This window comes from Microcoleus sp. MON1_C5 (assembly GCF_036701875.1).
Taxonomy (GTDB): domain Bacteria; phylum Cyanobacteriota; class Cyanobacteriia; order Cyanobacteriales; family Microcoleaceae; genus Microcoleus.
The window spans coordinates 1-57,671 of sequence record NZ_JAUBRN010000029.1 but is presented as its reverse complement, the minus strand read 5'-3'; the positions used below and the strand labels follow the sequence as shown (position 1 = coordinate 57,671).

Genomic DNA, 57,671 nt, shown 5'->3' with positions numbered 1-57,671 from the left:
ACCCAACAAAAACCCGGTTTCTTGGAGAAACCGGGTTTGAGCGTCAGCGTTAATCCGCGTTCATCTGCGGTTAAAAAATCCTACAATTGCTTCACCTCAGAAACCAATTTGGCAACCACATCCTTAGCGCTACCAAACAACATCATCGTCTTATCCTTGTAGAACAACTCATTATCTACACCGGAAAAACCAGCACTCATCCCGCGCTTAATCACGATCGTATGCTTGGCCTTATCAACCTCCAAAATCGGCATCCCGTAAATCGGGCTCGCCGTATCGTGACGCGCCGCCGGATTCACTACATCATTCGCACCAATCACCAACGCCACATCCGTTTCTTCAAACTGCGGATTGATGTCGTCCATATCGTACAACTGCGGATAAGGCACGTTTGCTTCCGCCAACAGCACATTCATGTGCCCCGGCATCCGCCCAGCCACCGGGTGAATCGCGTATTTCACGTCAACACCCATTTTTTCCAAACCGTCGGCTAACTCGCGCACCGCGTGCTGTGCTTGCGCTACAGCCATTCCGTAACCCGGAATAATTACCACCGATCGCGCATAACCCAACATCATCGCACTTTCTTCGAGATTGATGCTGCGAACAGTTTTGTCAGTAGCACCAGCAGCCCCAGCAGCAGCCGCAGCACTTCCGCCACCGCTACCAAACGCGCTAAACAGCACACTAGAAAGCGATCGATTCATCCCCTTGCACATGATTTGCGTCAAAATAATCCCCGACGCGCCAACAAGTGCACCAGCGATAATCAGCATATTGTTCATCAAAATGAACCCAGCCACACTCGCCGCAATCCCCGAATAAGAGTTAAGCAGCGACACCACCACGGGCATATCGCCGCCGCCAATCGGGAGCACAAACATGATTCCCAGAATATTGGAAATCGCCACCAAAGCCAGGAATACCGGCACATTCTCCGGGTTAAACAGCATATAACCGCTGCCGGCTAAAAGTGCGATCGCCAGCATGGCATTAAACGGCTGTTGCAGCGGAAACGTCATGGGCGCACCAGGTAGCAATTCTTGCAGTTTCGCAAACGCCACAAGGCTACCAGTGAAAGTAATTCCGCCAATCAACACACCCAAAAGGATCGTGATTGTCGCATCAGGCGCAGGCGATTCCGGGATGCTGAGATAGCGCCAGAATTCGCCCACAGCAACGAGTGCAGAAGCCGCGCCCCCGAAACCGTTAAGCAAACCCACCATCTGCGGCATATCCGTCATCGCCACGGTATTCGCCATAATCGTTCCCAAAATGGAACCGACGATAATTCCGACAGCAATCAATTCGTAGCTGACTACTTGCTTTTCCAGCAACGTACCGACGATCGCAATTAACATCCCGATCGCAGCTAACACATTCCCTTGACGCGCGGTTGCAGGGGAACCCAACTGTTTCAAACCGATAATAAACAAAGATGCGGCAACTAAATAACCTAGTTGAATGCCACTGGGCAGAAAATCGCTCACGCTTTAACCTCTTTTTTCTTGAACATTTGCAGCATTCGATCGGTTACTAAGAAACCGCCGACAACGTTAATTGTGGCCAGGGCGATCGCGATCGTCCCCAAAATCGAAGTAACAGTCACATTGCCTTGGCCAGAAATCAGAATTGCACCTAAAACCGCAATTCCCGAAATTGCATTCGATCCCGACATCAAAGGTGTGTGCAGCGTCGGCGGGACTTTATTGATTACTTCAAATCCCACAAACGACGCCAGAGTAAACACCACTAAACCTGCAATCAATCCTTCTGCCATAACAATTGGTAATTGGTAATTGGAAATAACTCGTTCCCGGTTGCGTCCGCCAGTCCGCCAGGGAATGAATTCCCTGGCTAATAGCCCAAGTCCTCTTAAGAGGACTAATGAGTTCTTCAGTCCTATGCAAGACGACTTAAGCTTTGAAGCAGGGGTTTCAACCCTTGCCGAACTAATGAGTTCTTCAGTCCTATGCAAGACGACTTAAGCTTTGAAGCAGGGGTTTCAACCCTTGCCGAACTAATGAGTTCTTCAGTCCTCTTAAGAGGACTTTAGCTTTGAGGCAGGGGTTTCAACCCTTGCCGGACTTTGCCTCATAACGACAGAATCTAACTGACTGCTGAAGCCTGAGCTGCCAAAGCATCGCGAACTCGCTGGTTGCTAATCTCACCGTCGCGGGCGACGCAAGCACCAGCAATGATATCGTCTTCAAAATTCAAATTGAGTTCCTTATCTTTCACCATCAACTGAACTAAAGCCGAGATATTCTTCGAGTAAGTTTCGCTAGCGTGGACAGGCATCGACGAGGGCACATTAATCGGGCCGATGACATTAACGCCGTTCCATTCAACATCTTTCCCCGCTTCCGTGCATTCGCAATTGCCGCCTTGTTCGCCCGCGAGGTCAACAATTACCGAGCCGGGCTTCATTTGAGAAACCATTTCTCTAGTAACTAAAATAGGTGCTTTTCTGCCGGGAACTTGAGCGGTTGTAATAACTGCATCGGAAGCGCTGACGTGTTGGGTGAGCACTTGGCGGGTGTATTCTTTGGCGGCTTCTGATAATTCTTTAGCGTAACCTCCGGCGGCGACGGTTTCTTCCTTGAGTTCGACATCAAGGAATTTAGCGCCCAAACTTTGCACTTGTTCTTTTGTTTCTGGGCGGATGTCGAAGGCTTCGACTACCGCACCCAAACGGCGCGCCGTGGCGATCGCCTGTAAGCCAGCAACGCCCACACCCATTACCAATACTTTCGCGGGGCGAATTGTACCCGCCGCCGTTGTCAGCATCGGAAAATACTTTGGCAAAGCTGCGGCTGCGATCAGTACCGCTTTGTAACCGGCGACGTTACCCTGAGATGACAGTGCATCCATGCTTTGAGCGCGGCTGGTGCGCGGGATCATTTCCATGCTGAATGCCGTTACTTGGCGATCGGCTAAACGCTGCACTAAAGCTGGATCTCCCAGAGGATTCAAAAATCCGATGAAAACGCCTCCTTCCCGGAGTTGATGAACTTCTGATTCTTGCAGGGCCCCGATTTTCACGACGACATCGGCTTCGCCCCACAGCCTAGCTGTATCGGCGACAACCTGAGCTCCCGCTTCTTCGTAAGCAATATCCGAGAAAAAGGATTGTGCGCCGGCACCGGCCTCAACCCAAACTTCGACGCCCTGTTTGACTAATCTGGCTACAGCGTCGGGTACTAAAGCCACCCGGCGTTCCCCTGCTGCTATTTCTTTTGCGATCGCTAATTTCATACACTCTCCTTATTTAAGCCTTCCTAGGACGGTTGAAACCGCGCCTACACAGACAAAACCTGCCTCCGCAGGTTTCTTGAAGTGCGATTTTTAATCGCCCGATGCCTTGCTTTACATTGAAGCAGCCGTTCCCCTAAACTTCTCTCGTTGATACTAAAGCCGATCGCCCAAATTCGACCCGTATCTTTAACTTATCTTATACATTCAAATTCGCTAAATTGTTAAGTTTGCCACCGATTATGATATAATTTTATGTCGCCTACTTCTGTAGTTTGAATGTCTGTTATCAGTATTACGCAAAAATTACGCAAAAAAAAGTGACCTCAGCCGCCGGTCGCTCGCCCTCATCAAATTGCTGAGACATTCGATATTATTGTAGGCACGATCGCAAATTTCGGGCGAGCAATATTTAAGGTTCACCAAGAGTTTAATTAGAGGAGTTGTTATGCGACGATTATTTTCAGCACTAGCGGTTACAGGTTGCTTGGTGGCTGGATTGCCCGCCATCAGTTTAGCCCAGTCCATGCCAGGATTCACGATTTTCGGCGGCCCCGAGCGCGCCAACCAATTAAGCTATCGCTTGGATTACGGTACAGCCGGGATGAGCGGCGATAGATATCGGCTGCGAATTCCTTCCAAAAAAGTAAGTTTGGCGATCGCCCAACTGAACATATCCTATCCAGACTACTACAAAGGCGAATTTGACCAAAAAGACATTAAAGTGCGCGTCAAAGACAAAACAATAGAATTGCAAGAAGTAATCTGGGACAAAGAAAATCGATTCATAGAAATTTATCCCAAAGAACCAATTGCCGCCGGCAACAATGTTGAGGTTGTACTCTCCAACGTCAGAAACCCATCTCCCGGCGGAATGTACCATTTCAACGTCCGCATCCGCACCCCCGGTGACGTTCCCTTGCTGCGTTACCTCGGTACTTGGCTGTTGAGCATTAATTGAGGGAAGGATTCGGGGAAGGAATTTCTCGTTAGTCAAGCGATCGCGACAGAAAAATTTAACTGTTGCGATCGTTTTGCTGCGGGCAAAAATTTAACAATACTCAAATCCAGGTTTTCGGGAGTTGTAAAATAGAACTTTCGGCTCATATCGCAATTCTCAATGATTCGTAATAATGAGTCTAGGGGCAGCCCCCCGATGGTTGCCCTTCGCTAATTAGGGGTAAGCCCAGGGGTGCTACCCCTAAAAAATGTTTACAAATCAAATAGGATTGCTCTAGCCGTAATCTCGCATGAATCTACTAGCAAAAATCAAAACAATACAAATTCCTCCAGCGCTGCGATCGAGAAATTATCGCCTGTTTTTTGCAGGACAAGGCCTCTCACTGATTGGCAGTTGGATGACGCAAGTTGCTACTGTTTGGCTTGTCTACAATTTGAGTGATTCACCTTGGATGCTCGGCGTGGTGGGATTTACAAGTCAAATCCCCACATTAATTTTACTGCCTTTTGCAGGAGTTTTAATCGATCGCTGGAACCGCCACCGAGTGATAATTGCCACTCAAATATTAGCGATGGTTCAATCCTTAGGGCTAGCATTTTTAGCGCTAACAGGAGTCGTTAACATTTGGCAGATCCTGGTACTGAGTTTCTTTCAAGGCGCAATTAATGCCTTTGACGCGCCGGCACGGCAAGCTTTTGTGCCGGAACTTGTAGAAAAGAAAGAAGATTTAGCAAATGCGATCGCCCTCAACGCTTCCATGTTCAACGGCGCCAGATTAATCGGCCCAGCAATTGCAGGTTTGCTGATAGCTACAGTCGGCCCAAGTTATTGCTTTCTCATTGACGGACTCAGCTACATTGCTGTAATTGCAGGCTTATTAGCGATGCAGATCAAAGCCCGTAAAATTGCCGCAACTAATACCAAACCCTTACAAAGATTAAAAGAAGGATTCGTTTATGCCTTCGGGTTTCCCCCGATTCGAGCAATTTTACTGCTATTAGCCTTAGTAAGTTTTGCGGGAATGTCACACACAGTTTTAGTCCCAATTTTTGCCACCAAAATTCTGCACGGCGACGCACAAACCCTCGGCTTTTTGATGGCTGCTTCGGGAGTCGGAGCCTTTGGCGGGGCGATTTATTTGATTTCGCGCAAAAGTGTCGTTGGCCTCGGCAAATGGATTGCGATTTCACCGGCAATTATGGGATGTGGACTGATAGGTTTTGGTTTGTCCCGCGTCTTGTGGCTGTCATTAATCATGATGTTGTTCGTTGGGTTTGGTTTCATTTTGCAATTTGCAGGAGGAAACACATTTTTGCAAACAATTGTGGAAGACGACAAACGCGGAAGAGTGATGAGCATATACACGATGGCATTTTTTGGAGTGACACCGTTTGGGAATTTAGTTGCTGGCGGAGTGGCAAATTATATCGGCGCTCCCAATACAGTTATCATTGGAGGTATAATTTGTGTTTTAGGCTCCATAGTTTTTACCAAACAGTTGCCAGCTTTAAAAAACTTAGTCCGGCCACTTTATCAAAAAATGGGTTTAATTCCGCAGTAGCGATTTAGCGTAAAAGCACAAATGCCAACATTAAACAACATTCCCAAAGCTAATATCTGACTGTATCTCTAGCAATCCTCAGCAATTTGTAAACTTCTCTCTTTCCCTCTTATCTTCTCTTTCTCTGCGCCCTCTGCGCCCTCTGCGGTTAAAACATCCAAATGAATTACGCAAGCAGAGGTTAAACCAAGCCAATACAAGTGCAATCGCATCTCTCAGAGAGATTCAAGCAGCCTTAAGCGCAACTTGAGAAAAAGGTTCTGGGATTTCCACCGCGTATCTAGTCGCAGAAAATATTTTTTAGCTGGTTCACCATTCTTGTTGGGCTTCTGCTTCTGCTTGGATTAAATTTTGCCGCAGTTGCACCCAATTTATTTGATGAGAGGGCAAATCTTCGATCAGCTTTCCGCGCTGTAAATGCAGAATTCGCGTGCTAAATTGCTCGGCTAATTCTAATTGATGGTTGACCATTACAATTGTGGTTTGGCCGTTTGTTAGCTGTGTCAATACTTGCAAAAGGTGGGCGGCTTTTCCTGCGTCTAGGGCGGATGTGGGCTCGTCTAAAAGCAAGATTTTTGGTTGCAGGATGATGCCGCGGGCGATCGCCACAAGCTGTTTTTGGCCTGTGGAAAGCTGCAATTCGGTGCGATTGAGCCATTCTTGGGGTATGTGCAGTTGTTCGATCGCCCCGCTAATTCTCTCTGCAATGTTTGATGAAGTCACGCCCCGCAGCTTCAAAGGATAAGCCAATGCTTCTCGCACCGACATTCCCAAAAGCTTCGATTCTTGCAGGATGAGGGTGATTTGTTTGCGGAGTTCGATCGCAGGTATTTGGCGATATTCTGTATTTTCCAGATAAATCGAGCCGCTGGTGGGACTGCTGAGCCGATTTAGCAACCGCAACAGCGTTGTTTTCCCCGCACCTGAAGGGCCAACTATTGCCACGCGAGATCCCTTGTTTACCTGAAATGATATATTTTCCAACAAATGACTTGAGGCGATCGGTGTTTTCAAACTAACATTATCAATTCGCAGTTGAGGATGTGTTTCTGTATTATTTTCCGAATAATTAGGCATTTAATTAATAAAAAATATGGCTTTCGTGGAACTGGCATCTTGCCCGTTCTTGAGGGAGGCAATATGCCCACTCCCCAATTTAACTCACTCTTTGTGGAACGGGCATCTTGCCCGTTCTTAAGGCAGGCAAAATGCCCGCCCCAGCAACTCCAACTCAAACTTTTACAGCTTTTTCTAAAGGAAAACCCAGCTTGTCGCGCTGTTCTAAATAAAGCTGAGCAACTCGCCGCGCCAAGTTGCGAATTTTTGTGATGTAGCGCGTTCTTTCCGTTACCGAAATCACACCTCTAGCATCGAGTAAATTGAAAGTGTGAGAACATTTTAACACATAATCAAGACTCGGCAAAACCAATCCTTTTTTTGTCAATTGTTCTGCTTCTTGCTCGTACAATCCAAATAGAGTAAACAGCAATTCTGGATTGGAAGCTTCAAAGTTATAAGTACACTGTTCTATTTCTCCTTGCAGGTGAACGTCGCCGTAAGTGATGCCATCTTTCCACTGAATTTTTGTCATCGCATCGACTTCTTGGAGATACATTGCGAGGCGTTCTAGTCCGTAGGTAATTTCAATGGAGACGGGGCGACAGTCAATGCTACCGCACTGTTGAAAGTAGGTAAATTGGGTAATTTCCATGCCGTCGAGCCAGACTTCCCAGCCGACGCCCCAAGCTCCGAGGGTAGGCGATTCCCAGTTGTCTTCTACGAAGCGAATGTCGTGGTCTTCAGGGCTAATTCCTAATGCTCTGAGGGAGTCTAAATAGATGTCTTGAATGTTGGGAGGAGAGGGTTTAATTAAAACTTGATATTGATAGTAATGTTGGAAACGGTTGGGATTTTCGCCGTAGCGTCCGTCGGTGGGGCGGCGACAGGGTTCGATGTAGGCGACAGACCAAGGTTCGGGGCCAATTGCTCTGAGAAAGGTGTGAGGATTCATGGTTCCTGCACCTTTTTCTGTGTCGTAGGATTGGGCGATCAGGCATCCTCGATCGCTCCAGAATTTGTTTAAGGTGGCAATGACTGATTGAAAGTTCACTGGTTTAAATATGGTTAGTATGTGTCTCAACTTATTTAAGCATACTAAAGGCAGGGTCTATTGAAATAAACCCTGCCGAAATCAGATCGGGGTGTGAAAAGTTAGACAGTTTGGATCGAGTTCTGATTTAGTTTGCGGGAGCGAGGGAAACTAACAGAGTGATGTTGTCAACGCCGATGACATAAACGGTGTCTCCCGGTGTGAGGGTGATTTGGCCATCGCACCGTGCAGGCCACCAGCTACCTTGGAAGCGGACGCGACCTGTTTGATTCGGGTAAATCGATTCATCAACGACTGCTTCTTCGTTGAAGTAGTTAAAATTGGTGTTGATGTAGTTATCCATTAAGAGATTGTTTTGTGTGCTGTAGGTGTGAGTAGAAAAAATAGAACCGAAAGCTTTTACTACGTTAAACATTTTGTTGACTCCTTTTGTGTTAATATATATCGAAGTTTTATCGCCTATTTATGCTCTTTGAAAAGTAGCATTTCCTGGTTGAAATTGATTACTAGGTCGCTCATGCTCTGATTTAGTCTGCGGGAGCGAGGGAAACTAACAGAGTGATGTTGTCAACGCCGATGACATAAACCGTGTCTCCCGGTGTGAGTGTGATTTGGCCATCGCACCGTGCGGGCCACCAGCTACCTTGGAAGCGGACGCGACCTGTTTGATTCGGGTAAATCGATTCATCAACTACTGCTTCTTCGTTGAAGTAGTGGAAATTGGTGTTGATGTAGTTATCCATTAAGAGATTCTTTTCTGTGCTATAGGTGTGAGTAGAAAAAATAGAACCGAAAGCTTTTATTACGTTAAACATTTTGTTGACTCCTTTTGTGTTAATATATATCGAAGTTTTATCGCCTATTTATGCTCTTTGAAAAATAGCATTTCCTGGTTGAGATTGATTACCAGGTCGCTCATGCTCTGATTTAGTCTGCAGGAGCGAGGGAAACTAACAGAGTGATGTTGTCAACGCCGATGACATAAACCGTGTCTCCTGGTGTTAGGGTGATTTGGCGATCGCAACGTGCGGGCCACCAGCTACCTTGAAAGCGGACGCGACCTGTTTGATTCGGGTAAATCGATTCATCGACTACTGCTTCTTCGTTGAAGTAGTGGAAATTGGTGTTGACGTAATTTTTGATGAGCATATTGTTAGCGCCGCTGTATCCTTGGGTGGAGAAAATCGATCCGAAAGCTTTTACTACGTTGAACATGATATTTACTCCTGTGGTGTTAAAATATATGGATGTGTAATTGTCTGTTTATGCTATTTGAGAGGCTGCATTTCCTCGGTTGAGATTGATTGATTGCCTTGATATTTCATTGTTCTTGCCTTCCGTGGTTTTATCAGGATAAAAAGCAAAGAATTTTGGAAATTTTGAGGGGATTTGAGAAGCGGTTGGGGGTAGTATAAATCCAGTAATTCCGAGGTATTGAATTAAGGATTTCATGGTTGAGCAGTGGGTGGGATTTGCCTCAAGGGTAGATGTTGTTAGCTACATTAGAGATTGACTGATTCCGCATTACTGCTGCTGTGAAAATGTTTTATTTTTGGGTTGAATTTTTGGGTTGAATTTTTTGATTGGGTTGTGACTCACTTGCTTTACATTTACTAATTTGCCAGGAGTCGAATATCTTTGGTGCGATCGCCAGTCCACTTTCCGAGTCTGGTACTGGCACATGACACTCGCCAACCTACAAACAACGATTTTGCAACGGTTTGGGCCTAACGCTCAGGCTTGTAGCTGTGCCAATTTAGCCAACTGGACTACCGCGAACAGTGAACTATGAACTTACGCCGTCTCGATCGCCCAATCCGGAATATCCATACATATCTAGTCCGTGACTTACGCACCAAACCCCTAAAAACCCGGTTTCTGACACCCTGTGCGCCATTAGGGGCCCGTAAGCGCATCTATGATATAAGCAAGTAAACTTCGCCTCTCACCCGCCCTCCCTATGCGATGTTGATTTGTACCTACCTCTTTAGACATAGAAAATAGGCGATCGAGATTGACGCAGATATCAGGAGGCGGTAGGAGTTTTGGATCGATGCAGCTCGATCGCACCCTGTTATTCAATTATTGAACAGGTCGAACTTAAAATCCATTCATAAATTCAGAATCTTAAATTCATAAAAGTCATAATTATAGACAACCTGCTGGATACTGCATAATTGTTACAGGAATTCTGAATAAAGTTTTAGCTAATTGAGACAAACCGAACTTGAATTTAAGCGACTGCGGCAATTCTTGTACGGAAACTTCTACGAAGCCAAAGCGAGTATAAAATGATGCGAGCCGCTTTCCCAAACATTCTAAATATAGCGGTTCTGTAGCTTGTTGAATTAAATATTTTGTGAGGTAGCTTCCCAAACCTCGATCGCGCCAATCTTTCGCCACCACCAAACTGCCTAATTCTTGCGCGCCAGTAAAGTTCCGCAACTGCCCGCAAGCTGCCAATTCCCCACCGCATTCGATGACCCAGAATTGCTCCCAGCGCAACTGAGTTGGATCGAGTCGGGCGCTCCAAACTAACATTCTAATTGATTTGATGTCTTGAGCTGATGCCGGGCGGATGGCGCATTCAGACGGTAATGAACAAGAATTATCACTCATTTGTATTGTACTTTTAAACTCAACCAGCGATTCGTGACTATTTATTATACCCAGTCATGGATGCAAAAACCCGGTTTCTTAAACACGAATTACGCACTCCCATGCCTAGAAACTGAGTTTTTTTAGCGGTGGAGTGCATACGCCGTACTCGCATCTAACGCTTCAAAAAAAAAATTAAAACTTTCTATTCTCTCTCTCTTACCTTCTCTTTCTCTGCGTCCTCTGCGGTCAATCAAAAAAATCTCATTCACCAAGCCAATAAAATTGTAACATTAACTGTCGATCGCCTCCAACAACACCTCCGCGCCAAACCTTACCGCATCGGTACAAGGCAATCCCGTTTCTGCTTGAACTTCAGCTATTGCTAACAGCGCATCTGCCTCATTTAAGTGATGAGTGTTGAGGGCGATCGCGCTCACTTTTCCCCCTGAAAAAGCACCCGCAGCAGCAGCTAACATTTCGTACAATTCGACCACTTTTGATAACTTAGGAATCGATACGTGCGGGTGATTGCGAATGCTAGTTTGTCCGGCTCGGTGCGCTAAAATTAAGTGAGTTGGCTGCGAACCCCGCAACAGCGGCAGAGTCGCCGTCGAACCCGGATGCAATAACGAACCTTGCCCTTCTACGTGCAGAATATCGCATTCAGAACCCAATTTAATCACCATTTGTTCGACAGCACCAGCCGCGAAATCAACTCGCACTGCATCCAAAGGAATGCCTTCATTTCCGATCATTAAACCCGTTTGTCCGGTTGCCAAAAATTTGGAACGCAAACCCCGCCGCAAGCAAGTGCGATTGAGTTCCAGACTGGTTGACATTTTGCCAATGCTCATATCGGTGCCGACAGTTAACACGCGGCGACAACTTAATTTAGCAGCAGCAGCAGAGGCGATCGCACCCACAGATTTCGGTTCCTGACGCACGTCCCAAATCCATTGATTTTCGGTTAAAGGAACTGTTATCAAAGGTGCAAGTTTCGCGTGCAAACCGTTGACAACTGACAAACCTGCTGCTACCGCTTGATTAATTTCTGGCAGCCATTCCGCAGGCAAACCACCGCCGGAAGGAGCGATACCAATTAGCAGAATATCCGGCCCCAATTGCAAGGCTTCTGCAACGGAAGCAACTATCGGTACCTGTTGAGGAATGCCAGTTAATTCAGGTAAAGATTGTCCGGCACATTGGCGGTCTATTACTGCTACAATTTGTGCTTCGCTGTAGCGCAAAAAGGCTAAACCTGTTTTGCCGGAACGGCCGAGAATACCCTCGTGGAACAATATAGCAACTTGGCCATTTTTGATGGGATAGTTTTTAGTCATGGGTTCACTGTAAGTAGATGAATGTTGAAAGTATATAAACCCTGGAGGCAGTGAGTGAAACTTTAGCTTTCGGAAGGAGAAGGAAAGCAATCGCAAAGTTTATGATAGCTTGATATTCGGTTACATGGTAAAGTTTATTTGCACCAACCTACTTACTTCTATTCTCCAATCTCAACTCGCCGCACTCCCAATCCCGATCGCCCGTTTGGCAGCAAACACCCATTTTCGACGCTCGCACCCGTGAAAGGATCGTCTAATAAATTTAAGTGACTGTCCAAATCCAAATAGTCAGCTAGCGGTGAAAGTTGTGCTGCTGCTGTATTTGCGATCGCGCTATCTGAATAGCAGCCGAACATTACTTGCAAATTGCAGGCTTTTGCGGTGTGAATCATCCGCATTGCTTCGGTCAATCCGCCTGACTTCATCATTTTGATATTGATGCCGTGGACGCAGTGCGCTAACTTGGGTATATCAGAACTATTAAAGCAACTTTCATCAGCAAAAATTGGCAGGGGCGATTGACGGTACAGTTCTGAGAATTCCTCCATATCTGCGAGGGGTGAAAGCGGCTGTTCGACATAATTTATCTTATACTTTTCTAGCCAGTGACACATCTCGGCAGCATCTTTTAAACTCCAACCGCCGTTAGCATCAACACTAATTTTAAGGTTAGCTGGTGCTTCGTCAAGCACTGCTATTAACATAGCTTTGTCGGCTTCGATTCCTGCGGGATTGCCTAATTTGACCTTGACGGCGCGGTATTTGATGCTTGCTGGATCTGTGGCATCTTTACCAAACCAATCGCGCACTCTTTCTCTTGCACCAGACGGGGAATTAATGCCGATTGTGACGGAGGTGGGGACGATGCCCGATCGATCTAATCCCCACATTTTCCACAGCGGCAAGCCTGCTTTTTTGCCCAGCCAGTCGTGCATTGCCATGTCTATGCCGGCGCGGGCGGCTGAGGGTAAGTTGACCTCTGTTAATACTTGTTCGATTTTTTGGCGATCGAAGGGAGTAAACTTTTCTAGCAGCGGTGCAACTTCCTGCAAAGCAGTTAACAGCATTTCGGTAGTTTGGGGCCGAGAACCTGTGGAAAAGGGCGATGCTTCTCCCCAGCCTTCGATTCCTTCGTGTGCTAATTTTACCCATAAATTGGTACTTTGGGCTGTTGTACCGCGGCTGATGGTCAGGGCAAATCGTTTGTTAAGAGTGAAGGTTTGAATGTGAATTTGCATAATTAGTGTTCCGTTTTTTCATTATTATTGTATAATTGGATTAGCTTTCTATCAAGTTTACTTTAAATTTATCCAAGCTATAAAAGGTAATTTCGGGTGATGACGATTGGCTTTTACACCACTCGCGGCGACTACGGATGTTTCTCTAATTTTTCTGACCACGGCTTCGAGTTAGATGGAGAATACTGGTCAACTACGGAGCATTACTTTCAATCGCAAAAATTTGCGACTACGCCTCATGTTAAACAAATTCGTCTGCTAAAAACGCCGAAAGAAGCGGCGATAATGGGGCGCGATCGCTCTCGTCCCCTCCGCAAAGATTGGGAAGAAGTAAAAGATGATATCATGAGAAAAGCCGTCCTCCGCAAATTTGACACTCATCCGGAAATTAGAGAAATTTTACTCGCTACTGGTGATGAGGAAATAGTCGAAAATTCTCCTAGTGATTACTATTGGGGTTGCGGTAAAGATGGCAGCGGCAAAAATATGTTGGGACAGATTTTAATGGAAGTAAGGGAGATATTGCGAAAAGGCACGTCAGAGTAAAAGATAATTTAAATTTCCCATCATAAAGCAGGACTTATTTAATAGTAAGTCCTGCAAAGCTCTAAGCGAGCATTTTCCCAATTTTATTAAACACGCTGACTCAAAAATCCGCCTGACCAACTGTCGAATTTTGTGCCAATCTCCTCAGGCTGTTCTGGTAGAGGGTTTAGCCTCTCTTAGAAGACTGCAAAGCAGGGGAAACGGTAAAAACCCTGCACCACATTTTGATTTCAACCACTACTGTCAACCCGAATTAACTTTTATCGTCGCAAGTACAGCATTTGTTCGCCAGTCGCCTCCCGGACACCGTTCTCCTTAGGTTGGCGATTCACAGGTCAAATAGCAAAACTCCTGTTCTGGTTAAAGTTGGTTTTTTATTGATGCTGTATCTTTCTATTGTGTACGATTTATGGAAAGTGTTAGCTATTGTACAGAATTCTTTACATTTGCGATTTATTCCGATACAATCGCGCCACTCTGTCGCAGTTGCTGTTGAATTCTGTTAAATTCTTTCTGTTCTGCGCTTAGCAAAGTATTGTCGATCGGCGATCGCATATCCCACTGCAATTCGGACAATAACAACAAACAGCCAGTCATAATTATTCCTGTGGTTAGATATTGCCAAGGTGCAACAAAAGTTAATAGAGGGATGCTAAATAAATGAGTTAGTCCAATCAGGAGAAAAGTGCGCGATCGCAAACCGAGTCCCGTCAACAAATAGCCGATCGCGCTCAAGCCCAACCACAAATCGCAAAGGTGCAGCAACACACCTCCCCAACCGGCAAAAATACTGCAATCGGTCAGAACCAAACCAGTTATCATCAAAATCGCCCAAGAGTAAAGAATCCAGCTAACTCGCTCGACTCTTACCCAAAACAAAGTCAAAACGGCCATTGCCGCAGTGCCAACTAAAGTCAAAGTTGACCACAGAATCGCCTGAAAGCTCCAACTGATAGGGAAAAACTGAGCCGTAAAAAAAATCCCCGCTGTCACCAAACCCCAAAGCAGAAAAGTTTGGTCGATGCGAGTATAAAATCCTGAGAAAAGAGTAATATTTCCAATTTGCCAGCGGAGTTGCAACAGGCCTTCGCGGTCTTGTACGTCGAGATGTTCCTGTTTGCAGCGGATTAGGGGTTCGGAGGCGTTGAAAAAGGTCATCCAGTGTTGGGGAAAGTATGAAGTTTTGTGTATTGTAACAAGTCTTAAGGAATATTTTTCAGATTTTTTCTTGTTCCCCGGCTCAGCCTGGGGACGTAGATTTGGAGGCTCTGCTTGCTGTTTTCCTCAGCAACCGACGAGGCTGAAGGCTGCGTTAAACTTAAACTAACGCAGCCTTGAGGTTTGAGTTCAAGCAAGTCTCCAATTCTTATCTTTTGGAGAATAAATGAAGGCAACATTCACAAGAATTGAGCCATCTTTTTGGCCTGTAGAGTAAATTTGCCACGTACCTGTGGGAACCTGCCGCAGATAGGGTTTATTTTTTCTTAGCCGATCGTAGATTGAGCTTTTTGAGCGTTGTACTAATTCGGCGGCACGTTCAACATTGCAGCCAATTTCCACCGAAACTGCGATCGGCTGGGTGAACAAATTGAGCTGTTCGCTGTTATAATTAGTCATGACAAATCCTCGGTCTATATAGACCATAAACAACATGAGAGTCCTACTGGTTGCAGCCAGTGGCTCCCGAAAACTGATAAGCAATTGAGAGCGTCTCTAGTACCACCTAGGGGCGCTTGTTTGCTTGTTAAAGGCAGTCTAACACTGCTTTGCAAAATATACAAGGATATACACCAAACTTGACGTATCTTTTTTTAAACCTATGGTAAATTAGACTTATAAGTTCTAAAAGCCTTGTATAACAAGCATTTTCTCCTTCCCGGCTCTGCCTGGGGACGCTGATCCGGAGGCTCTGCCTCCTGTTTTCCTCTGCAACCGACGAGGCAGAGCCTCTAGATATAGGTTCCCAGGCACAGCCGGGGAACCAGTTAAACCCAATAGATATTATGAAAAATACATTTATCTCTCGATTTACTCCTAGCTTGATGACCCCAGAAACCCTGGAAGCTATCTTAGTACAGCGTCACGCACTGGCAGAACGTTTAGTAGAGCTAATTCGGGTGAGCGCCCTAACAGATAACAAGCATTTTCAACTACTAATAGGGCCGCGCGGCATTGGCAAAACGCACTTGGTTTCCCTGATTTATCACCGCGTATACAACATGGAAGATTTGCGGGATAAATTGCTAATTGCGTGGCTGCAGGAAGAGGAATGGGGGATTGCGTCTTTTTTGGATTTATTGCGGGGAATATTCCGGGCACTTGCTAAAGAATATAAGCCAGAATATGAAGCTCAGTTACATGATGATGTTGAAAAGCTTTATGATTTGTCGCCGGAGCAAGCTGAATTTAAGGCCGCTGAATTGCTGAGAGACTTTGTTGGCAAGCGGGTGCTGTTGTTGATTGTCGAAAATTTAGAGGACGTGTTTAGCGGCTTGGGGGATTTCGGGCAGAAGCAGTTGAGGGCGTATATTCAAAATTATTCATTCTTGACAATTTTGGCAACATCACAAAGCTTGTTTGATGGAGTCAAGCTCTCTAATAATCCTTTTTATGATTTTTTTGATTTACATGAATTAGATGAGTTTAAGCTGGATGATGCTGTAGCTTTATTAAATCATATTGCCAAGTTAGAAGGAAATACTGATTTAGCATATTTTATTCAAAGTCCAACAGGGCGCGATCGCATTAAAGTTGTGCATTACCTTTCTGGTGGCAGTCCTCGCGTCTACATTGTTTTTTCGGCTTTTCTGATGACTCCTGAATCGCTCGATAAATTGGTAGAACCGTTCATGGAAATGCTGGATAGCCTCACGCCCTACTATCAGGATCGGATGAAATATCTATCAAATCAGCAGCGAAAGATTGTTGATTTTTTGTGCGATCGAGGTGGTGCCGCACCAGTAAAACAAATTGCTAAACGCTGTTTTATTGAGCAGCGAACTGTATCTAGCCAACTTAAAGATTTGCGAGATAAGGGTTATGTCAAAACAGAGGAAATAGGACGGGAATCGTGGTATGAATTGCGGGAACCATTGATGCGCTTTTGTCTGGAGGTAAAGAAGCAGCGAAATGAACCGATTCGATTAATTGTCGATTTTATCCGGGTTTGGTATACGCGGCAAGAGTTGCAGCAGCGATTGGGATTGAGGATGGCGGATGTTGATTGGGCGGAGAAAGAAAGTCATTTTATGTATAGGCAAGGTTTGAAACCGATTCCACCTGATGCTGTGATGGAACGAGAATATTATACGCGGGCGCTGGAGGCTATTGAGAGAAATGAGGAAGACCCGCGTCTGAAGGCTTATTTTGATGAAATTGAAAATTGTATTGAACAGAAAGACTATGTTTCGGCTTTAGAATATGCGGAAAAATTGGTAGCAAGTCGCGGCGAGGCAAAGGATTGGGTAGAAAAGGGACGCTGTTTAAATAGCCTGGAACGCTACGATGAAGCTTTGGAATGTTTAGAAAAAGCTATTGAAATTGAGTCCAAGTATGCGAGGGCTTGGGCGAATCGAGGCGATGTACTCGAAAGTCTTAAACGCTATGATGAAGCCTTAGAATCTTACGATATGGCGATCGAACTTGACGAGTATGATCCGTGGCATTGGGCTAAGCGAGGTTATCTACTCCACAACCTCAAACACTATGAAGAAGCCTTAGAATCCTTTGATATGGCGATCGAACTTGACGACAATGATCCGTGGGATTGGGCTAGCAGAGGCGATGTACTCGACAACCTCAAACGCTATGAAGAAGCTTTAGAATCCTTTGATCGGGCGATCGAACTAGATACCAATTATCAGTGGGCTTGGCGTATGCGAGGTGATGTACTCAACAACCTCGAACGCTATGAAGAAGCCTTAGAATCTTACGATTGGGCGATCGAACTTGACGAGAATGAGCCGTGGGCTTGGGTTAACCGAGGGGATGTACTCAACAACCTCGAACGCTATGAAGAAGCCTTAGTATCTTACGATCGGGCGATCGAACTTGATGCCAATAATCAGTTGGTTTGGTTTCTTCGAGGTCTTTTACTCGACACACTCAAACGTTATGAAGAAGCCTTAGTATCTTACGATCGGGCGATCGAACTTGATGCCAATAATCAGTCTGCTTGGAGGTGGCGAAGCTATGTACTCAACAACCTCAAACGCTATGAAGAAGCCTTAGTATCTTACGATCAGGCGATCAAACTTGACCCCAATGATAAGTGGGATTGGGTTCAGCGAGGTCATGTACTCGACGACCTCAAACGCTATGAAGAAGCCTTAGTATCTTACGATCGGGCGATCGAACTTGACAGCAATTATGAGTGGGCTTGGTTTAGCCGAGGCTGGACGCTGGATAATCTCGGCCGCTATGAAGAAGCTTTAATATCTTGCGACAAAGTGATCGAACTGGGTTCTCAACATTCATCTGTCTTTTTCAACCGTGCCATTGCCATTCTCGGATTGAATCGCTGGGATGAAGGCATCGCCGCCTTAGACGACGCATTCCACCGCCTAGAACCAGGCGATGAAGCTGAGGCAGATGATGCTAAGTTAATTATCAAAAACCTATTCGCGATCGCCCACGCTCGAACGATAACTCAAACTCGTATCACCAGCCTAATTGCAGTTTACGAAAAACACGAATATCTCTCAGTCTTAGGACAGGGAATTGTGCGAAACATCCCCGCGCTAATGTCAGAAATGGTAAGCGACAAAGCCGCACGCACTTGGTTAGAATTGTGGCAAGAACTAACCAGCAAGTACGATGAATTCAAAATTCCCATCCGCCTGCTGAATGCGGCAGTCCGCTATAAGGAAACCAAGGGCGACAGACGAGTTTTGCTAGAACTTGCCATAGAAGAACGCAATTTATTAGAACCATTGGTGTCAACAAAACCAGAATAAGTAAAACAGGACTTACGCACTCCGACAAAGAAACCGGGTTTTTTACCTAATCTTCGAGTACGATCGAAGTATTTTCGTAAAAAAAACAGGTTTTTGGACCCCATGCGTAAGTCCTATAAAATAGATATAAAATAGAAATTGATGATACTAGCAAAGGACTCATCCCCATGACCGCAACAATTCCCACTAAAACCTCAGCAGAAATCATCTACCCAGACAGCGACGGAAAACCCATGTCTGACAATACCAAACAGTTTGAACTAATTGTCACCATTCAAGGCGGAATAGATGCCTTATACAAAGACAACGAAAATGTCTTTGTAGCAGGTGATTTGCTGTGGTATCCCGCCGAAGGCGATAACAAAACTCGCCAAGCACCTGATACGATGGTAGTGTTTGGCAGGCCGAAAGGTTACAGAGGTTCCTACCAACAGTGGCTTGAAGATAATATCGCCCCGCAAGTTGTCTTTGAAATCCTCTCGCCTGGAAATCGAATCGGAGCACTGTTTAAGCTGTTTAATTTCTACCAGGATTATGGAGTCGAAGAATATTATGTCTACAGTCCAGAGGATAATGAATTAATTGGTTGGCTGCGTTCTGATGGAAAACTCAACTATATTGAATTAATGGATGGTTGGGTGAGTCCGCGTTTGCAGATCCGTTTTCAAACTGCATCGGGAGACTTGGAAATTTATCGGCCTGATGGACAGAAGTTTTTGTCTTATGTGGAGTTGTCAAGACAACAGGAATCAGCACAGCGACAAATGGAACTAACACAGCAACAAATGGAACAAGAACGGCAAGATAAAGAGTTAGCACAGCAAAAAGCCGATCGCCTTTCCGAGAAATTGCGAGAAATGGGCATCAATCCCGACGAAATTTGAACAAAAAAGACCGGGCGGTTAAAACCGGGTTATTTTCTTCCGTCTGCAGAGGCGGATATCGTTTGTATAGGCGCGATTTCAATCGCCGTCTTATCTTTGTTTGTATAGATGCGATTTCAATCGCCGTGATTTCTATTTTTTATTTTCAATCCTCAAACAACCTATAATAACTTGACATATCAACAATTCCCCATGCAAAATCCCCGCCAAATAGCATTTCTCGCACTCCGCGAAGTCCACCGCCGCGGTGCATTCGCAGATGCCGCACTCGATCGCGCTTTCGGCAATTCTCAACTCAACGACCTCGATCGGCGTTTAGTGACAGAATTAGTTTACGGTAGCGTCAGGAGAATGCGATCGATCGACTTCATCATCGACAAACTAGCCACAAAGAAATCCTCCCAACAACCACCCGAACTTCGCACCATCCTACATTTAGGCTTATATCAACTCGAATATCTCAACCAGATTCCCCCCTCCGCCGCCGTCAACACCACCGTTCAACTAGCCAAAGAAAACGGATTTTCAGGACTCAGCAGTTTTGTCAACGGTTTGTTGCGCCAATACATCCGTTTAACAGATAACAACTTAAACCCATTAACAGTTACTAATTATAAATCAACCGTTGAACGCCTAGGAATTATCCACAGTTTCCCCGAATGGCTGGTGAAATTGTGGATCGAACAAATAGGCGAAACCGAAACCGAACAACTCTGTGAATGGTTCAACCAATCTCCCACAATCCACCTGAGAATCAATCCTTTAAAAAGCTCGATCGCCCAAATCGAAGGTGCCTTCAAAGCCCACAACATCTCAACTAGCAGAATCCCCAACTTGCCCCAAGCTTTAAGACTAAATGGCAGCATCGGCGCTATTCAAAACCTCCCCGGATACAGCGAAGGTTGGTGGACAATCCAAGACAGCAGCGCTCAATTAGTCACCCATTTACTAGGGCCCCAGCCAGGGGAAACTATCATCGACGCCTGCGCCGCGCCGGGGGGAAAAACCACCCACAGCGCCGAATTAATGCAGGATGAAGGCACAATTTATGCCTGCGACAAAACCGCCAGCAGACTCAAAAAACTTAAAGAAAATGCAGACAGACTCCAGATGAAATCCATTAAAATTCATACCGGAGACAGCCGCCATTTCCCAGAGTTTGTTAACCTTGCAGACAGAGTTTTACTAGACGCACCTTGTTCTGGCCTCGGAACCCTCCACCGCCGCGCCGACGCCCGCTGGCATCACACGCCCGAAAACATTCAACAACAATCTCAACTGCAATCGGAATTGTTAGCAAATGCAGCGACATTTGTCAAGCCCGGCGGCGTATTAGTTTATGCAACTTGCACGATTCATCCCTTGGAAAATGAAACAGTTATTCGATCGTTCTTAGACAGCAATCCTCACTGGCAAATAGAACTGCCAACAATTGATTTACCCGTACAGCCATCACCCGAAGGATGGGTGAAAGTTTGGCCCCACAGACATCACATGGACGGCTTTTTTATGGTGAGGCTAAAGCACTTGAAAAATCAGTAAACTCCTTACTCCAAACCGATAGCTTAATATCCCGGTTCTTGATAAGCAGGTTCTTCATAAGCAGGCTCTTGATAAGCAGGCTCTTGATAAGCAGGTTCTTGATAAGCAGGCTCTTGATAAGCAGGCTCTTGCGGTGGGTAATACTTCGGTTCAGGATTAGGATTGTAAGGTACGATCGCACCATCCTCATTCACAATCATCCCCCGAATAATCCTCTTAGGCTCCACCGGTTTTGCCTTAATACTGCCTTTGCGGCCCTCCAACTCCGGCAACTTCGGAAACTTCTCAACCGGCATTCCCTTAACAGCTTGACTCATAAAATCGCGCCAATTGTAAGCCGCCGTACCGCTAGTTCCCCAGGTGGGATAATTGTCATCATTCCCCAACCAAACGCCAGTCACCACCTGCGGAATGTAACCAATAAACCACAAATCCCGCACGTTTTCCGAAGTACCAGTTTTGCCTGCTACAGCGCGATCGTTTAAAGCAGCAGGCCCCCCCGTACCGTCTTGCACAACGCCCTCCAACATCCAAGTAGTAATCGCAGCACTATCCTTATCCAAAACCCGCTTCGGTTTAAAATTAGCCTGATAAATCACATCTCCCCGCTGATTAATCACGCGCTTAATTCCGTGGGCTTCAATAAAATTCCCTTGCGAGGCTAAAGTACCGTAAGCATTGGTTAACTCCAGCAAATTCACCTCCGAAGAACCCAAAGCCAGCGAATAAATCGGACTCAATTTCGACTTAATTCCCATATCGTGGGCTAATTTGATCGCCGGTTCAAAGCCCACATCCATCAACACCTTCACAGCTACGACATTCACCGAACGCGTCAAAGCATCAGACATCGATCGCCAACCGCTAAATTTTTTGCCATAATTATTCGGTTGATAGCCGTCGATAATAATTGGTTCGTCTTCGTAACCGTCATAGGGAGAAAAACCAGCCGCCATCGCCGCGGCATAAACCAACCCTTTAAACGTCGATCCTGGCTGCCGCAAAGCCTGCGTAGCGCGATTAAATTGACTTTCCTTAAAATTTCCACCTCCTACCAGGGCTTTAACTTCCCCAGTCTTAGTGTCCATAGAAACTAAAGCGGCCTGTTCAAAACCCTGACGGCTGCCATCAACTTCGATCGCATTTTTAACAACCTGTTCCGCTATTTTCTGCCACTTCAAATCCACCGTCGTCTCAACAGTCAAGCCGCCAGCTTCCAAAGCATCCTGAGAAACATAGCGCGGCAATTCCTTCCGAATGTAACTAGCAAAATAAGGCGCGACTACTTTAAATCGCTTCGGCGCACTTGGTTTAACCGCAATAGGTTGCGCCATCGCCTGCTTCGCCTCAGCCTCTGTAATTACCTTCGCTTCCTGCATTTGTTGCAGCACAAGATTGCGGCGTTTCTTAGCAATATCCGGATTAACCAAAGGCGAATATTCGCTCGGTGCAGGCGGCAAACCCGCCAAAGTTGCCATCTCTGCCAAAGTTAATTTATCGACTGTTTTGCTAAAGAAAACCCAAGCCGCATCTGCCACCCCGTAAGCATCCGAACCCAAATAAACCAGATTTAAATACCGTTCTAAAACTTGGTCTTTACTCAACTCTCGCTCTATTTTCTGAGCTAAAAGAGCTTCCCGGACTTTCCGCCTAATACTTCTTTCCTGATTAAGAAAAACAACGCGAGCCAATTGTTGCGTAATTGTACTGCCACCCTGCACTACATCTCTTTCTATCAAATTAGAAACAATGGAGCGCACAATACCTTGATAATCCACCCCGCGATGTTTGTAAAAACGGCGGTCTTCTATGGCAATAAAAGCTTTAACCAACTGTTCGGGAATTTCTTTAAGTTTCAGTTTATCTCTGGTTGCAGGCCCCGACTGCAACAAAATCGTATTATCTGCTGCCTTAATTGTCAGCGTTCCGTCGCGGTTAAAGGCTGACAAATCGTTAACATCCGGCAAACCTTTGTCTAAGGCGTACAAAATCCATAAACCGTAGATTAAAGCGCCCCCGCCTATACTGACAACACCTAAACTTATCCAAAATCTAGGGCGGCGGGAGATCCGTTTTTTAGTATTTTCCTGCGGTGCCCTATTTTCCTGCGGTGTGCTAATTTCCTGCGGTGCGCTAATTTCCTGCGGTGCGCTAATTTCCTGTAGTTCCGTATGTTTCTGCAGTTCGGTGTTCTGCGATGCCCTCTTTTCCGGCAATTTGCTACGATCGGATTTTTGGGGTGATTTAGTTCCCCCCAAACTTAATCCCGGCTGCAGCAATTCTTTTCCCTTGGTTTGCAAGCTAGTAACTTGAGGTTCAATTTCCAACCAAGCGATTAAGCGCTTCAACCCTTCCCAATCGCGCTTGACTATTGGATATCGAGCGTATTCTGGCTCTAAATATTCTGAGTCAGAATATTCTGACTCCAAATATTCTGAGTCTAAATATTCTGACTCTTCTAGAGGTGCAGCATCTTCTGATACCACATACTCCGCTCGCTCATCCCTTGTCCGTGTAGAAAATTCCGCCTCCGATTCCGGCGAGTTGAGCTTATTACCCTTCGCAGCCTTCGGCGGTTCTCGATCGGAATTACCGCTTATTGCGTTAGTGACTTTGCTCAATGTATCTTTGATATTTGAGAAAAATTCTGCCACGTTCAGACCTTCAAACCTCATCAAGTCCGATTAAAAATTAAAAATTAAAAAAGCTAGCCTTTTTAAATTCTTAATTTTTAATTCGACATTTTTTCTTGAATAACACGCTGCCTTGAATTAGATTTTTTGAATTAAAAAGTTTTTAATTCACAATTCAAAATTCAAAACTTTTCTTAACGCTGCAGAGATTGGTATTTTTTTGAGAAGTGAATTAGATTTTTTGAATTCAAAATTTTTTAACTCAAACCTCAAAACTCTGCTTAACTCGCATGACCCAGTGCCAAGGCTGCTACCAGCATACCCAAAACCAGGAAAGGCTGAGCACTTGCCTGATATTTAACATCATTTTCCAGGGGATTACGCAAAAAGTACATATCCTGAAAAGTAATTTGGGGAATTATCAGCAGCAGCAGAATGACAGCGTAAAGGTTTTGGTGGATGCTGATCAGGTAGCCTGCAATCCCAGCTTGAAAGATGTCGATCATTAACACGCAAATCCAAGCTGCTGTGCTGATGCCAAACATCACTGGCAAAGATTTTAACCCTAATTGCCGATCGCCTTCGACACTTTTGAAATCATTGACGATCGCAATTCCCAGCCCTGCCAAACTGTAAAACAGGGTCAAAATCATAATTGTGGGATCTAGTGTACCAAACAAAGCTTGACCCGCCCACCAAGGCAGGGCAATGTAACTAGCACCCAGGGCATAATTTCCCAACCAGCCATTCTGCTTGAGTTTCAGCGGGGGCGCAGAGTAGATATAAGCTAGAAATGCGCCGCCGAGAGTCAAAACAGTCATTATCGGGAATTCATGACCCGCCCACAAGTCTAGAGCATAAGCCACCCCAATCCCAGCGGCTAATAATACCAAAATTTGCGTTACTACTTGGGGAATCGAGATGATACCGGAGGGAATTGGACGGTAGGGCTCGTTAATGGCGTCGATGTCGCGATCGTAAAAATCGTTCAAAGTTTGAGTGTACCCGGCCAGCAACGGCCCTGACATCAACATACAAGCTGCTGCGATCAAGAAATTCTCTAGGTTCCAAACATAGTTTCCAGAAGACGCAGCCCCGCACACCACGCCCCAAATTAAGGGAATCCAGGTAATCGGTTTCATCAATTGCAAGCGAATCTTCCAGATAGAAGTTTCTCCGCTAGCGGCCCCTTTCATGCCCAACAGTTGCCTAGTTTTGGCACTGCGGTTTTCGGTAGCAGCACTTTCCGGTGCAGCTTCTGGGGAGATTTGGGATGGAGGAGAGTCAGACATAATTTGATGTTAGCGGTACTGCTACTATTGTGTCGTTTTGCATTTCAATAATAATTCAGATAGCTTACCACTGATATTTAAGGTAGATTCTTGAAAACTTACCCGGGCTTGGAGTTGATGCTAGGGAAAAGTAGGAGTTTCACAATATACTGAATTATCATTTTTTTGTGTAAATGTCAAGAGGATAAATACTTTTTTTATAATTTCGCTGAGCCCGCCTTCTGGGGGAGATTTTTGCCAGCCCGTGCATTTAATGTCAATTACCAGGAGGCGATCGAGTTTTTTGCCATACTACCCTTGAATCATCTCATCTGGCAGAAAATCTGGCAGAAAATCAGAATCTACAACCTCGACAGAAGTGTAGATACTTGACACTCTCCGGGCTAAAGCCACAGAGATTCTTTGATCTACGAGTCAATTTGCTGAGACAGGATTTCTCCAGCCAAAGTAGAGATTGATTCTCCCAAAGCGTTACTTGCATCAAGTGCAAAGGTTCCGGTATGCCCTACCGTACCCAATCCTCGACTTAGGATGTTTTTGGCTGCATTGAAATCTCTCTCCAAGGTACACCCGCACTTGCAGACGTGCGTTCTTGTGGACAGCGTTTTCTTAACAACTTCTCCGCAGTTAGAGCATTCTTGGCTGGTATATTGCGGATTTACCGCAACCGTTACCCGCTCAAATACTTTTCCAAAATATTCAAGCCAGATGCGGAACTGATACCAAGATGCGTCGTTAATAGACTTAGCTAAGCAATGATTTTGCACCATATTCTTGATTCTCAAATCTTCGTAGGCTATCAAGTCGCTTGACTGAACTACGCACCGTGCAAGTTTTATTGCATGATCTTTGCGTTGTCTACTTATTTTGAGATGCTGCTTACCTAAAATCTGTCTAGCTTTGCCTCTATTTTTGGAACCTTTAGTTTTTCTGGATACGCGACGCTGACAACGCTTGAGAACTTTTTCACCTTTTCTCAGGAATCTAGGATTTTCCACCGTAACTCCGTTTGAATCGGTGTAATATTCTTTTAACCCAACGTCTAGTCCGATGGTATTGCCAGAGGGTTCCGTGTTTTCCTTTCTATCGACATCGATACAGAATTGGACGTATACACCGTCTGCACGTTTTACTAATCGAACCCGTTTAATTTGGTTGATTTGGTAGAAGTGCAGATCGCGTGTACCTTTTAGCTTGAGCTTGCCAATTCCTTTTTTGTCGCTAAAGTTAATCGATTTCCTGTCGTCGGCAAGTTTCCAGCCAGTCGATTTATACTCGACAGAACGACAGTCTTTTTGGAATTTTGGATACCCTTTTTTGCCGGGAGTTCCTTTTTTACAGTTGTCGTAGAATCGGGAGATAGCAGACCAAGCACGTTCGGCGCTAGCTTGCCTAGCTTGCGAATTGAGTTCATCAGCAAACGGAAACGATGCTGCCAATACCGCACAGTATTTGTTCAAATCGTACTTGTTCACTTTTTTGTTGTCGATCCAATAGCGTAAACAACTATTGCGAACAAACTGGGCAGTGCGAATTGCTTCGTCTACTGCCGTGAACTGGCTTGATTTTCCGTAAGCTTTGAACTCGAAGACTAGCATTGTTTTACCTCGCACCTTATGCTACATCATCTGGCACAAAGTAAGAGGTGGTACAACAAAAGTTTACATAAAAGTCGTCCTAGAAGGACGGGGTTTTAAACCCAGTTTTTTGATAATTTCGGAAACGTCTCTACAAGCAATCCAGTTTCAGCAGTTGCTTGTTCTGCTGCATCCGCATAGCATTCAGCCAACACCTCTTCAAGATAGGTTTGAGAGTGGGGGAATCTTTCAAAGCTTTGCGAATGCGTCTGCGATATTCGACAATGCTGCCTTTCCAACTACCGCCCATCGGAGGTAATCTGTATCATACACTTCTTCTCGGTCAACTTCTAATTTTGTTGTCATAAGCTGTTCGTACTAACAACTGCAAATTAACAAATATGGCGATAGGAATCAAAAGGCAGTCCTGTCCGCCGCTTGACTTCGACAACGGATTTGTAAGCGCCTTTTCTCTGCCTTTCTCTAACTATTTTTTCCGCCACAGTCCGATCTAAACCGCTGGCGATCAACTCTTCCGGCGAAAGAATGTTTAACCGTTTCCAAGTAAACTGCAATTCTTTTTGATAATTGTAGCTGAAGCAAATCATCGGGGCGATGCGTCTGACGTGGCTTTCGGGAACTCCGGCTATTTCTGATAACTCTTCGGCGTGGGTAAAAATGTAGCCTTCGTTTTGCAAAGATTCAATATCGTTGGCGTAGACGATCGGCAAACCCAAGATTCTGACCATATCGTCTTTTGTACACTCGTTAATATCTATTTTGCCGCGCACGTTTGCTAGTTCTTCGGCATTCGTCGCATTTGCAGGAACCAGTATGCCTCTGGGTGCGGTTTTGATAAGATAGCGCTTTTTCAAACTAAAAGCAGTAACAATTTGAGCAATCCACACGATCGTACCCAAATTAGTTGAAGAAGATACCGCTAGTGCTGCTAAAGTAATTGCAACACCCCATCCCATCCAACTACGAATATTTGACTTTTGGCCTGCATAGGCGATCGCCAATCCGCCGAAGTAGGGAATAAAAGCATACCACACCCAATTTGGAGTTTGACGCAGCCAGTATAAATCTTGAGACACTTTATTTTATCCTTAAATAGTTGTGTTCTCACACTTTCTTATGTCACTCCCACTTTTTTAATAGTGGGCTTTCTTCTTCCTTCTTCCTTCCATCCGTTACATCCGTTACATCCGTTACATAATCCGTTGCCGAACTTCCTTCCATCCGTTACATCCGTTACATCCGTTACATAATCCGTTGCCGAACTTCCTTCTTCCTTCTTCCTTCTTCCTTCTTCCTTCTTCCTTCTTAATTACAATTCTCGCAACAGTTTTTGGCGTTTTTCTTCATATTCTTCGGCCGTAATTGCGCCCATATCGTAAAGTTTTTTCAATTCGCCGATCGCCCCAGTAACATCTTTTGCCGCTCTGAGGGCATACCCAGACGGCAAGCTTCCGCCATTGTACTGTACCTGAAAAGCTTGTTCCGACATCAGCAGCAGGCCGATAAAATCGAAAAATGCGATCACTGACGGAATTAATGTCCAAGAAAATAGCAAGTATAATACCCCTGCTAAGTTATTGCCCAAATAAAATTTGTGAACTCCGAAACCTCCAACAAAGAAAGCTAACACAACTGCTACGCTTTTATCTTTTACCATTTTTACTTTCCCCATTTTTTTTATTTTAACTTTCGCGCTCGACGTTTAACGATCGACATAAGTAATCTTACTAATTTTTACTCATTTATTTGGGTTTTTGCGAAACTTAGACATCGCAAAATACAGCAGAACTATACCGACTTGAGCCTGTAGAATCACCAAGTAGCCTCTCAAGAAATAATTGAGTTCGCTGCCTGAATTGAAAGAAAATATTAAAAGACCTAAGGCTGCGTAGGGTGCGAAACGCATCCAACTCGGCGTTCCCTCTAACTTGCGGCTGTTCAAATTGCTCATGGGTTTAAGCCTCATCCTAAATTAAAATTTAGCTATAAATCAGCCGGATTGTCAACTTCCGTTTGGTGCGATCGCCCGGATCAGTTTCTCAATCATCAGCCGACAAGATATTACTTCCATGTTAAACCCTATTTTTCCGCTAAAGTGAGGGGCCCGGGCGGGCAGATCTGGATCTGTTGCTGATATTACAGATTAGGGTGAACCCGCCCCTATAGGAATTCGGGTTATTTTACCGGGCTAGATATAAGGGGCGCACCGAACACCCTAGTGCTGTTTTTGGCAAGAGTCGATCGCCCTGACGATCGCTCTCAAAAAAACTCGATTAATTCACAATTATTAACAACCACCCGAATTAACTCGCGCCGCCGCCCAAAAGAAACAGACTCAGGAGAGTACCGCTGTTCCACAGACTGTGGAGAAGCATAGGAGCAAGGAGATTGCGCGATCGCGTATACACAAACCCCAAAACCGCACCCAAAGTCGCCAAAGGCAGAATCTCAGAGACACTCAAGTGAGCCACCGCAAACAAGAAAGCAGAAGCTGCGATCGCCCCCCAAACAGGCAAATAGCGAGTTAGAGAAGGCAGCAGAAAGCCTCGAAACACGATTTCCTCAAAAACCGGAGCGGCGATCGCAGCAGTGCCGAAAAACACCGCCAAAGCCACGTTGTCCCTACCTTCAAGAACGATCGGCAAAATCGGATTACTGCCACCTTGTCCCTGCCAAAATTGCTGATTGATCAGCGACACCAAAACTACCAAAGGCAAAGCAACAAAATAGCCGCCAAAACCCCACAAAAACCAACTTCCCCGCCAATTAATCCGAAACCAACTTTCCGGCAAAGGCAAAAAAGACTTGACCGAAAAATACAGTACCGAAAGCCCCCCACCCGACAGCAACAAATAAGTAGCAAAGATATAAAAAGCCTTGCCGCGGGGGTCAAAAGTAGCAGGATTGAGTTTTAAAACAGCCAGAGAAACAGGCAGCAACAAATAGGGAATCAAGATTTGCCCGACAAAGAAAAAGCCGACCACAAGCACCTGCCAAACAATCTCGCCGTCCCAAGGCACATCCCAAGTCAAGCTCGCATTTCGCGCCAACACCGGGCCGGAACCTGCTGTATCTAACTGCTTCCGCTGCAACAGCCACTGCACGGTCAAACCAACCAGCAAAACCGTGCCAATACAAAGTGCGATCGCCGGAACGCCAACTATAATTGCCAACTTTTCTACAGCTTGCTGGGCCGTTACTTGCTCTGCTGCTTCCAGCGCCGCCAGCTCTTTAGAACGTTCTTGCAGCTTGTAAAGTTGAGCTAGAGCGCGATAGCGAAACCAGCCATCCAAAGACTTTTGAATGCGCGGCTCGGCATCCGGCAGCAGTTGAGCCGGATTGCTCCAAATTCCAGTTAAAACTTGAGCAGTTACCACCGAAGAATCGTAATCTATTTGAGTTTTGTAGCGCTCAACTAAATTTGTCCAAGTTTGGAGAGCCGCCTCAGTTTTGCCACTGCTTGCCTGCAAAATTCCCAAGCGCAAGTCAAGTTCGTTTAGCACCACTGACTGTTGATCGATAGACTCTGACAAAGCCTTGTTTTGAGCCAAATTCAGAGTATTATCAGCCGACTTGGAGGCGATGGCAGACTCAATTACTTTAAATTGTGATTGAGTTGTTTCGAGAGTTTTGCGAGTCGAGTCTCGCGCTTCTCGATATTGTGTCAAAGCCGTATTTAAAGGATCTGCACCGACAATATTGTTGCGCGCCGAACTTAAATTAGCACTCTGATTATTTTCTCCTTGCCACTCCGAGGCGTGCAGCAGCAAATTTGTCTGGTAGAGTTCCAGCCGGCTTTGAATTTGCGGCTGATTCCAACTAGCAAGTAAAGATAAACCGACCATGGCGATCGCGATCGCCGTTAAAATACCTAAAATAACCCGCTTCAGTGTCATTCCTGCTTTTCCGTCCCGCGCGAATCCGTGGCTAAATCTTTTCCGTCTTTAATCATAGGTCGTTGCAGACGAGAGTATCCCGACAACTGGTAAAATTTCACTGGCTCATCTTTTTGACTCGCCTCAACAAGACTTACGCCACAAATCCTCGCTCCGCCATGTATACATAAGGTTCACACCTTAGCCCAACGGTGCTTATGGCGCACCCTACACGAGTAGTGCGGCATAAACACCCGCGATGTATGAGGTAATATCCGCACGGCGCAACCGCAGCGGGGTAGCAGGCTAAATCTAAAATCTAAAATCTAAAATCTAAAATCGAATGACTCGCATTATCTTAGTCCGTCACGGCAAAAGTACCTACAATCAAGAACGCCGCATCCAAGGCCGCCTGGATAAATCGATTTTGACCGAAGCAGGCCGCAACACCGCCCTGCAAGTAGGCGACACACTCAGCAGTATCGCCTTTGATGCCGCCTATACCAGTCCCCTGCAACGAGCAAAAGAAACAGCGGAAATCATCCTGTCGCGCTTGACAAATCCGCCACAACTCCAGCCAACTGATAATTTGATGGAAATCGATTTGCCTCTGTGGGAAGGAATGCTGCGCCAAGATGCGATCGACAAATTCCCCGAAGCATATCAGCAGTGGCAAAAACAGCCAGACAAATTTTCCATGAAACTGCCATCTGCTGACGGAGAAATCGAACACTTTCCCGTATTGGCAATTTTTGCTAACGCCCGACACTTTTGGCAAGAACTTTTATCGCGCCACCAAGACGGCACAATTCTAGTAATAGGTCACAACGGAATCAACCGGGCTCTCATCGCCACCGCGTCGGAAATTACCCCGGATTACTACCAATCAATTCAACAGTCAAATTGCGGAATTAGCATCATTAATTTTGGAACTTCCCCTGTGAGTAAGGACGAAGCAGGAGAGCAAAAAAAGAAAGTTGCAGTTCAATTAGAGTCGGTGAATTTAACTTCCCATACCGGGGAAATTTTCCCCAAACCGAGGGACGGACACCAAGGCCCGCGCTTGTTGCTGGTGCGTCACGGCGAAACCGACTGGAATAAAGCAGGTAAATTTCAGGGGCAGATTGACGTGCCTCTCAACGATAACGGCCGCGAACAATCCAGGCGAGCAGCAGAATTCCTCAAGGATGTAAAATTAGATTTTGCGATCAGCAGTTCGATGCTGCGCCCGAAAGAAACTGCAGAAATTATTCTCAAATATCACGGCGGTTTGCAACTGGAACTCCGCGATGAGCTAAGAGAAATCAGCCACGGACTTTGGGAAGGAAAGTTTGAATCGGAAATAGAAGAATCCTATCCGGGTTTGCTACAGGAATGGAAAACATCTCCTGAAACAGTGCAAATGCCCGAAGGAGAGAATTTGCAGCACGTTTGGACTCGGGCGATCGCAGCTTGGCGAGAAATAGTACAATCTGTTTCTGGTACTGGGATTGTCGTTGCTCACGATGCCATTAACAAAGCAATTCTCTGCCACCTATTCGGTTTGGAACCCGAACATTTCTGGAAATTCAAACAAGGAAACGGAGCCGTTAGCGTGATTGATTATCCCCACGGCCCCGATGGTTTGCCGGTATTGCAGGCGATGAATGTGACAACTCATTTGAGCGGCGGCGTTTTTGACCAAACAGCCGCAGGAGCACTGTAATTAGTAAAGTGCTGGGCGCGAACCCGTAGACGTATTACCGGTCTGCTGTTTGACGATTAGGCCTTCGAGCCCCCCTAGCCCCCCTTCTTAAGGGGGGAAAAGAAGCCTTCTCAAAGTCCCCCTTTTTAAGGGGGATTTAGGGGGATCGAGACTCGTGTCAAAGCGAAATTTATCCAAGCTTTTAGGCCTAAGTTAACACCACTGCCCACCGCTACGAGTACCCGCCTAAAAAATGTTTTAATTTTTATAGCAACTGCCAAGAGGGTTAGGACGTTCTTAATTACTAAAACCCTTGCTTTTATTCCTTCTTCCTTCTTCCTTCTTCCTTCGTGTCCTAGCGCTTACGCGCGGCTTCGCCTAACGCGTCTTCGCGGTTCCATCTTCCATCCATCCGTTACATCCATTACAGAATCCGTTGCCGAACTTTATTCTTCAATATATTTAAATCTTAAGTTATGAGTCGCGAACTGCTACAAAATGTACGAGTGCTAGATCCAGTTTCAGGGAGCGATCGCATCGCTGATATTCTGATTGCTGAAGGTGATATCAAAGCAGTTGAGGAAAAAATTGCTGAGTTTCCCGCTGACACGGAAGTGCGGGATTGCCAGGGACTGATTTTGGGGCCGGGGTTAACTGATATCTACAGTCACAGCGGAGAACCGGGTTTTGAGGAGCGGGAAACGCTCGAATCTTTGATGCAGGCTGCGGCGGCTGGGGGTTTTACGCGAGTGGCGATTTTGCCGGATACCTCGCCACCTGTTGACAATTTGGCCGGTTTAGCTTTGTTGCAGCAACATATCCGCAATTTGTCGCCCGGGCTGCCCCGCTTGTATTTTTGGGGAGCGCTGACAGCGGGCGTTAAAGGGCAGCAGATGGCCGAGTTGGGCGAGCTGGCCTCCTGTGCTGTGGTGGGTTTTGCAGACGGTTTGGCGCTGTCTAATCCGGCTCTGGTGAGGCGTTTGCTGGAGTATATCAAGCCTTTGGGCAAATCTGTGGCTTTGTGGCCGTGCGATCGAACTTTGGCAGGAAATGGCGCGGTGAGAGAGGGTGCGATGTCGGTGCGCTTGGGTTTGCCTGGAATTCCGGCGAGTGCGGAAACTGCGTCTTTGGCTGCAATTCTGGAGTTGGTGGCATCTGCGGGCACTCCGGTGCACATTATGCGCGTTTCTACGGCGCGCAGCGTGGAATTGATTCGGGATGCCAAGGCGCGGGGTTTGCCGGTGACTGCGAGTGTGACTTGGATGCACCTGCTGTTGAATGTCGGGGCAATTTCAGGAAACTCTAAAGATTCCGGCGGGAAAAATGCTCTGACTGCTTCGTTGCCCTACGACCCGAATTTACGCCTAGAACCGCCGTTGGGCAATCTCAGCGACCAATTAGCGCTGATTCAAGCTGTGAAAGATGGCGTAATTGATGCGATCGCGATCGACCACAATCCGCATACTTATGAGGAGAAAACTGTGGCTTTTGCTGATAGTCCGCCCGGGGCGATCGGCTTGGAATTAGCTTTGCCTTTACTGTGGCACGGACTGGTAGAAACAGGGGAATTTTCGGCTTTAGAACTGTGGCGAGTTTTGAGCGCAGGCCCTGCCGTTTGTCTCGGACAAACCCCCCCCATAGTTGCACGGGGAGTCTCTGCTGAGTTGATTTTGTTCGACCCGAAAATGAGTTGGACTGTTGACGGGTCAAGTCTGAAGTCGCGATCGGCAAATACGCCTTGGTTGGGACAGCAATTAGCGGGAAAAGTTGTACAAAGCTGGATTTATTAATTCTTGCCATTGAAATTCATCTGTTGTAGAACAGGCATCTTGCCTGTTTCTAAAAGTAGAACAGGCAAGATGCCTGTTTCTGCGAATGCTAGATGAGGTGACTCAGAAAAGAAGATATAGCAATTCTCAATAAAATGAGGTACACACCGATCGCAACTGATGCCCTATGCCCTATGCCCTATGCCCGCCAGAGCACCTCATGTTACTGAGAAAGGCTATAAATACATGATTACTGCTTTTGATTCGTGGAATTCTCCACCGCAAGACTTGACATTGGATCTGGGCGAAATTCATGTTTGGCGCGTCTCTCTAGCTCAAACAGAATCTTGCTTGCAGAGTTTACAACAGACTCTCTCTACCGACGAGCGGACAAAAGCTGAGGGTTTTCGGTTTGCAAAAGGTCGATCGCAATTTATTGTCAGTCGTGGCGCGCTGAGAGCGATTCTGAGTCGCTATCTTAACATAAATTCTCACATTTTGCGCTTTGACTACAATCCCTACGGCAAACCTTTCCTCATCGCCGCCCAAGGGGGAAATACCGTCCGTTTCAATTTGTCTCACTCAGGGAACATGGCTCTAATTGCTATTACCAAAAATCGAGATATTGGTGTCGATATTGAAGGTATCAATCCCAAATTTCCTTGTCTGGAGATTGCTGAAAAGTTTTTTTCACCCTTAGAAAATACTGTGTTGCGTTCGCTCCCAGAACATCTCCAACCCCGCGCTTTTTTCACCTGCTGGACTCGCAAAGAAGCCTATATCAAGGCTGTCGGCAAAGGACTTTCAATTCCCCTGAATCAGTTTGATGTCAGCCTCGCACCAGGAGAACCAGCAGCGCTGTTAAATGTTGAAAAAAGCCCCGAAGAAGCATCGAGATGGTCTTTAATTGAATTAATTCCCAGTTCAGATATGGTAGCGGCTGTTGCGGTTGCAGGAGATTCCTCGAAACTTCATTGTTGGGAGTGGACAGGGGAGTTTTGAGTTATGCTGAAATGTTGTACCATTCTCCATAAGCTTTTTATGAACAGGCAAGATGCCTGTTCCACAAGAAAATTCACTCTTTGTGGAACAGGCATCTTGCCTGTTCTTGAGAATGGTGCAAGATGTGAGTTTATATCGATCGCCAAAGGTAAAAGATAACGGCAACGATCACTACAATAGGTCTACGGGTTGAGCCTTCAAGCTCTTGCATTGCACACCCTACACAGACAAATAAGGACACAAAAATATTGTGTCCTTATTTGTCTATTTGACTGCAACTTGCTACCCTACAACTGATTTAAAAATTTAACCAAATCGATACCCAAACCCACGTACCGTAATGATATATTCCGGTTGGCCCGGATCTATTTCCAACTTTTCGCGTAGCCAGCGGATGTGAACGTCAACTGTTTTGCTGTCTCCGATAAAATCTTGGCCCCAAATTTTTTCTAGCAACTGATCGCGAGACCAAACTCGCCGGGGATAACTCATAAATAGTTCTAGTAAGCGAAACTGTTTAGGAGAAAATTTCACTTCCAGACCCCGAACCAACACCCGGCACTCTTCAGGATACAGAGTTATGCTCTTATATTGCAGCGTCCTCGGTTCCGGTAACCGACCGAGGCGCTGGCGCCGCATCAGCGCCCGACAGCGAGCGATAAACTCCCGCATTCCAAAAGGCTTGGTCAGATAATCATCCGATCCGGCTTCGAGGTAAAAAGCGCAATTGTTGGCACTTCCTCTAGCACCGATAATCAAAATAGGGACGGGATTTCCTTGATGCCGTAACATTCGACACAGATCCAAACCGTTAATTGAATCCATAATTAACAGGTTAAAGGCCAATTCACCGTGGTATGACGAAGAAGCCTGTACAGAAGGCAGGGCGTTGCGCCCGTCGCTAGTAACCACCACCTCGTAGCCCTGTTCTTTAAGGGCTAAAGCTAGCATTTCCCGCAACAGATCTTCACCTTCCAATAACAAGATACGGCCGGCTTGTCCAACAGCCAACCTTGAAGGACTTTCGCTTAATTCAGCAGAAGACATAAATATAAGTGGGAGTGATGTTTGTATGTGGCTACCGCGAGGTACCTTCTTCAGTAGCTGAGGTACTCTCGCGCTGCGATCGCTTGTACGATCGCCAGAAAGTTCGATCGCTTAGAATCTTTCGCCAGTCCATCCCACAGACACGCGCTCGACCTTTGCTACTTGCTCGTGTAAGGAATACAGCCGTAGAGCAGTTGCCGGAACTGCGCTGTCTGCCTGCGTCCAGGCCACAGAAGTTTGGTCATTTTTCGGGGTCGGTGTTAATTTCATAAAACATTGCCCGCTGTTAATTGACCACGTAACACCCAATCTAAAGGGATATGCTAGTTATACTACTCTTAAAAGGTTATTAAAAGGTAAAGTTTTGGCCATCAAATGGTTAAATTATTAACGTTAAGTAATATAACGGTAAAGGTCGGATGGGAATGTAGAGCTTTTTTTAAGAATACAATAATAAGTTTGCCGAAATTCCTTTTTCTTCCCGTGCCGGCTACGATCGACGATAGCAAGTAAAAATTCTGTAGACTGCCTATCATGTTGCTGCATTTGAGTACCTGGCCCGAGGTAGAAGCTTATCTCCAAAGCTCCCGAGGCATAATTATCCCGATCGGCTCCACCGAACAGCACGGGCCCACCGGCTTGATCGGGACTGACGCCATTGCTGCCAAGGCGATCGCCCGCGGTGTCGGCGAAGCTGCCAATGCCTTAATCGGCCCGACAATTAATGTCGGGATGGCTTTGCACCACACCAGCTTTCCCGGCACAATCAGCTTCCGACCGCAGACCCTGATATTGGTAATCAGGGACTATATCACATCTTTGGCAAAAGCGGGATTTGAGAAATATTTCTTCATTAACGGTCATGGTGGCAACATTGCGACAATGAAAGCAGCATTTTCCGAGACATACGCCCATTTGTCAGACTTAAATTTACCAAATGCCGATCGAATCCAGTGTCAAATCGGCAATTGGTTCATGTGCGGTTCAGTTTACCAACTAGCAAAAGAATTATACGGAAACCAAGAAGGTTCCCACGCCACCCCCAGCGAAGTCGCCTTAACCCAGTATCTTTATCCAGAAGCAATCAAGCAAGCTCCGCTTTCGGAAGAAGTCGGTTCCGGGCACAAAATTTACGGTGCTGCTGACTTCCGCCGCCGATTTCCCGACGGGAGAATGGGTTCAAATCCGGGCTTAGCAACCCCCGAACACGGTCAGCAATTTTACGAATTAGCAGTCAAAGAATTGACTAATAATTATTTGGAGTTTTTAAATTCCGATTAACGTTTTTTCTTCTCATTACCAGAAATAGCTTGGCAACGAGTAAAAATGTCAAACTCTTCTATATTTTACCGTTAAGAGTGATTCAGCGACATGATATTTCATGTATCTGAGAAAAGCTATATCTCCCGATTAACCATCGGGAGAATATCAAAATTACTCCACAATCCAAGGAGTTAAACAAGGTGTCCAAGCACTCAATTCTTCTTCCTTGAACCAAAGGCTAATTTCCGCATTGGCAGTTTCCACAGCATCAGAACCATGAATAATATTGCGACCCACATTCACAGCCAAATCGCCGCGAATTGTCCCCGGTTCTGAATTCAGAGGATTTGTTGCGCCAATCATTTTCCTCGCCGAGGCCACAACGCCGTCGCCTTCCCACACCATCGCCACCATCGGCCCGGAAGTGATGAAGTCTACCAGTCCCGCAAAAAAGGGTCTTTCTTTATGTACGCCATAATGCTGTTCGGCAAGTTCGCGACTAGCCGTGATTAGCTTCATGCCAACTAGCTTAAAGCCCTTGGCTTCAAAACGACCGATAATTTCGCCGACGAGTCCGCGCTGTACGCCGTCGGGCTTAATTGCTAAAAAAGTCCGTTCCAAGATTAACTCCTATAATTGTGTTAACTGATCCAAAAGATAGAGTAACTCAGAACGCACCTAAAGGCAATTCTGAGAATTGGAAATTGTCATTTGGAGACTTATGGCCGCAGGAAGAAGGAAGAAGGAATAAGAAGAGGGAAGAGAAAAGAGGGAAGAAGCAATAAAAGCAAGGGTTAAAGAAACCGGGTTTCTCAGAAAAATTTTTGTGAGCAGCGATGAATCTCCGAATAAACCAGGTTTCGAGACTCTTATGCGTCTAGGACTAATTTGCAGAGAGCATCCCGATTCTGTTAAAAGCATTTTTTAGCAGTTCGAGCAGAATGCTCAGTTGCCTATATAAGCTACTCAGCCTTTAAATTGCCTGTAAATAAATAATCAAACTCTTGTGGGGTGGCTTTGAGCAACGCCCGAAATATCCAATCTAAATGTAGAACATTTTATCTCTAGCGAACAAGATGCTCGAACTTCTGGCACACTATGATACAAGTCACAGTTTCCTGTGACTGCAAACACTCTTACCTATGATCTAAAATACAAATATGTATGATAATAAACACAATTATTTAGGCTCGAAAATATAGATAATTAACGGATGTATGAAGATTATCTTGACAGCAACTATTCAGGCGAAAAAAGTATGAAAGCCATTGTAGCATTCATTGAACCCAAAAAGCAAGAGTTTGCAAAATTGCCCTTGTTTGACTTTCTAGCCAATAAACATATTCACGCGAATCAACGACTAATTTTTGCACCTGTACTCGCTCCTTTGGCTGTGGGATTGAGCGATTTAAATAAATATGTACTGCGAGAATCTTCTAGTAATAGCAAAGTTCAGGAACTCGTTAATAAATATACTTATAAAAAAAATTATTACTGGCACGACTATCTAGAATACCTAGAGGAACTGGGCTTAAACCAATTAATGAGTTACGGCGATTTCAGACTGCTTTGGGGTGAAGAAACTAAAAAAACTCGATCGCTTTGTTCAGTGCTCGAACGCTACGCTTGGAAAGCGTCTCCCATTCAGAAACTGGTGTTAGTGGAAGCCCTCGAAGGAACGGCCCAAGTTTTTTTTGAAGCGGCGCTAGCAGTGGTAAAAGAATTACAGCCAATTACCCAAAAAGAATCTGTTGATTTTGGAGGAGATTATGGGGGTTTAGAAAATTATCACCTTTTAAACACGCCAGAGATGTTGCAACTTGTAGCAGAGATAAAACTTACTAATGCAGAATGCCAAGCAGCTTTAGAATTAGCACAAAATGTATTTGAACTGTTTACAGAAGCGATGAACGAGCTGTTCCGACACAGCCAAACAAATTCTTGCAAGACTGTGCTGCAAATATCCTCAATTTCTGCCTTCGCTCATTGCGCGATCGACTGTCTCGATATTTGTTAGTTTAAACAATCACTAAATTATCTCGGTGTACCGCCGTTTCTACGCCTGCATAGCCTAAAATCTCAGCAATTTTCTCGGACTTGCAGCCCTGGATTTGTCTCAATTCTAAACTGCTATAATTCACAAGTCCTCTAGCAATTTGCTGGCCGGTTGCGTCGCACAACTGCACGGAATCATCAGCTTGAAATTCTCCTTCTACTTGAGCAATACCCGCAGCTAAAAGCGATTTTCCGCCCTGGGAAATTGCCTTGACAGCACCCGCGTCTAAATATAGTTTCCCTGCCGGAATTAGCACGTTAGCTATCCAGTGTTTGCGAGCGTTTACAGGGCGCGGTTGAGGCTCAAATTGAGTGCCGATCGACTCTCCGTTGAGTATTTTCTCGATATTACCAGGAAAGCAGCCGTCAGTAATGACTGTACGCACTCCCGATGCAGTTGCTATTCTCGCCGCTTCAATTTTTGTCACCATACCGCCGGTTCCCCAACCGCTGCGGGAATCTCCTGTTTGCACCTGAAATTCTGTGAGCTGTGCCATACTTTGGACTAGGGCGATCGGCTGCGCGTCTGGATTGCTGCGCGGATCGGCGGAATACAGCCGATCGACATCTGTGAGCACAAACAACCAATCTGCTTCTACCAAACTCGCTACTAGCGCCGAAAGCGTATCGTTATCGCCAAATTTGAGCTCGTCTACCGCTACTGTATCGTTTTCATTGACGATCGGAATCACGCCCAACCTGAGCAGTTGCTGAAAAGTATTGCAAGCGTTAACATAACCGTTACGCTGCACTAAATCGCCCCTGGTGAGCAATACTTGAGCGATCGGCTGTTGCAGAGTAGTAAACAAATCATCGTACACCCGCATCAGCCGCCCTTGGCCCACAGCCGCCACAGCCTGTTTCATAGCCATGTTTCGCGGGCGTTCCGTCAAACCCAAGCGCGCGCAGCCAACTCCAACCGCACCCGAAGAAACCAAAACTACTCGATGGCCTTGCTGCCGCAAATCAGCTAAAATTTCGACCAATGCACCAATAGTTGAAAGAGCTAAGTTTCCCGTAGTCGATCGAGTCAGCGTCGAAGTTCCTATTTTAACAACAATAGTTTGAGTCATTTAAATCTTTCTAATTCCTGCTATCAAGAGAAGCCCCCAAAGCTTGAGAAACCCAAACTTCAAAAGAGCGCACCGGATACTTGCGAAGCGCATACCCAGCATCAACCATTGGTTCCACTAAAATAGTAAACATACCCAAACGATTGCCTGCCAAAACATCAGTAAAAAGTCGATCGCCCACCATCGCCACTTGTTCCACCGGCAAATTCATTGCATTAATAGCCTTTCGCAACTTGCGGCGCGACGGCTTAGCCGCACCCGTGATGTAGGGTAGATTCAAAGACTCAGCAATCCGACCGATCCGAGTCTGACTTAAATTATTGCTCGCCAACCACAGCGATACCACGGGTTTTATTTCTTCCACCCACAGGGTGAGTTCAGGAGAAGCATTCATGGCAGTGATGGGAACGAGAGTTTCGTCCACATCCAAAACTAATCCTTTAATATTATATTTCTGCAGAATATCAGCCGTTAACTTCATGACTGAATCGCCGAGAACTAAGTCAGGCTGTAGTATTTTACCCCAAGTCATAATGATTTTAGATTTTAGGTTTTAGATTGAGAAATAAGAAATTGGAAGTTAAAGATTAAAAAAGTAAAAAATCAAAAGTGAATAATTATTGCTTTTGATTTGTGACTTTTGACTTTTTACTTTTGTATTAGTCCTTGCCTATCTATTGAGTCGATCGCAACTGCTGGTCAACTTTAGCAATCGCAGCATCGTGTTCCGCCTGCGTGCGGCTAAAAATGTGAGTGCCGTCGTATCGAGCCATAAAGTACAGGTATTCTGTCTTTTCCGGAGTCAGAGTCGCTTCCAGACTTGCTATTCCCGGAGATGCGATCGGAGTTGGCGGCAGCCCTACATTGATATAAGTATTGTAAGGAGAAGGAGTTTCCACCTGCTTGAAAGTCAAAGGCTTTTCCTTCGTTTGCCTAATGCCGAGGGCGTATTCAACCGTCGGGTCAGAACCCAAAGGCATACCCTTATTCAGACGGTTGTTGAATACCCCAGAAATACGATTGCGCTCGCCCGCAACCACAGCCTCTTTTTCCACAATACTCGCCAGCGTCACCCACTCTTTCAAATCCAGCTTAGTATTCTTCTGATTTTTTTGATATATCGGCAAAGCCAACTCCTCGAAGCGACCCAGCATTTGCTTAATGACAGCTTGCGGGCTAATTGCATCGCCGTCTAGCTGATAAGTATCCGGGTACAAAAACCCTTCCAAGTGAGGCAGGCCGCTCGGCAGCCAAGGGTACTGAGCGTAGGGAACTTGACTCGCCACCGCCATAAAATCCTGAGCCGGGAAAAAACCTTGCGCTTCAAAATAAGCGCTCATTTGTTGCAGCGACCACCCTTCTGGAATCGTGAAACTCTGCTGTACGACTTCGCCCTTCCAAATTTTGTCAGCAACTGCACTCAGAGGCTGAGTCGGCGACAGTTTGTAAGTTCCTGCTTGAAAACCTCCCTCGCGGTTTTGCAGAGTCAGCCAGCGGGTCCACATATTCCATGCCGAGCTCGATCGAATCAACCCCGCAGCCTCTAAATCCCGCCCGATTTTTTGACTGGGAGTACCCTCCGGGATTTGAATCAAAACAGCAGCATCCTCTGGCGGAGAAGTTGACGTTTCAGCTATTTTAGGCGGGGCGGAAGCCCAGCTCCACCAAGCCCAGCCCTGCCAAGCGCAAACCCCCCAGATTGCCGGCAGCAACGCCAGATAAAACAACCATTTAGAGACTTGCGGAGTTCCTTTTCGGCTCTCGCGCGCGCTGCCTTTTGTCATTTGTTCTTTACTCATAGTCCGTTGTCCTGGATAAGCGGCGGTTAACTAGCGACTAATGACTGATGACCTGCGATTGATGACCGAAAAGTTAGGAATACAAGCCCTTTAAAAGACCCTATTCACGCGGCCCAATTCAAACGCCCGATCGCGAAGGCAGAAGCGGCCATCTCCAAAAAGTTCGATCGGGCGAGCAGTTTACTTTTTTATAAAATAGTAAAAAATTCTGCTTTTTGCCATCAGACCTTGTGTCTGCAATTAATCTCTAATCAAGATCGTCAAAGAACTGGTCTTCCAGCATAGGTAACATCGGTTCCAGCCTTTGGAACTCTTCTTCCGAAAGCAATTCTGGCTTGCCGTCGTCATCCATTCTAGCCAAGATAAAGAACGGGTCGAGAGGCGTATAAATGGCATATTCCTGTTCTTCGTGGTAAAAACTGGTCAGCCACATCAGCTCCTCGAACTCCGACTCCTCATCCGGATCGGCATCGGATGCCATATCCTCTTCGGGAAATTCCGGCAATTCGCCAACCACAGTCAGCGTCACCGCCGTGCGTCGGAGCGTCAAGTTCTGCTCTTGCAGCACAACTTTAGCTGTATCAAAAATTTTGTCAATTTCGGCCTCGTCTTCTACAGGAATTGCTGCTTCGTCGTTATCGTCTCCCTGCCAAGTAAAAATTTCTACGGGCGAGTCAACCGGAAGCAGCAAAGCGTATTCTTGACCTTCTAGATTCATAGAATATTCTATGTTGCAAGTCAGCGATCGCCCAACTTCATCCGTCAGGGTGACGGACTCTTCGTTGGAATTGCCATTCTCTTTTTTGCGGTATGGGGATGAGGACATCGCGTGTATCTTATTTTCCGTCAATAATTCAGTAACGTTTGCTTGACAATGGGGAATTTTCGTGGCGATATTCTGGCTAAGTGGGCGATCGCCAGTCCACCAGCTTAAACCGCGAGACTCGCGGCCTTTTCCACAGGCGAGGAGTGCAGCGTTTAAATCTCAGTCGAGTCAGCAAGCGACACTGAGGACAAATCACGATTTTGTGCTTCTTCAGTACCGAGGTACAGCAGAATTTTCTCCAGTTTGTCAAGGGTTACAGGTGTGCGTAGCAAACTTGCACAACCAGGATATCACGCCTTTGTTACCAGCTATCAAGGATTGGGAGGGGCGCAGATATTTTGCCTCCGCTCGTCTAGCCACTGCTGCAAAATCAGGGCGGCTGCTTTGCGATCGATCGCACCCTTATTTTGCGACACCGAAATCCCTTGTGTTTTCATCAATTCCTCTGCCTCAACCGAAGTCAGGCGCTCGTCTACGTATTCTAGGGGGAGCTCTAAGGCTGTGGCGATGCGAGTAGCATATTTCTGCACTTGTCGGGCTTGAGTGCCTAATTCTCCGCTCAGGGAGTAGGGCAAGCCTGCAACCAAAATTTGAACTCTCCGCTCTCGCACGATTTCTCGGAGATAAGCTACGTCTCGCTCGAAGGACGATCGTACCAGTGTTGTAATGCCCGTAGCTATTAAACCAGTGCCGTCACACCCGGCGATGCCGACTCGTTTGAGGCCGATATCTAATCCCAGTGCTGAAATCCATAATTTATCGTTGGACATTATCAATCAATCAATTTTAGATTTTAGATTTTAGATTTTAGATTTTAGATTTACTTCTTTGTTATCGGACTTTTTTTTAACGAACCGCGAAGACGCGAAGGACGCGAAGAAAGAAGAGAAGAAGAGAAGAAATTAAGAAGAAAATAGGTAAGATTAAGTTGATATCAATCTAAAGCAGAAGAAATATTTGGGGAAGATGACAGAAAAAAAGTAATTTATTGAATGATTAATTCTCTTTTTTTCTGCCTTCTACCATTTACCTTCTGCTTTCACTCATTAAGAATTGAGTTCTCCCGGCCAGCCGCCGTCTAGAGGCAACTCTGGCAGATTTAAAGGCAAAATGCTGCTGCCATCAGTTGCTGCTGATTCGGAATTTTGGCCGCCCAAGGGGTTAACTTGATTCGTTTGACTGTTTCCTGAGTCAGCCAACAGAGGTTTAATCTCACAGGACGGGTGCCCTGCTGTTGCTTCCCCAGCCATCGGGCCGAGCCAGGACATCCTGCCCGGTACGGGTTTGCGAGTTGGCTGGAAGCTTTGCAGCATTTCTGATAGCTGGAGTCCTTCGAGAGAGACCAACTTGGACTCGCGCAATTTGTGCCACACCGATCGAGACATCAGCAAACTGTGTTCCACGCGCACTGCTCCAAATTGCTCTAAATAAGCTTCCCGTTCCGGCTGATAGTCAGCGGAAGCCAGTTGCAGGCTTTGAACCGGGAAATCTTGAACGAGGCGCGCCATTTGGGACAGCAGTTCTGGGTAAAGCCAAGTGTAGGCCGGGTGTACAGTCAACTGGGCGACGTGCGGTTGCTGGCCGTTGCGGGATAGCTGCACCTGAAAATAGCCGATCGCGGCTTTGCGCTGCGGTTCAAACACGTAGCCGCTGACTACCTCGGTTTTGCCCAGCCACTGTCTGACACCTTCGACTAAAGCGCCGAAAAAACTGGTTTTGAAATCTTGAATGTGGCGATCGAATACTTGGCGCACCAGGGGCGGCATAGACGCGGTATCCAGTTGGTAGAGCAACTGAGCGTCGGCGTTGCTAACAGGCAGCAGGTTGGGCAAATCTGGGGTCGAGTTTGCCATTTCTTGCAGGCGTTCTGGGGCGATCGTCCAGTATGTCATCTGGGCCAAAGGCTGAAACCCATTCTGCCGATACAAAGCCAAGGAAGTTTTGTCGCCGACATTCACTTCCAACAGCCACGTCCGCGCCTCCCAGACTGCCTCAAAGCAGTACCGCAGCAGCATTGAACCAATTCCTTTGCTGCGGGCTTCCGGGTCTACTCCTATGCGATCGATCCGCCAAGTGCTGCGGGTGCGGTTGAAAGGAGAAATCTGAATTATGCCCTTAACGCTCCCCTCTTCTTCGGCAACGTGGGCCCGGAACAGGGACTGACAAGGGTTGGGAAACAAGCTAAAAATCTTTAGCAGTCCGTACCAGCGGCGAATCTGCTGCAACTTTCTACCCAGTACCACGTCGCAGCTTGCGCCCTTGCGATTTTCTGGCTCGTCGGCTGTTTCCGCGCACAGTTGTTCCATCACCTCGATGTCGCGATACTGAAACGGGCGAATCACAACCTGGTTTTGGTTTTGGGAGGGAAATGAAGTCATAGCATAAAAGTGGAGAATGGAAATTTAAAAATAAAAATTCAGAAAGGGGAAGAGTTAGGGAAGTTTTGAGTTTTGAGTGGGTAAATTTTGAGTTCAAAACTTATAACTTTTGATTCTTCTCCCTTTCTTGCGCGATCGAAAATTAAAAATTTCAAATCATCTTTTTGAATTTTTAATTTTCTCTTTTCAACTCAAGATTTTTGTGGCAGAGGTCGAATTAGAACGACCGGTGTTCGCTCGTCACCATTCCCGGCGGGGTTGCTTCGCAAAGCTTGCTCTAAGAATGTTACCGATAAATCGGAGGTCGCTGCTAATATCTTAACTGCTTTCAAGTCATTAGCGTCTACGATCGCCGCCGCAAGCCCGGTTTCTCGTTGAATTTCTTCTACAACTTGCTGGGGATTGTCTGGGCCCAGGACAATAAATTGGTCGAAGGGAGGCAAAGTCCCGGTAACGTCGTCGATGAGCCTGGCTTGTTCCCCTGCTAGTTGGTAAAAGACTCCCGGTTTGCCAAATATTTTGGCCACAGCGCCGATCGCAAATGCCGCTACTACGCGCCAAGGGCCTACTACATCAACCAACGTCTGCATCCCGCAAGCCGTGGCCAAACTCGACGTGGGCAAGAAAAACAAGCACACTCGCTTTGCCGCCCATCCTGGTTTGACTTCGCTGGGATGGCGGTAGCGTCCCTGCATCAAAGCTAGGGGAGTTTCTGCCAAGGCGACAATATCCCCTTTCTGGGCGCGCGGCAGCACGTACCGCTTGACTATTTCGACTGGATTGTCCAATTCGGCCAGTATGTGAGTGCGAATCGGCAAGACTTCTGCCACTCCGACATTTCGGGCGATGGGTACGGTGTCCGAGTTGGGAAATTGCAGCGGGACTACTACGTTACGGACTTTGGGGATGCGCCCGCCCGGGCCGTAGGTGACGAAGTGTACTTGCACCCAAGCTGATTGCAATTTGGTTAAATCTTGCCCTTGAATGTCTACAGAGACTTTAATTTTCGTGTTTTTTTGGGCTTTAACAATATAGCCGAACCAGTAATCGTCTGTTCTGGCTGCTGCCTCTTTGTGGCAAGGAATCACCTTTGTCTCGGAAGTAACGCCATCTAAACTTCCGTCAGACAGCAGTTTCACCTGCGCCCGCACTTCCGGCAACATAATCTCAAACCGCTGTGTCAGGTTGCGGAACTCCATTTCCCCGACTAAAAGATAGCGGTTGGGTTCCGAGATGGCTAAGTGCCATTCTCCTGCTGTTAGTTCTAGTTTATTTGGACTTCCAGTCCGGCGATAGTTCAACTCTAGGCCTAACCCGCCCAATGCTAGCAGCGAACCTGCTGCTGCGACTCCTGTTGCTAAAGTCTCGATCACTCTAATTACCGCCAATAATAATTTCTGTTTACTTTAGTCGATCTCTGTCACTTCGATCGACGATCCGGTAGTAATTGAAGTTTTGGGGGTTGTTGGGGGCGATCGAACTTATGCCCAATTACACGTAAGTGCGATCGCCTCTGGTGGCTAAAGCGGTCAAGTTGCTGTTCAAAGAGCTCTCCTCGTGAGTTAGATCACTCCAAAATCTGGCGTTGCTTAATCAGGGTATGAAAAAAATCCGTTGAAAATCCCCAATCTTTGTGGATACTGGTTTCTCTGACTTGCATATTTAGCCTTTCCTACCGGAAATCAGCAACGTCTACAAAACAAATCACTTAATTCAATAATTAAATAGTTGCCATTTTTATAATAAATATTATTATCTATTTTTTTAAACGTTAAATTATAAGCTGATAATCGACATTTTTTAGAAAATCTATTAATCATTTAATCTGTAAACAAGTATGTAGACAGGAGTCATTTTTGGATCGCTCAGCTAAGACTGTTCCAGATGTGCGATCCTCTTCGAGGGCTTCGCTAACGCGCGCCTCCAGCTTCTTCAAGGTGGAATGAACAGCGAGCCGCTAGCGCCCTAGTGGTCAGTACCTTTGAGAATCTACTTCTTAAGTAACAGTCAAAATCTAGTTCTTAGGCAGTACATTTTCTCAGAAGTATATAGTTAGCCTAGTAAATGTAGCAGTAATACCCAAGGATATCTATGACTGATAATAAACAGCCTTTTAACCAGCCTGAAGCAAATCCTGACTTCCAGGAAAAGAAAGTTGACAATAGCGAAAACCAGCAGATTCAGGCTCAGACTAACGAAAATGCAGAATCACAGGAAGATCAATCATCAGGCTCAGGCATTGGTGCGAGGATAGCTGGAGCAGCAGTCGGTGGTATCCTAGGTGCTCGCTCTGGAGGCATTATTGGTGCTGTAGCAGGCTCAGTTGCTGGCGCGATGATTGGTAAAGGTACTGCTGATACTGTTAACCGTGCTGTAGATAATTTAGGGGATGCAGCACACACCGTAGCAGATGGTATTAAACACACTGTAGAAGAGCTAGGGACAGTAGCAAAGGAAACTGCTGAGGAAGTTAGACCATCTATCAAAGCTACAGCAGAAGCAGTCAAGGAGACTGTTGAGGAAACTAAGCCTTCGATTAAAGGTATAGCCGAATCTGTCAATGAGACAGTTAGGGAAGCCAAGCCTTCTGTAGTAGATGCAGTCAAGAGTGCATCCGAGGAAGTCAAACCTACGATTAGAGAAGTAAAAGATTCAGTCAAGCAGACAGTCGAAGGTGTCAAGCCTTCTATACAAAGTGCAGCGGACTCTATTAAGAGTACTGCAGATGAAGTTAAGCCTTCTGTCAAAGCTGTAGCTCAGGAAATTCAGGGTGCCACTCAGGATCTTAGATCGACTGTAAAAGATACAGCGAAGGCAGTGGAGCCATCTATAAAAAGTGCAGCCGAATCGCTTCAGTCATCTGGCAAGAGTGCAGCCGAATCAATCAAGTCATCTGCTCAAAGCGCAGCCGAATCTGCTAAAGGTGCAGCGCACGATGTTAAGTCATCCGCCCAAAATGCTGCCGAATCTGCTAAAGGTGCAGCGCAGGATGTTAAGCAGGATGTTAAGTCCTCTGCCCAAAATGCAGCTCAATCTGCTAAAGGTGCAGCGCAGGAGTTTAAGCAGGATGTTAAGTCATCTGCCCAAAATGCAACCCCATCTCCTCAAGGTGCAGCGCATGATTTTAAATCATCTGCCCAAAATGCAGCCGAATCTGCTAAACCTCCAGTGCCTGATTTTAGGTCCCCTGCCCAAAATGCAACCCCATCTCCTCAAGGTGCAGCGCACGATGTTAAGTCATCTGCCCAATATCTAGCCGACTCCGCCGCAGAGGAAAATAAGGATAGTGATATTCACATCTCCGGCAGTCCTGAACTCAAGGACAAAGTGGTCATTAATGACCAGAGAACCGTTAAGGACTAGGTAAAGTAAGGGCTTAACTCCAGCTTGTTAAAGCTAGCCCTAAGAGAATTTAACAGAGAGTGGATCTTAGAAAAGAGTCCACTCTTTTCTGTTTAGGAGGAATGCGATCGCCTAGGGTTTAACGGAGAGTCTATTTATTGAGGGACTCTCCCCCTAAAGAAGGAGAGATTCCGTTCAGAGTTCATAATAGGTTGTAGCCATTTGGCGTAACTGCTCACCGCAACAAAGTTGCAGTGAGCAGTTACACTTTAACTGAGAGTGCGCCACTTAATATTTCCTTACATAGTTATGAATTTTTCCACCGACTTACTTAGAGTGAAACTTTGTTTGGCGCTAAAACTGTTAAGGCTTTGAGTGTTGTGGCTCTTGGGGGCGAAGATACGGAAATATTTGTGTGGGAGGCGAACAATTGCTCGACTAGGGGCAGAAGTGGTTAAAACTGCTAAAGTTTTTTGTAGAAAAAGCTGCTTGATAAATCGAGAAATAGTTAGGGTCAAGCTGATGTGGCCAGTTCAACCCCTAACTATTTAATATCCAAATTGCAAAGTCACAGAAGCTTCTACCTGCTGTTCCCCTCCCACCACAGGCGTTGTAGCGTCAGCAGCAGCCATGCGAGCACCAGCCAATTGCCGATACATAGGAGGTGGCGGGCTAGCACCGTTGACTTGAATGCCCAGAATCTCTCCCCGCTTCAGGTTGAGGGCGCTAAAGGCTGCATCCGCTTGCGCTTGAGCGTCTTGAGTTGCTTTTTTGATTGCTTGTTTTTGAGCTTGTTCGATCGCACTATCGGCAGCGACAAAACTCACGCCGTCGATGCGTGTGGCTCCGGCATTCACCGCATCGTCAAGCAAAGTGCCGGCAGATGCAGTATTAATCCGAAAACTGAGGGTATTCGTCGCCGTATAGCCCGTCAAGCGCTGTTGGTTGTTGTCGAAGTTATAAATGGGATTGAGGGAGATGCCGGCAGTTTCGAGTTTTTCGACTTGGCGCGATCGCAGCAACTCTAGCACAGCCGACGATCGCCTCGCCGCTTCCTGCTGCACCTCGGCCGCCGTTTTCCCCTGCACCTCAACCCCCAGCCGCACTTGTGTTTGAGTTGTAGGAATCGCTTCCACACCCCGCCCAGTAACAGTCAACGTTCTGATCCGCTGTTCTTGAGCCGCCGCCGGATCTAATCTCACAAAACTCACGAGAGTTAAGGTTAAACACAACGCTGTTACCAGACTGCGGAAGTTAATGCGATCGCCACGCTGCAAATTTGAACTCATAAACTTGATTCTCCTCACATACAACAGATGCTATACTTTACCTTCCCACTGAAATTGCTAAATATCCGGGTTGTTACATTTTTAGCAACTAAAAAAATAGTCAGTAATTATGAAGAAATTGTGAGTTATTATGATGTCCGCAGGACGCTCGACTAAAGAAACCCAGTGTTCTGGGGAAAATAAGAGGTTGGGCAACGATCAAAAACGATGAATATAGAAACCCACCGGGTTCCTGAAACTGTCGGCGCAACTCCTAGTTCATTTTAAATATTTTTTTAATATTCAATAGTTCCGACAGTTTTTAAGCAGCGAGAGTTCCATAAGACAGGACTGAAGGAAGGTTAGGACGATTTAAAATAAAATTCCGGTCTAACTATAACTTGTAAACAAACGTACAAATTATATACTTAGTAAATCATCTAAACAAGGAGTGAATAATTACAGCCGATGGAGTAAAACTCCGGCGCCGCAACGAAAGTAAGGGCAATTCATGTTATTAGAAACATGATAAAAATCTGTGTTTGGATAATATTTGTTCGGAGAGTTTTAAAAAAAAATGATATTAAAATGAGTGGAGGAATAGCCTAAAATGGCTACATCTTATGTATTGTAGAGGAGATAGTCATGCCAGGATTTTGAACCTATTTCAAGAAATTGGAGTTCCTCAACAAAGACAAGAAATTTTATATTGGTATCATCTGAAAGAAAATCTCTATAATGCAGGAGGTTCACGCTCAACGCTCAAAGCAAGCAGAAAGTCTGTTAGGGTCAGGAAAAGTTAATGAAGTTATTAATTAATTTAAAGACCTCAAAAGAAAAGCATTTTAAACATTTTGCAATTATTTGATAACTCATCGCAGCCGCATAGGTAACTATCAATACTATAAAGAAGAATCTCTGAGTTCTCTCGGCTCTAGAACAGTTGAATCAACAATTAAACGCATTGGACTAAGGGTGAAACTATCCGGAGCGAGCGTGGAATGTGGAGACTGTTCCCTCTATCCTTTCTCTTCGCTGTGCTTATCTCCATGGTCAACTTTCCACTTAATATCTTTGGAAAAGTGAGATGCACCCATTAAACAGTCTCTGACATATTCCATAACGACGGGCTGTTGGGTATATTCACCCGATCGCTTTTCGATTAAGCTGCGCCACGTTAAGGATTCTAGGGACTCTAATAGGGTCGCCCGTGAAATTGCAGGTACAATGTGGGCTTGCAGTTGAGCAATGGTTGTAGATTCTTGATTAATCGCCAACAAATACATGATGGTTTTTTCTACGGGCGACAATCGCTCAAATTGCCGAGCTAACAAGCGGCGGATGCCATTAAATACCAGTGTCTTTTCTTGCAAAAATGTGGCAATATCTCCATCAAACAAACTCTGAATTGAGGCAGAAACTATTTTTACTACCAGCGGATTGCAACAATACAATTCACAAAGTTGGCGTTTTTCCGCATCGGTTCCCACGAGTTGCTTGGAGTCAATGAATGCCAGGGATGTTTCCCTGGAACCTTGCACAGAAAGCGATCGCACGGCTCCATTAAAATTTTCAAATATGCCGACTTCTGCTGATTTCTCGCGGCTGGTCAGTAAGATACAACTCTGATGACTCGATTCTCCGAGCAACTGAAATAAGTCACCATAGTCTGTGAAATCTGGCTGGTAGTATCCGGCACAATTGCCGGCTTGTAAAAGGGTGTCTTGATTATCCAAAATTACCAGACAGCGATGAGTTTGCAGCCAGTATAGCAACCGTTCTATTTTTGGTTGAACATCTTGCCGGTTGGAAAGAAAAGGTACGAGTTCAGACAATAACGTATCTAAGAGAGGGCCCTTGCGGAGCGATCGCCAAATTACAAATTGAAATTGTTCTTGTAAGAGTTGAGCTACTTTAGCAGCTAAGGTACTTTTACCGATACCGCCCATTCCCACCAAAGCAATGAGTCGGCAGCGGTCTTGGATCATCCATTGAGTGAGGGTTTCAATCTCTTCAACTCGACCTTGGAAGCTGGAAACATCGATCGCCTCGCCCCAATAAATTGAACGTTGGACTTGAGGTTGGGGAGTGGCGATCGGGACATCAAAGTGAGTGAGAATGCCACGTAGGTTGGTTTTGTTGACTTGGCGGCCCAAAGCATCACTGAGAAGCTTCCAAAATTTGGGGCCAATGTCCCGTTGGAGATAGTTGATGGAATAGCCCGATCGCTCGGCGATGCGATCGTAGGTCAAGTTATTCCAGGCACCGAATAAAAGAGCAACTTCAACCTCAGTAAGCGTTCTAGCGATTTTGCGGGCGATAGCCTGGGTGGCGACCTCCAATGCCTGCTCAAATTCCATCTATTTTCTCGCTCTGTATAAAAGTTCATCTACCTTAAATCATACTTTCCATACTTGACAAGTCCATACTTTCCTGTAAACACAGCATCGGGGAGTTTTGATAGATTATTAATCACCAGGGGTTACAAAGCCTTGAAAGCTTAACCATCTACAACTCTCTATAGATAACCGCTCGCAAGACAACGCATCAACAGGTTATTTGCTCTAATTGGGAAGCATTTACATAACGTTAGCAACACCCTTCTTCTGTCACTCTGGGAAAATAAAAGTGAGAGCTAAATTTTAACTGTAGATATATCGGGGATTTGAGGGTTTATTTTCTAACAGAATGGCGGAAATTAAGATTTTTGATAAAAGTCTTATGCTCTAAGCATCCCGGATTATTTTATGCCGAAAGTGACAGAAGAGGGAACACTCTAAGTACGAATCAAAAACCTTAAAAAAATAATGACACAATTGTTTGTTCCATCATCCCGATTGTTAACAGCGAGTGGTGACAGGCAGCAGGCGAAGAAGTTTACCTTGGCTTCAAGAGAATGGTTTGACCTACAAAACCAAGTGCAAGCCGTATTAGCCCTGCCATTTGACTTCGGGGAATACGAGCAACGCTACGGAGATGCTTCGTCTGGTTTGCAGATGAAGGAATGCTTCGATGCCATGCGTGCCATGCGAGAAGTAGCATCGAAGTACGGTAATCCCAAGAGTCTCAGGGCTAGTATCCTGAAAAACCCCAATTTCTTGGCAGAGGCCAAAAGACCAAGAAATGATGCTTTCTCTGCAACCGTATGGACGCTTGAGCTTGCCCATCAGAACGCCTTTACCTTGGCATCGGCACTACGCAACATTCCGGATAATGCTCGTGGGGAACAACCCTCCGACGTGGTTGCGGGCATCAAGAGCCTTTTCCTGGATACCGACCAGATCGTTGACAAGATGCGCCAGACGGTGGAACAACTGGATTTACTAATCAAGGAATTCCAAGCTCTTGAGGACGAATTGGAGGAAGCTCAGGCAGCTATGAAGACTTATACCGAGCGTTCATCTAAGACTCGCATATCACTTGACAAAGAGATTGGTGAACTAAAAGACAAGATCGCCCAACTGGAAAAGGATCGTGATACCGCCTATCAAAAATGGTTGGATCTAACTATTTCAGCTTGTGTAGTTCCGGCTGTCATTGGTATTGTCGGGACTGCTATCACAGTTATCCTTAGTGTGCCGACTGCCGGTGCTGGGGCTGCAGCCGCTGCTGGAATTACGACGGTGCTCGTAGGGGTAGCTGCTACCGCTCTCAGTATAGAGGCAAGTAATGCACGTACCTCGTATGACGGACTGATCCAGGAGGTAAGCTCTAAACAAGAATTCCTCCAAAAGCGAATCGCCTACCGTCACGACCTTGGCGCACTTGACAATTTGATGAAGTTCTCACTTCCAACCTCAAGCGGAATTATTAGCCAGCTTCAAGCTATCAAAGCGGCATGGGCAAGCTCAATAGACGAGATCCGCGACAGGGTTGCTGATCTGAGTATCGATAATCTGGCCAGCGGCCCCTGGCTCAAAGAGCAGGAAATGGCGGCGTCAGCCGCCAACTGGATCAAGGTGGACAATGCGCTTAAAGCCTTCGTCAACGATTCATTTGTTGACTCCAACTTGATTCCATTTGGAAGCCCCCTGCCAAAAGACGACCCAGACTGGCAGAAAAAGTTTGTCTCACAGTTCGCAGCTTAATTCCGACCTGACCTTTGTTTATTGACCATCCCACAGTATTAAGGAGAAATATCATGCCTAATGAGCTATCCCTCGTCCCACCTGTTGGTCTGACCCAGCCTGCCGACCCGGCATCCGGGCAACCCAGCCGGTTCACACTTTTCAGCGACAGTTGGTTGCAACTACAAGGTTATGTTGGTGCCGCTCTTGAACTACCTCTCACTACTGGTGATTTTGAGCAAAAATACGGTAGTTTGCAAAGTTCAAAAACAATCACAGAGTGCGTTGATGCCATGCGCGGTGTGAGAGAGGCATCGACGGAATTTGGAAACCCAAAAACCCTCAGGGCAGCGTTGATTACCAATCCGAATCTCTTGGCCACTAAGGAACCACCGAAGGAGATCTACACGCATACTGTTTGGCTGGGTCAACGGGTGCATCAGACAGCCGTGAATCTCGTCAGTGGCTATGAAAGTGTCTACGACGGTTTGACAGGTCTACCCCCCAAGGAGCAAGTGGAAAACCTCAAGGCTTACCTATTCGACGAGACTTTAGGACCCATCCCACTTTCCAAGCAGATGTCCGATGAAGTTGGTGTCCTGATCAAGAAGCTCGGCGCCTTTGAGCAGAAGATGAATGAATACAACGAAAAATTTCAGGCATTCACAGCCAACTCATCAGATTTGATGGCGGAGGTGAACACCGCTATTGGCACATTAGGAAATAGGATCAAGGAGCTTGAGCAATCCCGGGATGAAGCTTACAAGGCATGGAGGGATTTCACTATTGCAGCATGCACTGCTTCCGTGGGCTGTGCATTGATTGGTGGTGTATTGGCACCGTTCACTGGCGGTATCTCTCTCGCAGTCGGAGCCGCGGCAGCAGTGGCAACCGGCGTTGGTCTCGGTGTAAAAGCTGCTGAGAACAGGGCTAAGTACAACGAATATTGCAAGCAGATTGCAGGAGAAAGCGAGGAACTTAAGAAAAAACAGCGGCTGCGTGGCGATCTAGGTGGTTTCAATAACCAGATGAAGCTTGTGGGTCCAGCGATGGCTACTTTCCTTACAAATCTACAGACGGTACAGGGCGTATGGGTTCAGATGAACACTGATATGCTGGCGATCAACAATACCATCACCGACTCTAATGTCGGAACTATGCCTTTTCTTGTTAAGGCAAAGGCTAAGCTAGCCATCGACAGTTGGAAATCCATTGACCAGAGTGCCAAGCAGTTCACTGTGCAATCATTGGTTGATTACAGGAGCATTGCATTTGGCGACCCCATGCCCGAAAACATGCCAACAGCAGCCTAACCCTATCCAAGAGGTTATGAGGAGCATCCCATTGTGCTGCATGGCACAGTGGGGTGTGAATATATCAAGACGCTCCAGCACGTATAGATAAAAGACGGTCAATTGCAATGAAAGAATTTTTTGGATTAAACCTAGCGGTACCCAGTACCAATATACTGAAATTTGATGATACTAGCAAGTTAGCTTTTGATACAAGCTCTTGGAGGTATCTCCTACGCTACATCAGCAAAGTCGAGAAATTGCCAGCAGAATTCAGTGGCAGCTCGGTTGCCACAGGCGAAGCACTGACCAAGTTACGGTCAGAGGTGGGAAGTTTCGGTTCGCCCAAAGGACTTCGGCAACTGTTAACTGGAAATCCGAATCTATTGGCGCATGTTCACCCCCCTTCTATGCTATATGCAGCCATCGTATGGCTAGCTCAACGCTTGCATGAGTCAGCGGCATCTACCGTTTCGTTTTTGCAAACCCTGTTGGAGGCGAAATCGGGCAATGATGTGAAGGCAGGTCTGCAAAAACTTGGTACCAATGCAGGCAATGCCATGAGGATTATCAGCGACTTGAGCGTGCGTTTGAGTGCCTTTAAGAACGAGATAATTGCCGCCAATAACGCTTTGTCCACGGCATACAAAAGCGATACGAAGCTACTCCAGGGCGAGCAGGAAGAAGTTGGGGCGTTGCAGGTTAGAGTAGAAGGCGTGCAAAAAAAGATTAATGACCTGGGGTTTTTCAGTTCTAACCAAAAACGCACAGGACTTGAGCAAGAATTGAGTGACTCGCAGCAAAAACTCAAAACTACAGAGACGCAGGCAGAGACACGCCGCACAGCGATCAGAGAGATTGAATCCATCCTGGAAGATGGGAATTGGCTCAAGTCTGGTTTAGATTATCTGGTGAGCTTTCTCGACAACCTGAGAAAGGTATGGACAGATTTCGGTTCGGCTCTAACTCAACTAGCTGCTGATGCTTCGGATACTCAGCTTGGAGATTTAGCTTTCGTGAAAAAGGCTTTGGGACTTGACGATGCCATCAAGCAATGGAAAGTGATTGATCAGGCTGCCAAGCAATTCACGGTCGAGTCCTTGGTGGATATTTCAACTCACTGAGGCTTTTTCATTCAAGGTAAAAGTTATGAAAAATAAAGCTAAATGCCGGATGCTACCAATTTGGCTAGTCATCGTGTTGTTCTCTGCTGTCCTATGGGTATTACCAGCAGATGTAGCGGTTACACAAATCAGTAATGTAACGGGTCAAAAAGAGGCGATTTCTCGCTTGGCTCAGTTCAACAATCAAGTTTCCAACATGCGCTCCGTGGTCAACAAACCATTGGGACCTTATCCAATATACACGCGCTGCACTTGGTGTAGCGAAAAAAAGTGGTGGGGGTTAGGCTTATGCACTAAAACAACAACCGAAACATGGGACACTAAAGTCGATTTCACCTGGACCAGACAAACGTTGTCTCGTATGCTTGACCAGGCTCAACGAAACGCCAGTACCTTCTCAAGCCGTTATGAACCGACACAAGCATGGATCAACAGTCTTCCTGGGTTCAGCGCGAAATTCGATGCCACAGCCGACATTATTTTAGCTGTTCAGGCAGATATCAAGGCAGGGGTAGGCCCCAATGACCAGCAGCGCCAGACAGTGACGCAGGCACTGTTAGAGTTGACCCAAGATTTGGGTAGAAGCTCGTCTTTGCTACAAGATGCCACAAGTTCTCTTGCCGCTTTTCTCCAGCAGCAGAGTTCTTATAAAGAGGCTATCAGGCAGGCAACAAATGATGCTGATCGCTCCGCACAAGAAGCGTTGACTAACTTAGGGAATCAATCCAGAACTCATCGCTGCCAAGACGGTCTCAACGAAAAATATGCTGGGATAAGAGCAGACTTCTCACGCTCGCTCCAAGAAATTTCGGATGCTTTTCGGATGCTTGAAGGAAGCAGCAGGGAAGTGGAGGGAAGTCTGGCTTCGTTGCTGGGATTCGTCGTTAATTCTCAGAGTCAACTACAGACGGTTATCAATTTGGTGAATGTGGCCAAAAATGACGAGCTTGGCAGCTTTCTTGAGAGACTCCACTTGAACGCAGCGAAAAAGCAGTGGAGGGATCTTGCTGATTATGCTGTCGGCAAACTATCGAACTGACGTTTTGCAAAGTGCGAGTAATTCTGGGCTGGATAATTGGAGAGGGCGATCGCATTTGAGAGAATTGGTGAAAAGGCTATTATGCCTCTGAATTGGATCAGTAGACTTGAGAAAGAAATCCCAGGGTTGGGAGAAGGGGCGATCATTTGCCAATAGGTTCTCCCGTTAACCCGGTGAGTAATTGCTCAACTAGGGGAAAAAATGGAGCCATCAATAGAGAGAGCTTGTTGAATAGATTGATAAGCAGTTAAA

Annotated in this window: 49 protein-coding genes and 2 pseudogenes; 18 read left to right on the top strand and 33 right to left on the bottom strand. The window is 46.1% G+C overall.

Features of this window, described 5'->3' with window-relative positions:
- Positions 1–80: 80 nt before the first annotated feature.
- From QUA71_RS15900 to QUA71_RS15890, 3 genes are all read right to left on the bottom strand, one after another.
- Positions 81–1,490 (bottom strand): NAD(P)(+) transhydrogenase (Re/Si-specific) subunit beta, encoded by a 1,410-nt coding sequence (locus QUA71_RS15900; protein WP_333286353.1) that lies wholly within the window; start codon positions 1,488–1,490, stop codon positions 81–83.
- On the bottom strand, positions 1,487–1,780 hold the full coding sequence (locus QUA71_RS15895) for an NAD(P) transhydrogenase subunit alpha (RefSeq protein WP_006633295.1): 294 nt from the start codon (positions 1,778–1,780) through the stop codon (positions 1,487–1,489). The genes QUA71_RS15900 and QUA71_RS15895 overlap by 4 nt, the downstream gene beginning before the upstream one ends.
- 329 nt (positions 1,781–2,109) lie before the next feature.
- A complete protein-coding gene (locus QUA71_RS15890) occupies positions 2,110–3,258 on the bottom strand; it encodes a Re/Si-specific NAD(P)(+) transhydrogenase subunit alpha (protein ID WP_333286351.1) in 1,149 nt (382 codons plus the stop codon).
- A gap of 445 nt (positions 3,259–3,703) precedes the next feature.
- Here QUA71_RS15890 and QUA71_RS15885 point away from each other — a divergent pair, with 445 nt between their 5' ends.
- Positions 3,704–4,216: a DUF2808 domain-containing protein gene (locus tag QUA71_RS15885; protein WP_333035270.1), complete on the top strand. Its 513-nt coding sequence runs from the start codon at positions 3,704–3,706 to the stop codon at positions 4,214–4,216.
- Between the two features lie 289 nt (positions 4,217–4,505).
- Positions 4,506–5,777: an MFS transporter gene (locus QUA71_RS15880; RefSeq protein WP_333286350.1), complete on the top strand. Its 1,272-nt coding sequence runs from the start codon at positions 4,506–4,508 to the stop codon at positions 5,775–5,777.
- A 309-nt stretch (positions 5,778–6,086) separates the two neighbouring features.
- On the opposite strand, the gene QUA71_RS15875 is transcribed toward QUA71_RS15880, so the two are convergent.
- From QUA71_RS15875 to QUA71_RS15840, 8 genes are all read right to left on the bottom strand, one after another.
- Entirely contained in the window at positions 6,087–6,854 is a 768-nt protein-coding gene (locus QUA71_RS15875; RefSeq protein WP_333286347.1) for an ATP-binding cassette domain-containing protein, read from the bottom strand.
- Between the two features lie 154 nt (positions 6,855–7,008).
- Positions 7,009–7,887: a glycine--tRNA ligase subunit alpha gene (gene glyQ / locus QUA71_RS15870; RefSeq protein WP_333286345.1), complete on the bottom strand. Its 879-nt coding sequence runs from the start codon at positions 7,885–7,887 to the stop codon at positions 7,009–7,011.
- Positions 7,888–8,014: 127 nt separating this feature from the next.
- Complete coding sequence (locus tag QUA71_RS15865; protein WP_333286343.1) at positions 8,015–8,302, bottom strand: NfeD family protein; 288 nt, start codon at positions 8,300–8,302, stop codon at positions 8,015–8,017.
- A 112-nt stretch (positions 8,303–8,414) separates the two neighbouring features.
- Positions 8,415–8,702, bottom strand: a complete 288-nt coding sequence (locus tag QUA71_RS15860) for an NfeD family protein (protein ID WP_333286341.1) — start codon at positions 8,700–8,702, stop codon at positions 8,415–8,417.
- A 112-nt stretch (positions 8,703–8,814) separates the two neighbouring features.
- Entirely contained in the window at positions 8,815–9,102 is a 288-nt protein-coding gene (locus QUA71_RS15855; RefSeq protein ID WP_333076309.1) for an NfeD family protein, read from the bottom strand.
- 933 nt (positions 9,103–10,035) lie between these two features.
- On the bottom strand, positions 10,036–10,506 hold the full coding sequence (locus QUA71_RS15850; RefSeq protein WP_333286339.1) for a GNAT family N-acetyltransferase: 471 nt from the start codon (positions 10,504–10,506) through the stop codon (positions 10,036–10,038).
- A gap of 272 nt (positions 10,507–10,778) precedes the next feature.
- Complete coding sequence (locus tag QUA71_RS15845; protein WP_333286337.1) at positions 10,779–11,828, bottom strand: DUF1611 domain-containing protein; 1,050 nt, start codon at positions 11,826–11,828, stop codon at positions 10,779–10,781.
- A 158-nt stretch (positions 11,829–11,986) separates the two neighbouring features.
- Positions 11,987–13,066, bottom strand: coding sequence for a dipeptide epimerase (locus QUA71_RS15840; protein ID WP_333286335.1), 1,080 nt, complete (start codon positions 13,064–13,066; stop codon positions 11,987–11,989).
- A 99-nt stretch (positions 13,067–13,165) separates the two neighbouring features.
- Between QUA71_RS15840 and QUA71_RS15835 the strand changes: the two genes are divergently transcribed.
- A complete protein-coding gene (locus QUA71_RS15835; protein ID WP_333286333.1) occupies positions 13,166–13,612 on the top strand; it encodes an NADAR family protein in 447 nt (148 codons plus the stop codon).
- 453 nt (positions 13,613–14,065) lie between these two features.
- Here the strand turns inward: QUA71_RS15835 and QUA71_RS15830 are convergent, their stop codons facing one another.
- The gene (locus tag QUA71_RS15830) at positions 14,066–14,770 is read right to left on the bottom strand and encodes a hypothetical protein (RefSeq protein ID WP_333286331.1); all 705 of its coding nucleotides are present in this window, start codon (positions 14,768–14,770) and stop codon (positions 14,066–14,068) included.
- 189 nt (positions 14,771–14,959) lie between these two features.
- Positions 14,960–15,229, bottom strand: a complete 270-nt coding sequence (locus tag QUA71_RS15825) for a hypothetical protein (RefSeq protein ID WP_333286329.1) — start codon at positions 15,227–15,229, stop codon at positions 14,960–14,962.
- A gap of 386 nt (positions 15,230–15,615) precedes the next feature.
- Between QUA71_RS15825 and QUA71_RS15820 the strand changes: the two genes are divergently transcribed.
- The 3 genes from QUA71_RS15820 to QUA71_RS15810 all read left to right on the top strand — a co-directional run bounded on the left by QUA71_RS15820 (position 15,616) and on the right by QUA71_RS15810 (position 20,993).
- Positions 15,616–18,567, top strand: coding sequence for a tetratricopeptide repeat protein (locus tag QUA71_RS15820; RefSeq protein WP_333286327.1), 2,952 nt, complete (start codon positions 15,616–15,618; stop codon positions 18,565–18,567).
- Between the two features lie 167 nt (positions 18,568–18,734).
- Complete coding sequence (locus QUA71_RS15815) at positions 18,735–19,451, top strand: Uma2 family endonuclease (protein ID WP_333286325.1); 717 nt, start codon at positions 18,735–18,737, stop codon at positions 19,449–19,451.
- Positions 19,452–19,643: 192 nt separating this feature from the next.
- The gene (locus QUA71_RS15810) at positions 19,644–20,993 is read left to right on the top strand and encodes a 16S rRNA (cytosine(967)-C(5))-methyltransferase (protein WP_333286323.1); all 1,350 of its coding nucleotides are present in this window, start codon (positions 19,644–19,646) and stop codon (positions 20,991–20,993) included.
- A 23-nt stretch (positions 20,994–21,016) separates the two neighbouring features.
- Here QUA71_RS15810 and QUA71_RS15805 read toward each other — a convergent pair whose 3' ends face one another.
- The 8 genes and pseudogenes from QUA71_RS15805 to QUA71_RS15765 form a co-directional block, all read right to left on the bottom strand.
- Positions 21,017–23,668, bottom strand: coding sequence for a PBP1A family penicillin-binding protein (locus tag QUA71_RS15805; protein ID WP_333286321.1), 2,652 nt, complete (start codon positions 23,666–23,668; stop codon positions 21,017–21,019).
- A gap of 239 nt (positions 23,669–23,907) precedes the next feature.
- On the bottom strand, positions 23,908–24,918 hold the full coding sequence (gene chlG / locus QUA71_RS15800; protein WP_006633316.1) for a chlorophyll synthase ChlG: 1,011 nt from the start codon (positions 24,916–24,918) through the stop codon (positions 23,908–23,910).
- A gap of 407 nt (positions 24,919–25,325) precedes the next feature.
- Positions 25,326–26,516 (bottom strand): RNA-guided endonuclease TnpB family protein, encoded by a 1,191-nt coding sequence (locus tag QUA71_RS15795; protein ID WP_190738347.1) that lies wholly within the window; start codon positions 26,514–26,516, stop codon positions 25,326–25,328.
- Positions 26,517–26,611: 95 nt separating this feature from the next.
- A pseudogene (locus tag QUA71_RS29275) lies at positions 26,612–26,799 on the bottom strand (DUF29 family protein); the annotation flags it as partial.
- 88 nt (positions 26,800–26,887) lie between these two features.
- Positions 26,888–27,592 carry a helix-hairpin-helix domain-containing protein gene (locus QUA71_RS15780; protein WP_333286316.1) on the bottom strand — a complete coding sequence of 235 codons (705 nt, stop codon included), beginning with the start codon at positions 27,590–27,592 and terminating at the stop codon, positions 26,888–26,890.
- Positions 27,593–27,825: 233 nt separating this feature from the next.
- Positions 27,826–28,173, bottom strand: coding sequence for an NINE protein (locus tag QUA71_RS15775; protein WP_333217769.1), 348 nt, complete (start codon positions 28,171–28,173; stop codon positions 27,826–27,828).
- 81 nt (positions 28,174–28,254) lie between these two features.
- Entirely contained in the window at positions 28,255–28,467 is a 213-nt protein-coding gene (locus QUA71_RS15770; RefSeq protein ID WP_190658705.1) for a hypothetical protein, read from the bottom strand.
- Between the two features lie 352 nt (positions 28,468–28,819).
- On the bottom strand, positions 28,820–30,412 hold the full coding sequence (locus tag QUA71_RS15765) for a type II CAAX endopeptidase family protein (protein ID WP_333286314.1): 1,593 nt from the start codon (positions 30,410–30,412) through the stop codon (positions 28,820–28,822).
- A 322-nt stretch (positions 30,413–30,734) separates the two neighbouring features.
- Between QUA71_RS15765 and QUA71_RS15760 the strand changes: the two genes are divergently transcribed.
- The 4 genes from QUA71_RS15760 (at position 30,735) to QUA71_RS15745 (ending at position 35,039) form a co-directional block, all read left to right on the top strand.
- On the top strand, positions 30,735–32,096 hold the full coding sequence (locus QUA71_RS15760) for a histidine phosphatase family protein (RefSeq protein ID WP_333286312.1): 1,362 nt from the start codon (positions 30,735–30,737) through the stop codon (positions 32,094–32,096).
- 455 nt (positions 32,097–32,551) lie between these two features.
- A complete protein-coding gene (locus QUA71_RS15755) occupies positions 32,552–33,865 on the top strand; it encodes a dihydroorotase (RefSeq protein WP_333286310.1) in 1,314 nt (437 codons plus the stop codon).
- Between the two features lie 180 nt (positions 33,866–34,045).
- The gene (locus QUA71_RS15750) at positions 34,046–34,846 is read left to right on the top strand and encodes a 4'-phosphopantetheinyl transferase superfamily protein (RefSeq protein ID WP_333286308.1); all 801 of its coding nucleotides are present in this window, start codon (positions 34,046–34,048) and stop codon (positions 34,844–34,846) included.
- A 52-nt stretch (positions 34,847–34,898) separates the two neighbouring features.
- A complete protein-coding gene (locus QUA71_RS15745) occupies positions 34,899–35,039 on the top strand; it encodes a hypothetical protein (RefSeq protein WP_333286306.1) in 141 nt (46 codons plus the stop codon).
- A gap of 113 nt (positions 35,040–35,152) precedes the next feature.
- On the opposite strand, the gene QUA71_RS15740 is transcribed toward QUA71_RS15745, so the two are convergent.
- Together QUA71_RS15740 and QUA71_RS15735 are read right to left on the bottom strand one after the other, a co-directional pair.
- Positions 35,153–35,893, bottom strand: coding sequence for a response regulator transcription factor (locus QUA71_RS15740; protein WP_190658712.1), 741 nt, complete (start codon positions 35,891–35,893; stop codon positions 35,153–35,155).
- A gap of 111 nt (positions 35,894–36,004) precedes the next feature.
- Entirely contained in the window at positions 36,005–36,163 is a 159-nt protein-coding gene (locus tag QUA71_RS15735; RefSeq protein ID WP_015174720.1) for a hypothetical protein, read from the bottom strand.
- Positions 36,164–36,427: 264 nt separating this feature from the next.
- Between QUA71_RS15735 and QUA71_RS15730 the strand changes: the two genes are divergently transcribed.
- Positions 36,428–37,174, top strand: coding sequence for a creatininase family protein (locus QUA71_RS15730; protein WP_333286304.1), 747 nt, complete (start codon positions 36,428–36,430; stop codon positions 37,172–37,174).
- Positions 37,175–37,327: 153 nt separating this feature from the next.
- Here QUA71_RS15730 and ndk read toward each other — a convergent pair whose 3' ends face one another.
- Entirely contained in the window at positions 37,328–37,777 is a 450-nt protein-coding gene (gene ndk / locus QUA71_RS15725; protein WP_333286302.1) for a nucleoside-diphosphate kinase, read from the bottom strand.
- A gap of 637 nt (positions 37,778–38,414) precedes the next feature.
- Here ndk and QUA71_RS15720 point away from each other — a divergent pair.
- Positions 38,415–39,173 carry a hypothetical protein gene (locus QUA71_RS15720; RefSeq protein ID WP_333286300.1) on the top strand — a complete coding sequence of 253 codons (759 nt, stop codon included), beginning with the start codon at positions 38,415–38,417 and terminating at the stop codon, positions 39,171–39,173.
- 1 nt (position 39,174) lies between these two features.
- Here the strand turns inward: QUA71_RS15720 and proB are convergent, their stop codons facing one another.
- From proB to QUA71_RS15685, 7 genes are all read right to left on the bottom strand, one after another.
- Positions 39,175–40,284, bottom strand: a complete 1,110-nt coding sequence (gene proB, locus QUA71_RS15715; protein ID WP_333286298.1) for a glutamate 5-kinase — start codon at positions 40,282–40,284, stop codon at positions 39,175–39,177.
- A 10-nt stretch (positions 40,285–40,294) separates the two neighbouring features.
- The gene (locus QUA71_RS15710; RefSeq protein ID WP_006633331.1) at positions 40,295–40,816 is read right to left on the bottom strand and encodes a YqeG family HAD IIIA-type phosphatase; all 522 of its coding nucleotides are present in this window, start codon (positions 40,814–40,816) and stop codon (positions 40,295–40,297) included.
- 142 nt (positions 40,817–40,958) lie between these two features.
- A complete protein-coding gene (gene mltG, locus QUA71_RS15705; protein ID WP_333286296.1) occupies positions 40,959–42,083 on the bottom strand; it encodes an endolytic transglycosylase MltG in 1,125 nt (374 codons plus the stop codon).
- Between the two features lie 247 nt (positions 42,084–42,330).
- Complete coding sequence (locus tag QUA71_RS15700) at positions 42,331–42,909, bottom strand: DUF3727 domain-containing protein (RefSeq protein ID WP_333286294.1); 579 nt, start codon at positions 42,907–42,909, stop codon at positions 42,331–42,333.
- A 311-nt stretch (positions 42,910–43,220) separates the two neighbouring features.
- A complete protein-coding gene (gene ruvX, locus QUA71_RS15695) occupies positions 43,221–43,679 on the bottom strand; it encodes a Holliday junction resolvase RuvX (protein ID WP_333286292.1) in 459 nt (152 codons plus the stop codon).
- 276 nt (positions 43,680–43,955) lie between these two features.
- Positions 43,956–45,287, bottom strand: a complete 1,332-nt coding sequence (locus tag QUA71_RS15690) for a GNAT family N-acetyltransferase (RefSeq protein ID WP_333286290.1) — start codon at positions 45,285–45,287, stop codon at positions 43,956–43,958.
- Positions 45,288–45,478: 191 nt separating this feature from the next.
- Entirely contained in the window at positions 45,479–46,660 is a 1,182-nt protein-coding gene (locus tag QUA71_RS15685) for a F420-0:Gamma-glutamyl ligase (protein WP_333217781.1), read from the bottom strand.
- A 718-nt stretch (positions 46,661–47,378) separates the two neighbouring features.
- Between QUA71_RS15685 and QUA71_RS15680 the strand changes: the two genes are divergently transcribed.
- Positions 47,379–48,650 (top strand): hypothetical protein, encoded by a 1,272-nt coding sequence (locus QUA71_RS15680; protein ID WP_333286288.1) that lies wholly within the window; start codon positions 47,379–47,381, stop codon positions 48,648–48,650.
- Positions 48,651–49,177: 527 nt separating this feature from the next.
- Here QUA71_RS15680 and QUA71_RS15675 read toward each other — a convergent pair.
- A complete protein-coding gene (locus tag QUA71_RS15675) occupies positions 49,178–49,918 on the bottom strand; it encodes an SIMPL domain-containing protein (protein WP_333286286.1) in 741 nt (246 codons plus the stop codon).
- Between the two features lie 415 nt (positions 49,919–50,333).
- Here QUA71_RS15675 and QUA71_RS15670 point away from each other — a divergent pair.
- Positions 50,334–50,966: pseudogene (locus QUA71_RS15670) on the top strand (ISKra4-like element ISMiva1 family transposase); the annotation flags it as partial.
- Here QUA71_RS15670 and QUA71_RS15665 read toward each other — a convergent pair.
- Entirely contained in the window at positions 50,917–52,257 is a 1,341-nt protein-coding gene (locus QUA71_RS15665; protein ID WP_333286285.1) for an NB-ARC domain-containing protein, read from the bottom strand. The pseudogene QUA71_RS15670 and the gene QUA71_RS15665 overlap by 50 nt on opposite strands.
- A gap of 447 nt (positions 52,258–52,704) precedes the next feature.
- Between QUA71_RS15665 and QUA71_RS15660 the strand changes: the two genes are divergently transcribed.
- The 4 genes from QUA71_RS15660 to QUA71_RS15645 all read left to right on the top strand — a co-directional run bounded on the left by QUA71_RS15660 (position 52,705) and on the right by QUA71_RS15645 (position 57,419).
- Positions 52,705–53,985, top strand: coding sequence for an alpha-xenorhabdolysin family binary toxin subunit A (locus QUA71_RS15660; RefSeq protein WP_333286283.1), 1,281 nt, complete (start codon positions 52,705–52,707; stop codon positions 53,983–53,985).
- A 53-nt stretch (positions 53,986–54,038) separates the two neighbouring features.
- Complete coding sequence (locus QUA71_RS15655; RefSeq protein WP_333286281.1) at positions 54,039–55,277, top strand: alpha-xenorhabdolysin family binary toxin subunit A; 1,239 nt, start codon at positions 54,039–54,041, stop codon at positions 55,275–55,277.
- Between the two features lie 107 nt (positions 55,278–55,384).
- Positions 55,385–56,380, top strand: coding sequence for a hypothetical protein (locus QUA71_RS15650; protein WP_333286279.1), 996 nt, complete (start codon positions 55,385–55,387; stop codon positions 56,378–56,380).
- Between the two features lie 25 nt (positions 56,381–56,405).
- Positions 56,406–57,419 carry a hypothetical protein gene (locus QUA71_RS15645; protein ID WP_333286277.1) on the top strand — a complete coding sequence of 338 codons (1,014 nt, stop codon included), beginning with the start codon at positions 56,406–56,408 and terminating at the stop codon, positions 57,417–57,419.
- Positions 57,420–57,671 lie beyond the last annotated feature (252 nt).

What these genes read in the sequence shown, in the direction of transcription:
- QUA71_RS15895 (WP_006633295.1), bottom strand. Translation starts at nt 1,780, where the DNA reads ATGGCAGAAGGATTGATTGCAGGTTTAGTGGTGTTTACTCTGGCGTCG.
- QUA71_RS15890 (WP_333286351.1), bottom strand. Translation starts at nt 3,258, where the DNA reads ATGAAATTAGCGATCGCAAAAGAAATAGCAGCAGGGGAACGCCGGGTG.
- QUA71_RS15885 (WP_333035270.1), top strand. Translation starts at nt 3,704, where the DNA reads ATGCGACGATTATTTTCAGCACTAGCGGTTACAGGTTGCTTGGTGGCT.
- QUA71_RS15880 (WP_333286350.1), top strand. Translation starts at nt 4,506, where the DNA reads ATGAATCTACTAGCAAAAATCAAAACAATACAAATTCCTCCAGCGCTG.
- QUA71_RS15875 (WP_333286347.1), bottom strand. Translation starts at nt 6,854, where the DNA reads ATGCCTAATTATTCGGAAAATAATACAGAAACACATCCTCAACTGCGA.
- QUA71_RS15865 (WP_333286343.1), bottom strand. Translation starts at nt 8,302, where the DNA reads ATGTTTAACGTAGTAAAAGCTTTCGGTTCTATTTTTTCTACTCACACC.
- QUA71_RS15860 (WP_333286341.1), bottom strand. Translation starts at nt 8,702, where the DNA reads ATGTTTAACGTAATAAAAGCTTTCGGTTCTATTTTTTCTACTCACACC.
- QUA71_RS15855 (WP_333076309.1), bottom strand. Translation starts at nt 9,102, where the DNA reads ATGTTCAACGTAGTAAAAGCTTTCGGATCGATTTTCTCCACCCAAGGA.
- QUA71_RS15850 (WP_333286339.1), bottom strand. Translation starts at nt 10,506, where the DNA reads ATGAGTGATAATTCTTGTTCATTACCGTCTGAATGCGCCATCCGCCCG.
- QUA71_RS15845 (WP_333286337.1), bottom strand. Translation starts at nt 11,828, where the DNA reads ATGACTAAAAACTATCCCATCAAAAATGGCCAAGTTGCTATATTGTTC.
- QUA71_RS15840 (WP_333286335.1), bottom strand. Translation starts at nt 13,066, where the DNA reads ATGCAAATTCACATTCAAACCTTCACTCTTAACAAACGATTTGCCCTG.
- QUA71_RS15835 (WP_333286333.1), top strand. Translation starts at nt 13,166, where the DNA reads ATGACGATTGGCTTTTACACCACTCGCGGCGACTACGGATGTTTCTCT.
- QUA71_RS15830 (WP_333286331.1), bottom strand. Translation starts at nt 14,770, where the DNA reads ATGACCTTTTTCAACGCCTCCGAACCCCTAATCCGCTGCAAACAGGAA.
- QUA71_RS15825 (WP_333286329.1), bottom strand. Translation starts at nt 15,229, where the DNA reads ATGACTAATTATAACAGCGAACAGCTCAATTTGTTCACCCAGCCGATC.
- QUA71_RS15820 (WP_333286327.1), top strand. Translation starts at nt 15,616, where the DNA reads ATGAAAAATACATTTATCTCTCGATTTACTCCTAGCTTGATGACCCCA.
- QUA71_RS15815 (WP_333286325.1), top strand. Translation starts at nt 18,735, where the DNA reads ATGACCGCAACAATTCCCACTAAAACCTCAGCAGAAATCATCTACCCA.
- QUA71_RS15810 (WP_333286323.1), top strand. Translation starts at nt 19,644, where the DNA reads ATGCAAAATCCCCGCCAAATAGCATTTCTCGCACTCCGCGAAGTCCAC.
- QUA71_RS15805 (WP_333286321.1), bottom strand. Translation starts at nt 23,668, where the DNA reads ATGAGGTTTGAAGGTCTGAACGTGGCAGAATTTTTCTCAAATATCAAA.
- chlG (WP_006633316.1), bottom strand. Translation starts at nt 24,918, where the DNA reads ATGTCTGACTCTCCTCCATCCCAAATCTCCCCAGAAGCTGCACCGGAA.
- QUA71_RS15795 (WP_190738347.1), bottom strand. Translation starts at nt 26,516, where the DNA reads ATGCTAGTCTTCGAGTTCAAAGCTTACGGAAAATCAAGCCAGTTCACG.
- QUA71_RS15775 (WP_333217769.1), bottom strand. Translation starts at nt 28,173, where the DNA reads ATGGTAAAAGATAAAAGCGTAGCAGTTGTGTTAGCTTTCTTTGTTGGA.
- QUA71_RS15770 (WP_190658705.1), bottom strand. Translation starts at nt 28,467, where the DNA reads ATGAGCAATTTGAACAGCCGCAAGTTAGAGGGAACGCCGAGTTGGATG.
- QUA71_RS15765 (WP_333286314.1), bottom strand. Translation starts at nt 30,412, where the DNA reads ATGACACTGAAGCGGGTTATTTTAGGTATTTTAACGGCGATCGCGATC.
- QUA71_RS15760 (WP_333286312.1), top strand. Translation starts at nt 30,735, where the DNA reads ATGACTCGCATTATCTTAGTCCGTCACGGCAAAAGTACCTACAATCAA.
- QUA71_RS15755 (WP_333286310.1), top strand. Translation starts at nt 32,552, where the DNA reads ATGAGTCGCGAACTGCTACAAAATGTACGAGTGCTAGATCCAGTTTCA.
- QUA71_RS15750 (WP_333286308.1), top strand. Translation starts at nt 34,046, where the DNA reads ATGCCCGCCAGAGCACCTCATGTTACTGAGAAAGGCTATAAATACATG.
- QUA71_RS15745 (WP_333286306.1), top strand. Translation starts at nt 34,899, where the DNA reads ATGCCTGTTCCACAAGAAAATTCACTCTTTGTGGAACAGGCATCTTGC.
- QUA71_RS15740 (WP_190658712.1), bottom strand. Translation starts at nt 35,893, where the DNA reads ATGTCTTCTGCTGAATTAAGCGAAAGTCCTTCAAGGTTGGCTGTTGGA.
- QUA71_RS15735 (WP_015174720.1), bottom strand. Translation starts at nt 36,163, where the DNA reads ATGAAATTAACACCGACCCCGAAAAATGACCAAACTTCTGTGGCCTGG.
- QUA71_RS15730 (WP_333286304.1), top strand. Translation starts at nt 36,428, where the DNA reads ATGTTGCTGCATTTGAGTACCTGGCCCGAGGTAGAAGCTTATCTCCAA.
- QUA71_RS15720 (WP_333286300.1), top strand. Translation starts at nt 38,415, where the DNA reads ATGAAAGCCATTGTAGCATTCATTGAACCCAAAAAGCAAGAGTTTGCA.
- proB (WP_333286298.1), bottom strand. Translation starts at nt 40,284, where the DNA reads ATGACTCAAACTATTGTTGTTAAAATAGGAACTTCGACGCTGACTCGA.
- QUA71_RS15710 (WP_006633331.1), bottom strand. Translation starts at nt 40,816, where the DNA reads ATGACTTGGGGTAAAATACTACAGCCTGACTTAGTTCTCGGCGATTCA.
- mltG (WP_333286296.1), bottom strand. Translation starts at nt 42,083, where the DNA reads ATGAGTAAAGAACAAATGACAAAAGGCAGCGCGCGCGAGAGCCGAAAA.
- QUA71_RS15700 (WP_333286294.1), bottom strand. Translation starts at nt 42,909, where the DNA reads ATGTCCTCATCCCCATACCGCAAAAAAGAGAATGGCAATTCCAACGAA.
- ruvX (WP_333286292.1), bottom strand. Translation starts at nt 43,679, where the DNA reads ATGTCCAACGATAAATTATGGATTTCAGCACTGGGATTAGATATCGGC.
- QUA71_RS15690 (WP_333286290.1), bottom strand. Translation starts at nt 45,287, where the DNA reads ATGACTTCATTTCCCTCCCAAAACCAAAACCAGGTTGTGATTCGCCCG.
- QUA71_RS15680 (WP_333286288.1), top strand. Translation starts at nt 47,379, where the DNA reads ATGACTGATAATAAACAGCCTTTTAACCAGCCTGAAGCAAATCCTGAC.
- QUA71_RS15675 (WP_333286286.1), bottom strand. Translation starts at nt 49,918, where the DNA reads ATGAGTTCAAATTTGCAGCGTGGCGATCGCATTAACTTCCGCAGTCTG.
- QUA71_RS15665 (WP_333286285.1), bottom strand. Translation starts at nt 52,257, where the DNA reads ATGGAATTTGAGCAGGCATTGGAGGTCGCCACCCAGGCTATCGCCCGC.
- QUA71_RS15660 (WP_333286283.1), top strand. Translation starts at nt 52,705, where the DNA reads ATGACACAATTGTTTGTTCCATCATCCCGATTGTTAACAGCGAGTGGT.
- QUA71_RS15655 (WP_333286281.1), top strand. Translation starts at nt 54,039, where the DNA reads ATGCCTAATGAGCTATCCCTCGTCCCACCTGTTGGTCTGACCCAGCCT.
- QUA71_RS15650 (WP_333286279.1), top strand. Translation starts at nt 55,385, where the DNA reads ATGAAAGAATTTTTTGGATTAAACCTAGCGGTACCCAGTACCAATATA.
- QUA71_RS15645 (WP_333286277.1), top strand. Translation starts at nt 56,406, where the DNA reads ATGAAAAATAAAGCTAAATGCCGGATGCTACCAATTTGGCTAGTCATC.